This is a genomic window from Brachybacterium sp. J153 (genome assembly GCF_036311905.1).
Classification (GTDB): domain Bacteria; phylum Actinomycetota; class Actinomycetes; order Actinomycetales; family Dermabacteraceae; genus Brachybacterium.
The window spans coordinates 1-50,844 of sequence record NZ_JAZDCH010000020.1 but is presented as its reverse complement, the minus strand read 5'-3'; the positions used below and the strand labels follow the sequence as shown (position 1 = coordinate 50,844).

The 50,844-nt window shown below is 72.0% G+C and carries 36 protein-coding genes; 20 read left to right on the top strand and 16 right to left on the bottom strand.

What is annotated here, in order from left to right; all coding sequences use genetic code 11:
• Positions 1 to 216 precede the first annotated feature (216 nt).
• Positions 217 to 1,041 carry an endonuclease domain-containing protein gene (locus V1258_RS09985; protein ID WP_329749514.1) on the top strand — a complete coding sequence of 275 codons (825 nt, stop codon included), beginning with the start codon at positions 217 to 219 and terminating at the stop codon, positions 1,039 to 1,041.
• A 201-nt stretch (positions 1,042 to 1,242) separates the two neighbouring features.
• Here the strand turns inward: V1258_RS09985 and V1258_RS09980 are convergent, their stop codons facing one another.
• Complete coding sequence (locus tag V1258_RS09980; RefSeq protein ID WP_329749513.1) at positions 1,243 to 2,643, bottom strand: UDP-glucose dehydrogenase family protein; 1,401 nt, start codon at positions 2,641 to 2,643, stop codon at positions 1,243 to 1,245.
• Between the two features lie 161 nt (positions 2,644 to 2,804).
• The gene (locus tag V1258_RS09975; RefSeq protein ID WP_329749512.1) at positions 2,805 to 5,561 is read right to left on the bottom strand and encodes an ABC transporter transmembrane domain-containing protein; all 2,757 of its coding nucleotides are present in this window, start codon (positions 5,559 to 5,561) and stop codon (positions 2,805 to 2,807) included.
• A gap of 226 nt (positions 5,562 to 5,787) precedes the next feature.
• Here V1258_RS09975 and V1258_RS09970 point away from each other — a divergent pair, with 226 nt between their 5' ends.
• Together V1258_RS09970 and V1258_RS09965 are read left to right on the top strand one after the other, a co-directional pair.
• On the top strand, positions 5,788 to 6,492 hold the full coding sequence (locus tag V1258_RS09970) for a DsbA family oxidoreductase (protein WP_329749511.1): 705 nt from the start codon (positions 5,788 to 5,790) through the stop codon (positions 6,490 to 6,492).
• Positions 6,489 to 6,695, top strand: coding sequence for a hypothetical protein (locus V1258_RS09965; RefSeq protein ID WP_329749510.1), 207 nt, complete (start codon positions 6,489 to 6,491; stop codon positions 6,693 to 6,695). The genes V1258_RS09970 and V1258_RS09965 overlap by 4 nt, the downstream gene beginning before the upstream one ends.
• Positions 6,696 to 6,804: 109 nt before the next feature.
• Here the strand turns inward: V1258_RS09965 and V1258_RS09960 are convergent, their stop codons facing one another.
• The 5 genes from V1258_RS09960 to V1258_RS09940 all read right to left on the bottom strand — a co-directional run bounded on the left by V1258_RS09960 (position 6,805) and on the right by V1258_RS09940 (position 12,228).
• Complete coding sequence (locus V1258_RS09960; RefSeq protein ID WP_329749509.1) at positions 6,805 to 7,752, bottom strand: VOC family protein; 948 nt, start codon at positions 7,750 to 7,752, stop codon at positions 6,805 to 6,807.
• A 712-nt stretch (positions 7,753 to 8,464) separates the two neighbouring features.
• Complete coding sequence (locus tag V1258_RS09955; RefSeq protein WP_329749508.1) at positions 8,465 to 9,745, bottom strand: M20 family metallopeptidase; 1,281 nt, start codon at positions 9,743 to 9,745, stop codon at positions 8,465 to 8,467.
• 37 nt (positions 9,746 to 9,782) lie between these two features.
• Positions 9,783 to 10,472 (bottom strand): NUDIX hydrolase, encoded by a 690-nt coding sequence (locus tag V1258_RS09950; protein ID WP_329749507.1) that lies wholly within the window; start codon positions 10,470 to 10,472, stop codon positions 9,783 to 9,785.
• 82 nt (positions 10,473 to 10,554) lie between these two features.
• Entirely contained in the window at positions 10,555 to 11,541 is a 987-nt protein-coding gene (gene glpX / locus V1258_RS09945; protein ID WP_329749506.1) for a class II fructose-bisphosphatase, read from the bottom strand.
• A gap of 186 nt (positions 11,542 to 11,727) precedes the next feature.
• A complete protein-coding gene (locus tag V1258_RS09940; protein WP_329749505.1) occupies positions 11,728 to 12,228 on the bottom strand; it encodes a DUF2871 domain-containing protein in 501 nt (166 codons plus the stop codon).
• Between the two features lie 174 nt (positions 12,229 to 12,402).
• Here V1258_RS09940 and V1258_RS09935 point away from each other — a divergent pair, with 174 nt between their 5' ends.
• Both V1258_RS09935 and V1258_RS09930 read left to right on the top strand, forming a co-directional pair.
• Positions 12,403 to 13,338 carry an aldo/keto reductase gene (locus V1258_RS09935; protein WP_329749504.1) on the top strand — a complete coding sequence of 312 codons (936 nt, stop codon included), beginning with the start codon at positions 12,403 to 12,405 and terminating at the stop codon, positions 13,336 to 13,338.
• 162 nt (positions 13,339 to 13,500) lie between these two features.
• The gene (locus tag V1258_RS09930) at positions 13,501 to 14,550 is read left to right on the top strand and encodes a Gfo/Idh/MocA family protein (protein WP_329749503.1); all 1,050 of its coding nucleotides are present in this window, start codon (positions 13,501 to 13,503) and stop codon (positions 14,548 to 14,550) included.
• Positions 14,551 to 14,627: 77 nt separating this feature from the next.
• Here V1258_RS09930 and V1258_RS09925 read toward each other — a convergent pair whose 3' ends face one another.
• Together V1258_RS09925 and V1258_RS09920 are read right to left on the bottom strand one after the other, a co-directional pair.
• Positions 14,628 to 14,756, bottom strand: coding sequence for a putative transporter small subunit (locus V1258_RS09925; protein WP_329749502.1), 129 nt, complete (start codon positions 14,754 to 14,756; stop codon positions 14,628 to 14,630).
• Between the two features lie 74 nt (positions 14,757 to 14,830).
• On the bottom strand, positions 14,831 to 16,582 hold the full coding sequence (locus V1258_RS09920) for a sodium:solute symporter family protein (protein ID WP_329749501.1): 1,752 nt from the start codon (positions 16,580 to 16,582) through the stop codon (positions 14,831 to 14,833).
• Positions 16,583 to 17,040: 458 nt separating this feature from the next.
• On the opposite strand from V1258_RS09920, the gene V1258_RS09915 reads away from it, so the two are divergent.
• From V1258_RS09915 to V1258_RS09885, 7 genes are all read left to right on the top strand, one after another.
• Positions 17,041 to 17,931 carry an ATP-grasp domain-containing protein gene (locus V1258_RS09915; RefSeq protein WP_329749500.1) on the top strand — a complete coding sequence of 297 codons (891 nt, stop codon included), beginning with the start codon at positions 17,041 to 17,043 and terminating at the stop codon, positions 17,929 to 17,931.
• Between the two features lie 138 nt (positions 17,932 to 18,069).
• Entirely contained in the window at positions 18,070 to 19,275 is a 1,206-nt protein-coding gene (locus tag V1258_RS09910) for a Fic family protein (RefSeq protein ID WP_329749499.1), read from the top strand.
• 101 nt (positions 19,276 to 19,376) lie between these two features.
• On the top strand, positions 19,377 to 20,849 hold the full coding sequence (locus V1258_RS09905; RefSeq protein WP_329749498.1) for a type I restriction-modification system subunit M: 1,473 nt from the start codon (positions 19,377 to 19,379) through the stop codon (positions 20,847 to 20,849).
• Positions 20,846 to 22,030 (top strand): restriction endonuclease subunit S, encoded by a 1,185-nt coding sequence (locus V1258_RS09900; RefSeq protein WP_329749497.1) that lies wholly within the window; start codon positions 20,846 to 20,848, stop codon positions 22,028 to 22,030. Before V1258_RS09905 ends, V1258_RS09900 begins: the two co-directional genes overlap by 4 nt.
• 212 nt (positions 22,031 to 22,242) lie before the next feature.
• Positions 22,243 to 22,548 (top strand): helix-turn-helix domain-containing protein, encoded by a 306-nt coding sequence (locus V1258_RS09895; RefSeq protein ID WP_329749496.1) that lies wholly within the window; start codon positions 22,243 to 22,245, stop codon positions 22,546 to 22,548.
• Positions 22,545 to 23,537, top strand: coding sequence for a PIN domain-containing protein (locus V1258_RS09890; RefSeq protein WP_329749495.1), 993 nt, complete (start codon positions 22,545 to 22,547; stop codon positions 23,535 to 23,537). The genes V1258_RS09895 and V1258_RS09890 overlap by 4 nt, the downstream gene beginning before the upstream one ends.
• Positions 23,538 to 23,750: 213 nt before the next feature.
• On the top strand, positions 23,751 to 27,176 hold the full coding sequence (locus V1258_RS09885; protein ID WP_329749494.1) for a DEAD/DEAH box helicase family protein: 3,426 nt from the start codon (positions 23,751 to 23,753) through the stop codon (positions 27,174 to 27,176).
• 107 nt (positions 27,177 to 27,283) lie between these two features.
• Here the strand turns inward: V1258_RS09885 and xylB are convergent, their stop codons facing one another.
• Entirely contained in the window at positions 27,284 to 28,672 is a 1,389-nt protein-coding gene (xylB, locus tag V1258_RS09880; RefSeq protein WP_329749493.1) for a xylulokinase, read from the bottom strand.
• Positions 28,673 to 28,784: 112 nt separating this feature from the next.
• Complete coding sequence (gene xylA / locus V1258_RS09875; RefSeq protein ID WP_329749492.1) at positions 28,785 to 29,978, bottom strand: xylose isomerase; 1,194 nt, start codon at positions 29,976 to 29,978, stop codon at positions 28,785 to 28,787.
• A gap of 186 nt (positions 29,979 to 30,164) precedes the next feature.
• Here xylA and V1258_RS09870 point away from each other — a divergent pair, with 186 nt between their 5' ends.
• From V1258_RS09870 to V1258_RS09860, 3 genes are read left to right on the top strand one after another with little or no spacing between them, the layout of a single operon-like run.
• On the top strand, positions 30,165 to 31,328 hold the full coding sequence (locus tag V1258_RS09870; RefSeq protein ID WP_329749491.1) for an ROK family transcriptional regulator: 1,164 nt from the start codon (positions 30,165 to 30,167) through the stop codon (positions 31,326 to 31,328).
• Complete coding sequence (locus V1258_RS09865; protein WP_329749490.1) at positions 31,328 to 33,571, top strand: glycosyl hydrolase family 95 catalytic domain-containing protein; 2,244 nt, start codon at positions 31,328 to 31,330, stop codon at positions 33,569 to 33,571. The genes V1258_RS09870 and V1258_RS09865 overlap by 1 nt, the downstream gene beginning before the upstream one ends.
• Before the next feature lie 4 nt (positions 33,572 to 33,575).
• Positions 33,576 to 34,604, top strand: a complete 1,029-nt coding sequence (locus V1258_RS09860; protein WP_329749489.1) for a LacI family DNA-binding transcriptional regulator — start codon at positions 33,576 to 33,578, stop codon at positions 34,602 to 34,604.
• Positions 34,605 to 34,677: 73 nt separating this feature from the next.
• Here V1258_RS09860 and V1258_RS09855 read toward each other — a convergent pair whose 3' ends face one another.
• From V1258_RS09855 to V1258_RS09840, 4 genes are all read right to left on the bottom strand, one after another.
• Positions 34,678 to 36,453 (bottom strand): ABC transporter substrate-binding protein, encoded by a 1,776-nt coding sequence (locus V1258_RS09855; RefSeq protein ID WP_329749488.1) that lies wholly within the window; start codon positions 36,451 to 36,453, stop codon positions 34,678 to 34,680.
• A 56-nt stretch (positions 36,454 to 36,509) separates the two neighbouring features.
• A complete protein-coding gene (locus V1258_RS09850; RefSeq protein ID WP_329749487.1) occupies positions 36,510 to 37,490 on the bottom strand; it encodes a carbohydrate ABC transporter permease in 981 nt (326 codons plus the stop codon).
• A gap of 10 nt (positions 37,491 to 37,500) precedes the next feature.
• Positions 37,501 to 38,526 (bottom strand): ABC transporter permease, encoded by a 1,026-nt coding sequence (locus V1258_RS09845; RefSeq protein ID WP_329749486.1) that lies wholly within the window; start codon positions 38,524 to 38,526, stop codon positions 37,501 to 37,503.
• Between the two features lie 291 nt (positions 38,527 to 38,817).
• On the bottom strand, positions 38,818 to 39,429 hold the full coding sequence (locus V1258_RS09840; RefSeq protein ID WP_329749485.1) for a DUF624 domain-containing protein: 612 nt from the start codon (positions 39,427 to 39,429) through the stop codon (positions 38,818 to 38,820).
• 184 nt (positions 39,430 to 39,613) lie between these two features.
• Here V1258_RS09840 and V1258_RS09835 point away from each other — a divergent pair, with 184 nt between their 5' ends.
• The 4 genes from V1258_RS09835 to V1258_RS09820 are packed head-to-tail and all read left to right on the top strand — an operon-like array spanning position 39,614 to position 47,835.
• Positions 39,614 to 42,676, top strand: coding sequence for a glycoside hydrolase family 3 N-terminal domain-containing protein (locus V1258_RS09835; RefSeq protein ID WP_329749484.1), 3,063 nt, complete (start codon positions 39,614 to 39,616; stop codon positions 42,674 to 42,676).
• 29 nt (positions 42,677 to 42,705) lie between these two features.
• On the top strand, positions 42,706 to 44,811 hold the full coding sequence (yicI, locus tag V1258_RS09830; RefSeq protein ID WP_329749483.1) for an alpha-xylosidase: 2,106 nt from the start codon (positions 42,706 to 42,708) through the stop codon (positions 44,809 to 44,811).
• Complete coding sequence (locus V1258_RS09825) at positions 44,808 to 46,838, top strand: beta-galactosidase (protein ID WP_329749482.1); 2,031 nt, start codon at positions 44,808 to 44,810, stop codon at positions 46,836 to 46,838. Before yicI ends, V1258_RS09825 begins: the two co-directional genes overlap by 4 nt.
• 1 nt (position 46,839) lies before the next feature.
• A complete protein-coding gene (locus V1258_RS09820) occupies positions 46,840 to 47,835 on the top strand; it encodes an acetylxylan esterase (protein ID WP_329749481.1) in 996 nt (331 codons plus the stop codon).
• Positions 47,836 to 47,859: 24 nt separating this feature from the next.
• Here the strand turns inward: V1258_RS09820 and V1258_RS09815 are convergent, their stop codons facing one another.
• A complete protein-coding gene (locus V1258_RS09815; RefSeq protein WP_329749480.1) occupies positions 47,860 to 48,924 on the bottom strand; it encodes an ROK family transcriptional regulator in 1,065 nt (354 codons plus the stop codon).
• A gap of 169 nt (positions 48,925 to 49,093) precedes the next feature.
• On the opposite strand from V1258_RS09815, the gene V1258_RS09810 reads away from it, so the two are divergent.
• Positions 49,094 to 50,782 carry an ABC transporter substrate-binding protein gene (locus V1258_RS09810; RefSeq protein WP_329749479.1) on the top strand — a complete coding sequence of 563 codons (1,689 nt, stop codon included), beginning with the start codon at positions 49,094 to 49,096 and terminating at the stop codon, positions 50,780 to 50,782.
• Positions 50,783 to 50,844: the final 62 nt, after the last annotated feature.

Genomic DNA, 50,844 nt, shown 5'->3' with positions numbered 1-50,844 from the left:
GTAGCGTCCCAGTACGGATATATCGCCGTACTGGGACGCTACGCGCCAGTAACCAACCTCCCTCTCCCCCACACCGTGCCTCAGCACGCCCCGGGGAACGGCACGAGGGAGGGCAGCATTCAGGACTCGAGGCACCTTTCCTCCCCAGGAGCGCCCCGTCCACACTGCCCGGCACGGCACCCCCACCCTCCGCGCCCTGCGTCTGTACTGGCCGCCATGAGGATTCCCGGCATCGTCCACCGATCGGACCTGAGCACGTACGGCATCGATGAGGCCGCTCGCCGACGTCTGCTCCGCCTCGGGCTCATGGTCCGGGTCGGGACCTGGTATGTCCGCGACACCGCCCCGCCCGAGGTCGTCGGACTGCTCGCGCAGGGACTGCGACCCACCTGCGTGACCGCGGCTCCGCACCACGGCCTGTGGACTCCTCTCCACGACGGGGCGCATGTGTACCGCCCTCGCGGCCTGGCTGCGGGCGGGAAGCCTGCCGAGCTCGTGATGCACGGCAGCGACCTGAGGAGTTGGCCCGACCGGGATCCTGTCGCGAGCCTCGAGATGACACTCGATCATGCTGGCCGGTGCCTTCCGGTCCGGGACGCTGCGATCCTGTACGAGTCCGCTCTGAACCGGCGTCGGCTGTCGGAGCATGCGGCGCAGCAGCTCGTCGCCGCCCTGCCGTCCTCGCGCCGGCAGCAGCTGTCCCGCATCTCCCCGCACGCCCAGTCCGGGACCGAGACCGCGGTGCGCTGGTGGCTCGAGTCCCTCCACGTCCCGGTCACACCGCAGGTGAGGATCCCGGGGGTGGGGAGGGTGGACCTGCAGCTGGGCGAGCGATGGATCATCGAGTGCGACAGCGTGCGCTATCACGACAGTCCCCAGCAGTACCACCTGGACCGGGCGCGCGACCTGCAGCTCCAGTCCCTCGGCTACTCCGTGACGCGTCTGACCTGGGAGCAGGTGTTCCTCGACTGGGAGCGCACCTCCGCACTCCTGCTCACGATCCTCCGCCGCCGGGACCATCGACTCCGCCTCGCCTCGTGAGGGGGTGCAGCGGCCGGAGACGCCTCACGGACGGGACTCTCAGGTCAGCGCTGACGAATACTGGCCTGAGGCGTACCAGTACGGCTATATAGCCGTACTGAGACGCTACGCGCCGGTAACTGACCAGCGCCTCCGGGTGGGGCGGGAGGGACGGGGTGGGGGGCGCGGCGGGGCCAGACCAGGTGCGCCCGCCCGCCCAGATCAGGCGTGCGCGGGCAGGCGCGCCGGCTCGAGCTCGGGCTCTGCAGCCGCCGCCCCTCCAGCCCCGGGCCGTGCCGTGCCGCGGCCGAGGGCCCGCACGTCCCAGCCCGCGGCGCGCCAGGCGGGCAGGTCCAGCACGGTGCGGCCGTCGATGATCCGCGGTGCCGCGACCAGCCGCGCGGCCTCGGACGGTTCGAGGTCGCGGTACTCGCGCCACTCGGTCAGGAGCAGCACCAGCTCGGCACCGCGCAGGGCCTGGGCGGTGTCGGGCTCGGCGATCAGGCCCTCGACGCGGCGGGTCGCGTTCGCGAGCGCCTCCGGGTCGGTGATCGTGACCTGCGCCCCGGCGGCGAGGAGGCGGGAGGCGACCTCGAGGGCGGGCGAGTCGCGCACGTCGTCGCTGTCGGGCTTGAAGGCCGCGCCGAGAACGGTGATGCGTCGGCCCGCGAGAGAGCCGAGCATCTCGCGGGCGATCTCCACCATGCGCACCCGTCGGCGCTGGTTCACGGCGTCGACCTCGCGCAGGAAGCCGAGCGCCGGGCCGACGCCGAGGTCCTCGGCGGAGGCGATGAAGGCGCGGATGTCCTTGGGCAGGCAGCCGCCACCGAAGCCCACCCCGGCGCGCAGGAACTTGGGCCCGATGCGGTCGTCGAGGCCGATCGCCCTCGCCACGTCGGTGACGTCCGCACCGGTCGCCTCGCACAGCTCGGAGATCGCGTTGATGAAGGAGATCTTGGTGGCGAGGAAGGCGTTCGCGGAGACCTTCACCAGTTCCGCGGCCTCGTAGCCCATCACCAGGCGCGGCATGCCGGCGGCGAGGATCGGCGCGTAGACGGCGTCGAGCAGCGCCACCTCGGCGGCGGCCGCGTCGGTCCCGGGGTCGGCGACGCCGTACACCAGTCGGTCGGGGGCGAGGGTGTCCTGCACCGCGAAGCCCTCCCGCAGGAACTCGGGATTCCACAGCAGTGACACCCCGGGGAGCGCGCTCAGGCGGGTGGCGAGGTCTCGCGCGGTGCCGGCGGGGACGGTGGACTTGCCGACCACCAGGGTGGGGGCGCCGTCGCGAGCGGGGAGCACGGCGGCGAGGGCGTCGACGGCGGCGTGCACGGCGGTGAGGTCGGCGCCGAAGCCGTCGGCCCGCTGCGGGGTGCCGAGTCCGAGGAAGTGCACGTCGACCTCGGCGAGTTCCGCGTAGTCGGTGGTGAAGCGGAGGCGGCCGCTGTCGAGGCCGCGGCGCAGCAGCTCGGGGAAGCCGGGCTCGTGGAACGGCGCGTCACCGGCGGCGAGGGCCGCGATGCGGGCGGCGTCGATGTCGAGGCCGATCACCTCGTGCCCGATCTCGGCCATGCTCGCGGCGTGCACCGCTCCGAGGTACCCCACTCCGAGGACGGAGATCTTCACGACGGGACCCGCTTTCTCGTACGGCCCCGGGGGTCACCGGTGGTGCCGACTCACCCGCTGGGGCTCTGGGACAGTCCCTCCACTGTGGGCCGCGGAGGTGACATGCGGGTGTCGGCGCGGTGGAGCGCAGTCGAGGGTCCCCGGTCGATCCGGCGACGTGCTCAGCGCACGTCCTCGTCGCGGGCGCGCAGCCAGGTGGCGACGCGTCCCGACGGGTCCGTCTCGAGGGCGGCGGGAGAACCGTCCTCGAGCACCTCGCCGTCCTCGAGCCATAGCACCCGGTCCGCGGCGCGCACCACCTCCGCCTCCCGGCTGATCACGAGGGCGGTGCGGCCCGCGGTGAGGGTGCGGAGCGCGGCGAGGACGCTGTCGCGCTCGGTCGCGGCGAGCTCGGCGTCGGCCCCGTCGAGCACCACCACGGGGGCGTCGCGCAGGAGGGCGCGGGCGATCGCGATGCGGCGCCGCTGCCCGTCGGTGACGGGATGACCGTCGCGCCCCAGCACCGTGTCGACGCCGTGCGGGAGGGTCGCGGCGAGCTCGTCGAGCCCGACGCGGGCGGCGGCCTCGGCGACCTCGCGGTCGGTCGCCCCGGGCAGGCCGATGCGGATGTTCTCGCGCATCGTGTCGGTGAACAGGACGGGCTCGCGCTGGACCACCGCGACCTGGCGGCGCAGGTCGACGAGGGAGACGGCGCGGGTGTCATAGCGGTCCAGCAGCACCCGCCCGGTGTCCGGCTCCTCGAAGCGGAGCAGGTAGGCGAGCAGCGCCGCGGACTCCTCCCCCGCCTCGTCGAGCAGGGCGAGGTGCTGCCCGGCGGGGACCACGAGGGAGACCGCGTCGAACAGTCGCGCGGGGTCCTGACCGGGGGCGGGACGGGCATGGGTGGTGATCGCGGAGTAGACGATCTCGCCGCGCACCTGCTCGAGGCGCTGGATGCGCTCCGGCTCGGCGATCCCGGTGGGGCGGGCGAGCAGCGCGCTGACCCGGGCGGCGGCCGTGCGGGCGGCGCGGAGCGCGGGCAGGGCCCGCGCCGTCGGACCCACCGCGAGGACCAGCACGAGCAGCTCGCCGAGCAGCAGCACCAGCTCCCCGGGGGTGACGGCGCCGCTCGCGAGCTGCGGGGCGAGGACCGCCAGCAGGCCCGAGGCGCCGGCGACCGCGGCGAGCAGCTGCAGGACGCGGTCCAGGGCGACGCTCCGACGGGCACGGGTGAGGGCCCGGCCGGCCCGCAGTCCCGCCTCGGCGAGGCCCCGCTCCGAGCGGGTCTCGAGGCCGTAGGACTGCACCGTGGTCGCGGCGGTGACCAGCTCTTCCGCGGTCGCGGCGAGCAGCTCCTGCTCGAGGGCGGCCGCCCGCTCGGCGGCGACCGTGCGGCGCGCGGTGAGCACGGAGAGCAGGGCGGCGAGCACCGCGGTGCCGAGCAGGACGAGCGCGGCGGACGGCGCGAAGATCGCCGTCACCCCGAGGACGGAGACCACCGTGAGCAGCCCACCGACGAGCCGCGGGCCCGCATGCGTGACCAGGTCGCGCAGCGCGTCGGTGTCACGGGTGAGGGGGCCGACGTCCTCCGCGGCGGAGCGGGCGTCGCGAGTGCGGCTCGGGGTCAGGGCGTGCAGGTGGCGCAGCAGGCGCGAGCGCAGTGCGGTCGCGGTCCCGGCGCCGGCCCGGCCGAGGGCGGCGGACGCGACGAGACGGGCGGCGACGGCCAGGACCACGAGCCCGCCGAAGAAGGCGAGAGGGAGGCCGATGCCGTCCGACCCGGTTCCCCGCGCCGCATCGACCGCCGAGCCGAGCGGCACGGGCAGGGCGACCACGAGGCCCACGCCGAGGACGAGCGCGATCCAGCCGGTCAGCACCGCACGACGGCGGACGGTGAGGTGCGGGGCGAGCAGGTCGAGGGCGGCCCGCAGGGTGCCGGGGGCCGACGGGGCGGCAGGCGCCGACGGGGCGACGGGCGCCGGGGCCGACGCCGGGGCCGACGGGCCGGGAGTCGCGGTGGCCGACGGGCGGACGGGCGCCGACGTAGCCCGCTCCGGATCGCCCGGCAAAGTCGGGGCAGGTCCGACGGAAGTCTCCGCGGCCTCGACGGGAGCGCGCTCGGGCTCCGCGGCGACCGCGTCGGTGTCCTCCGCCCCGGTGCCGGCGCCTTCCGGGACCTCGGCGGCGGTCGGCGCGGTCGGCACGAGCTCTGGGGCATCGGCCGCGACGGTCCGGGCCTCATCACGGGCGAGCGGCTGGGTGACGGCGTCTGCCGCCGCGTCGTCCGACTCCGCGACCACGCTCCAGCGGGCACCGGACTCGGGGTCGTCCGCGGCGAAGGGCCCGGGGACGGGTTCGGGGGTGGGCGCGAGGGCGGAGCCCGTGGCGGACGCGAGGGCAGAGTCCGCGGCGGGCGTGGGCCCAGCGGCTGCTTCCGGGGCGGGGACAGACGCGAGGGCAGAGTCCGTGGCGGGGGCGGGCTCGGCGGAAGATTCCAGGGCCGGGGCGAGTTCGGCGGAAGACTCCAAGGCAACGGCAGTCCCGGCGGCGGGGGCGGGCTGCTCGATCAACTCGGGCTCTGCGGGGGCCGCGTCCTGCAGCCAGTCCGCGGCGGTGGATGACGTCGCCGGGGAGGCCTCCGCGAGACGAGCGACGCGCTGCGCCGGCAGACGGAACGGAGCGGGGTTGTGGGCCACCTGCGGGCGGCGCCTCGGCCGCACCCCGCGCAGCACCCGGGCGGTCCGACCGGCACCGTCAACCGGGCCGCCACCGGCCCGCTCGCCGCCACCGGCCCGCTCGTCGCCGCCGGGCTGATCGCCGCCATCGGCCGTCGCCTCCGCACCCGAACCGGACGAGGCGCTCCAGAGGTCGGCCTGCGCCTCGGGGCTCCAGGCCGGGGGCATCCGACGGGAGGTGGGCACGGGGAGCGGCGGAGTCATGGCGGTCCTTGGTCGAGAGCGGGGCAGCACGAGTCTGTCACCTCCGGGGCGCACCCCGCCCCGTGGGCCGTCCCAGCATCCGCCGGTCCGGTGAACGGAGGGTGAGGACAGGATGAGGAGTCCCTCAGCACACCCCGCCGCACCGGCCCACGTACTACACTTTTCAAATACCCGCCGGGGGTCTCCGCTCCCCTGACGCCGCACCCCGACCCCGAGGGAGGCCCCCGTGACCGCCAACCCCCAGCCCGCCACCGAACCCCTGATCACCGTGGACGTCTGGACCGACGTGGTCTGCCCCTGGTGCTACATCGGCGAGTCCCGCCTGCACGACGCGATCGCCGCCGAGGGCCTCGAGGGCCAGGTGCGGCTGCGCGCCCACTCCTTCGAGCTCGACCCCACCTCCCCCGTCGACTCGGATCGGACCAACATCGAGCACCTCACCGCAGCGAAGGGCATCCCCGCAACCCAGGTGCGCGAGATGGAGGAGAACATCCGCACCACGGCCGAGGAGCTGGGTCGCGAGTACGTCACCGAGCGCCCCATGGCCAACACCCGCGGCGTGCACCGCGTGATGCAGGCGATCTCCGCCGCGCACGGCGCCGACGCGGCGACCTCGTACTTCATGGACCTCCAGCGGGACTACTTCACCGGTGCGGGCGACCCCTTCGACGCCGACGCCGTGGTGCGCCGCGCCGTCACCGCCGGCCTCGCGGAGGACGTCGCCCGCGACGCCCTCGAGGGGCGCAGCCACGACGACGCGGTCGAGGCGGAGGTGCGCGAGGCCGTCTCGATGGGCGCTCGCGGCGTGCCGTTCTTCCTGTTCAACGACAAGTACACGGCGCCGGGCGCCCTGCCGCTGGACGCCTTCCGTCAGGCGCTGCGGCAGATCGCCGAGGAGGCCCGGGGCGAGCGGTCGGCGGATCAGGCATGAGCACCGCTCCCGGGGCGCCGGAGGTCACGTCGGCCGGGACCACCGCGGCGACCCGGCCTGCGAAGCCGGCCCCGTCGGCCGACGGCCCAGCACCCGAGACCCCGACCGAGCGGGCCATCGCGCCGCTCTCCTCCCTCACCTCCCTGCTGGGCGGGGACATCGCCGGCGGGCAGGCCTGCGCCGCCGACGGCACCTGCGACTGACCCGGACCAAGACCCCCGGACACGACGAGCGGGGCGGGCCGAGGATCTCTCCTCGACCCGCCCCGCTCCGTCGCGCTCACGGCGCGCGTACCCACGGCGCGGCGCCGGCTCAGCGGGTCAGCAGCTCCTCAGTGCTGGTGCCCGGCAGGCTCAACGTGACCGGGGTGCCCCACGGATCCTGGACCGCGACGGAGCGGCCGGAGTCCGCGTAGGAGATGCCCGCGGCGGAGAGCCGGGCGGTGAGGGCGTCGAGATCCTCACGGGCGGGGAGGGTGATCGCGACGTCAGCGAGGCCCAGGGTCGCGGCGCGCGGGCCGGCGCCGCGGCTGTTCCAGGTGTTCATGGCGACGTGGTGGTGATAGCCGCCGGCCGCCGCGAAGAGGGCCCCCGGGTGGGAGCCGACGGTGGTCTCGAATCCCAGGGTGTCGACGTAGAAGCGGCGGGCGGCGTCGACATCGCCGACCTGCAGGTGCACGTGGCCGACGATCCCGGGGCGCATACCGGGGTCGGTCGAGGCGTCCTCGGTGAGGTGCTCGGTGAGGTACGCGTTGGGGTCGATGTAGAGGGTGTCCATCGCGACCTGGCCGTTGCTCCACTGCCAGGTGTCGCGCGGGCGGTCCCAGTACAGCTCGATGCCGTTGCCCTCGGGGTCGGTGAAGTAGAAGGCCTCGGAGACGAGGTGGTCGCCGGTGCCGGCGAAGCGGGAGCGAGGATCCTGCGCGGCGCGCAGCACGGTCCCGGCGAGGGATGCCTGGTCCTCGAACAGGAAGGCGGTGTGGAACAGGCCGGCCTGAGCACGGTCGACACCCGGGAGGCCCGGGGTCGCGACGAGGCGCACGAAGGGCACGTCGCCGCGGCCGAGCACGCGGTGCACCTCGCCGCCCACGCGAGCCTGCTCCTCGAGCGGGGCCAGGGCGAGGGCGTTCTCGTAGTACGAGCTCATCAGCTCGAGGTCGCCGACGCGGAGGGTGACGGCGTCCATGGCGAGGTCGGCCGAGAGGTGGCGCTCGTCGACAGGGCGGGAGGCGGTGGAGGGCTGGGCGGGCGACGACGTCATGGCGGCGATCCTTCCGATCGAGGAGAACAGGACCATCATGCCTCGAGTTGATCCAACATTCAACCACTTGGAGAGGTGCGGTGGCGCGCGGCACAGCGGGGGATGGCGGGACGGGGACGGCGGCCAGTTGGGGATTGCGGGAGGGGGGCTACTACTGGGGCGAGGGCGGCCGGGGAACTCCGGGCGAGGTCGACAGTGTCGGCTGGCGCGCCATTTCTGGGGTGGATCTGGCTCGTGAGCCGACACTGTCGACCCGACGTCACTGCGCGGTGGGGTCTGGGCCGGGACGGCTCCCGGAACCCCCACAGACTTGGGGGAATTCGGCGCGGATAAGCCCAAGTGTGCGGGGGTTTCCGGGGGCCGCGCGGGCACAGGGGGCGGCCGGGGCGCGAGGCGGGGGCGCCGGGCCGGTGCGGGACGAACGGGCGCGCAGGCCGACGCGGAGAAAAGCGTGCCCGGACAGGACTCAGGGCGGTGAGCTGTGCTCACCGCCCTGTCCGCCGCGGGTCCGCTCTCCCCTGCCGACCCGGGGTCCTGAACCGCTCCGCCCGAGAAGGCCCTCGTCGGTGGAGCGATGAGTTAAGGCTAGGAGCCCCAGACAACCCCTGGCCGGGACCTGGGTCCCGCATCGCGCCAGCCCCCGGCCGCGGCCTGGCACCGGGTCAGCCCCGCGCCGGGTCCCGCGTCACCTCGGCCGCAGCCCGGCGCCCCGTCAGCCCCTGGCCGGAGCCCCGTCGCCCGCACCTGCTCCGGCAGGGGCCGCGAGCTCCGCCGCTCGGGCCAGCACCGCCTCGCGCGCCCCGGGATCCGCGGCGACGTCCCGGATCACCCAGGCCATCGCGACCGCGGCATCGTCCATCAGGCGCAAGCCCTCGGCGGAGAGCGCGTGCTCGGCGAACTCGCGGGTGTGCAGCGCCCCGCCGGCGCCGGTGATGCCCACGAACGGGTGGATGCTCGGCACCCGCTGGGAGACGTTGCCCATGTCGGTCGACGCGCGCATGACGCCGAGCGAGCCGGCGAGCGGTCGCCCGAGGCGCTCCATCGCCGCGTTCCAGTGCCGGCCCAGCACCTCGTCCTGCAGCAGCGGCTCGTAGACGGGCTCGGTCTCCTCGATGGTGAGGCCGCAGCCCGTCGCGAGGGCACCCGCCTCGATGCAGGCCACCAGGGAGCGCCGCAGCTGCTCGAACTCGTCCATCGCCAACGCCCGGCACTCGAAGTCCACGATCGCGAGCTCCGGCACCACGTTCGTCACCCCGGACTGCTGGGGTACGAGGGAGAGCCGCTGCCCGTCCTGCAGCCGCTGCCGCAGCAGACCCGCCGCGACCTGGGCGATCACCGCGGCGTCGTTCGCGTTGATGCCGTCCGACGGGTTCGCCGCCGCGTGCGCCGCCCGCCCCGTGTAGGTCGCGCGCCACCGGCCGACGGCCTGGCTGGTCGAGCCGAGCACGTCGTAGGTGTCGGTGTGCGGCACGGCGTGGGTCATCAGCGACAGGTGCACCCCCTCGAAGACCCCGCGGTCGATGAGCAGCTGCTTGCCGCCGCCGTGCTCCTCGGCGGGGGTGCCGATGACCTGCAGGGTCACGTCGAGATCGGCGAGCTGGTCGGCGAGCGCGAGGGCAGCCCCGATCGAGGAGCCGGCGATGATGTTGTGCCCGCAGCCATGGCCGATCTCCGGGAGAGCGTCGTACTCGACGCACAGGGAGGCCACGAGGGAGCCGGTCCCGCGCGTCGCCCGGAAGGCGGTCGGCAGCTCGGCGACGCCGCGCTCGAGGGTGAAGCCGTGGGTCTCGAGCAGGTCGGCGCAGCGGTCGTGGGCGCGGTGCTCGGCGAAGGCCAGCTCGGGGTCGGCGTGGATCGCGCGGGAGAGGGCGTGGACCTCGTCGCGGGCGGCGGCGTAGGCGGCGGCGATCTCGGTGCGGGCGGCGGCGCCGACGGGATCCGCAGCGGGATCCGCGGACGTGCCGGGGGCGGGAGCGGGCTCGGGGGCGGTCATGTCCCCGATCGTGCCACGCCGCTCGACCCCGTCGGCCTCAGTTCCCGGAGCGGAGCAGCGGCGGGTTGAGCGAGGCGCCGGTGCCCGCGCGGTAGAGCCGGGCGGGGCGGCCGCCGGTCGGCGCCGCGTGGCGGTCGAGCTCGACGAGGAAGCCGTCGGTGCGGGTCGCCTTGCGGTGGAAGTTGCCCGCGTCGAGGCTGGTGCCCCAGACGCTCTCGTACACCCCGCGCAGCTGGGTGATCGTGAACTCCTCGGGCAGGAAGGTGACGGCGAGGGTCGTGTACTCGAGCTTGGAGCGGGCGCGCTCGATGGCGCTGGCGAGCACCTCGGCGTGGTCGAAGGCGAGGGCGATGTCGGCGAGCTCGTCGACCGCCCACCAGCGGGCGTCGGAGACGTCCTCGCCGCGGCGCGGATCGGGCAGGTCGGCGCCGAGGGCCATGAAGGCGATCGAGACGACGCGGCCGCGGGGGTCGCGGCCGGGGGTGCCGAAGGTGCGGACCTGCTCGAGATGCACGGCGCTGCTGCCCAGCGAGGCCTCGTCGGCGAGGACCCGGTAGGCGGCCTCCTCGAGGTCCTCCTCGAGGTGCACGAAGCCGCCGGGCAGGGCCCAGGCGCCGCGGTGCGGGTCGTCCTCGCGCTGGATCAGCAGCACGCTCAGACGACCGGCACGGAGGGTCAGGATGATCAGGTCGACAGCGACACGGAGCACGGGAGCGGGAGACGCCATGGGCTCAGGCTATGCCGCTTATCGTCATCGTGACGCCAGGTGCCGCGGATTTCCTCGTCGGCGCGGCGCGGGAGGAGCCGCCTCAGCCGTTCAGCCAGCGGGCCCACTTCTCGGCGCGGTGCTCCGCCCGCACGATGCGGACCGTCCCCGAGGTGGAGCGCATGACGATCGACTCGGTGACGATGCGGTCGGCCCGGTAGCGGACGCCCTGGAGCAGGTCGCCGTCGGTGATGCCGGTCGCCGCGAAGTAGCAGTTGTCGGAGGTGACGAGATCATCCGTGGTCAGGACGCGATCGAGGTCGTGGCCGGCGTCGATGGCGCGCTGCCGCTCGTCGTCGTCGGTCGGGGCGAGGCGGCCCTGGATCATGCCGCCGGTGGCCTTCACGGCGCAGGCGGCGATGATCCCCTCGGGGGTGCCGCCGGTGCCCAGCAGCATGTCCACGCCGGCGCCGCGGGCGGCGGCGATCGCTCCGGCCACGTCGCCGTCCATGATGAACTTGACGCGCGCCCCGGCCTCCCGGATCTCCCGCACGAGCGCCTCGTGGCGGGGCCGCTCGAGGACGCACACGGTCACCTGGCTGACGGGCTTGCCGAGCGCCTTCGCGACCAGCGCGACGTTCTGCTTGATCGGCAGGCGGAGGTCCACGAACTCCGCGGCCTCCGGACCCACGACCATCTTCTCCATGTAGAACACGGCCGACGGGTCGTACATGCTCCCCTGCTCGGCGACGGCGAAGACGGCGAGCGCGTTGTTGTAGCCCAGCGCGGTCAGGCGCGTGCCGTCGATCGGGTCGACGGCGACGTCGACGGTCGGTCCGCTGCCGTCGCCGACCCGCTCGCCGTTGAACAGCATCGGCGCCTCGTCCTTCTCGCCCTCGCCGATCACGACGGTGCCGTCCATCCGCACGGTGTCCATGAAGGAGCGCATGGCGTCGACGGCCGCGCCGTCGGCCCGGTTCTTGTCCCCGGCGCCCACCCAGCGCGCTCCGGCGATGGCGGCGGCCTCGGTCACGCGCACCAGTTCGAGGGCGAGGTTGCGGTCGGGCGCGGTGGTCTGGTTCTCGGTCATGGGTCCTCCGTCGTCGTTGTCGAAGTCCTGGCACGGTGCTGGTCAGCGGCGGGAACCGCGAGCAGCCGGGCGGCAGGCGCGCGTGCCGCGAGCCTACCGTCCCGGCTGCGGCGTGCGGGGCGCAACGGCGGGGTCCGCACTGGGTGCTGCGGCGGGGTCCGCGCGGGGCGCGAGGACCCCGCCCGATCAGCGGCCGACGGGGGCGGGGCCGGAGGGGTCGACGACGGCGGGGGCGGGCGCGGTGGCCGTCACGGCACCGCCGCGGGCGGCGAGGTACTCCCGGACCCCGGCACGGAGGGCGACGAACAGCGCCACGAGGCCGACGGTGAGGATCATGTGCCCGAGACCCGCGATGCCGGGGATCGCGGCGCTGGTGGTCGCGGGGTCCTGGCCGTCGAGGGTGAGGACGCCGCGCACGGCCTGCATCGCGACGGTCAGCAGCATGCCGACGTTGTAGGTCCAGTAGAAGACGGTGAAGGAGCGGCGGCCGCTGAGCGACAGCAGCGCGTCGAGGGCGAGCGCCACGAGGAAGACGATCATGCCCAGGACCAGCAGGTGGGTGTGCAGGGTGGAGAGCTGGGTGTCGACGCCGAGGGAGTCGGTGGCCTTGGTGTACTCGCGGTAGAAGAGGCCCGAGGCGAGCCCGAGGATCAGGTAGACGAGGGAGGTGTTCAGCAGTCGCATCATGCCCTCGACGGTAGGAACCCTGGGCCGCGCGGAGATCAACCGAAGGATGGAGCGCGGTGGTGGCCCGGGCCACGTCGGGCATAGGCTCGTCCCCGGCATCGACGCCCGACCTGCTCGACCCGGCTGGCATCGACGCCCGGCCGTCCGGCTCCCTCTCGCGATCCGAGGATCTCCATGAAGCACTTCACCCTGCCCCACACCGACATCAGCGCGCCGAACGTCGTGCTCGGCCTGATGCGCATCGCCGAGAAGTCCGACGACGAGATCCGCACCCTGGTGCGCACGGCCCGCGACGCCGGCATCGACTTCCTCGACCACGCCGACATCTACGGCGGGCAGAAGCACCGCTGCGAGGAGCGCTTCGCGGAGGCGCTCGCGCTCACCCCGTCCGAGCGGGACCAGGTGACGATCCAGACCAAGGCCGGGATCGTCACCGACGGCCCGTACTTCGACTACAGCTACGAGCATCTCGTGGAGTCCGTCGAGGGGTCCCTCGCGGCGCTGCGCACCGATCGCATCGACATCCTGCTGCTGCACCGCCCCGACGCCCTCGTCGAGCCGGAGGAGGTCGCGCGCGCCTTCGATCACCTGCACTCGAGCGGCAAGGTCCGCCACTTCGGCGTCTCCAACCACACCCCGCGCCAGATCGACCTGCTGCGCAAGCACGTGGACCAGCCGATCGTCGCCAACCAGCTGCAGCTGTCGATCACTCACTCGACGTTCATCGCGCAGGGCGTCGCCGCGAACATGCAGGGCACCGACCAGGCGATCGTCCGCGACGGCGGCGGGATCCTCGACTACTGCCGCCTGCACGACATCACCGTGCAGGCCTGGTCGCCCTTCCAGGCGGGCTTCTTCGACGGCGTGTTCCTCGGGCACCCCGAGCACGCGGAGCTCAACGCCGTCATCGACCGCCTCGCCGCGAAGTACGACGTGACCCCGGAGGGCATCGCGACCGCGTGGATCACCCGGCATCCGGCGCAGATGCAGGTCGTCCTCGGCACCACCACCCCGCAGCGGGTCGCCGACTCCGCGGCCGGCTCCGAGGTGCCGCTGACCCGCGCCGAGTGGTACGAGCTGTTCCGCGCCGCCGGGTGGATCGTGCCCTGATCCCCGAGGGTGCGCGCCGGTCGACGACCGGCCGGTGCGCTCCCGACCCCGTCGGCCGGGCATCCCGCGGCAACCCCTGCTGCCCCGCTGCCCGACCGACCAGAATGGGTCGGATCTCATTCCCCGGAGGAGCCGCAGTGGAGCGGCGAGGAGGCACAGCCCATGGCGCAGCGACGGATCGGCCTGGTCGGATACGGCGACGTCTCCGTGGTGCACGTCGGAGCGATCGAGGCGATCGACGGGCTCGAGCTCGTCGGCATCGCGGACCTCGACCCCGCCGCCCGCAAGCGCGCCGCCGCTGAGATCGGGGTGCCCGTGTTCGCGACCGTCGAGGAGTTGATCGACACCCTGGGCCCGAACGCGATCCACGTGACCACGCCGCACGATCAGCACGTTGGCCCGTCCCTCGCGGCGCTCGAGCGGGGCGTGCACGTGCTCCAGGAGAAGCCCCTCGCGCACACGCTCGCCGAGGGCGAGCGGCTCGTCGCGGCACTCTCGGAAGACTCGGGGGTCTCGGCACCGCGGGCCGACGGGGGTGTCGGGGCACCGAAGATCGCGATCTGCTTCCAGAACCGCTACAACCGCGGCAGCCAGGAGCTGCGCCGCCTGCTCGAGAGCGGGGAGCTGGGCGCGGTCCGCGGCGCCTACGCCTCCGTGGTGTGGACCCGGACCGCCGAGTACTACGCGGCGAAGCCATGGCGCGGCCGCTGGGAGAACGCGGGTGGCGGGCTGCTGATCAACCAGGCGATCCACACCCTCGACCTCGTGCAGTGGCTGCTCGGGCCGGTCGAGCGCACCGACGGCCTGGTCTCGCAGCGCAAGTTCGCAGAGGTCACCGAGGTCGAGGACACCGCGGAGCTGCTGCTGCACCACGCCGACGGCGTGACCACGAGCTTCTACGCGACGCTCACCGCGCCGATCGCCCGGCCCGTCGAGCTCGAGGTCGAGACCGATCTCGCCTACGCCGAGGTGCGCTCGGGGACCGGCGGCGGGCTGACCGTCCGCTGGAAGGACGGCCGCGTGGACAGCTTCTCGGACCGCGTCGCCGCACCAGGCGGACGCGCCTACTGGGGCGTGTCGCATGAGGAGCTGATCCGCGACTTCTACGCCTCGCTCGACGCCCCGGAGCCGTTCTGGATCGGGCCTGCGGAGGCGATGGCCTCGCTGCGGATCCTCAAGGACGCCTACCGCAACAGCGGCGTCGGGAACTGACCGGGCGGCCGCGGACAGCACGACGGAGGGCCCACCACTCCAGCTCGGGGTGGCGGGCCCTCCGGCATGGGGGCCGGTCAGATGATCGGGCGGCCCTCCCGGCGCGCCTGGGCGGCATCCTTCGCGAAGCCGCGTGCGATCGCGATGAGGACGCCGAGCACGAGCACGGGCCACATGAGGACGTAGGCGGTCAGCAGGACGGTCATGGTCTCTCCTGGGGTCGGGGCGGGCCGGGCGGTCCGCCGGGGACTGGTCGATCGGGGTGGGGCGGCCGGGGTGGTCAGCGGCCGCCGACGGGGTCGGCGTCGAGGTCGCGGTCCCCGTCGGCCGTCGCACCGGAGGCGGCGCCGCGGCCGTCGGCCCCGTCGGCCTCCGAGCTGGGGGTCTCGTCGTCGAAGTCGCCCGTGACCTTCTGGATCACCGCGAAGTCGAAGTCCTTGCCGGAGCGGACGCTCATCAGCGTGCACACCAGGAACGAGACCGAGTACGCGACGAGCGAGCCGGAGAGCGTCTCGTAGTCGCGCAGGAAGTCCAGGCCGAACGGCAGCGTCACCAGGGTCGCGAGCACGCCGATCACGATCGCGGCGCGCAGCCCGAAGAAGCCGAAGGCCATGATCCCCAGCACGACGCCGACGCCGAGGATCGCCAGCAGCTCGACCACGAGCGCCCACGGGCCCTCGAGCGGGATCCACTGGAAGCGGACCGGCAGGAACACGGCGAGCGCCGCGAGCACGGACACGGTGAACGCCGCGTTGGTGATCCGGCCCCAGTAGAAGGAGGCGATCACCGGGAACACCAGGCAGCCCCACAGGGCGCCGACGAACACCAGCAGGTCCAGGATGTTGAAGCGCGCGGTCGCGAAGTAGAGGGCGGCCGCGGTCGCGACCACCATCGTGAGGCGGCCGATCAGCAGCATCGTGCGGGGGTTCGCGTTCTTCCGGCCGACGGACTGGCCGTAGATGTCGGTCATCACGATCGAGCTGAGCGCGGCGAGGTCGGAGTCCGCGGTCGAGGACAGCGAGCCGATGATCATGATGAACGCGAGGGCGACCAGACCCACCGGCAGGTAGGTGCCGATCATCTGCGGCATGAGGTTGTTGACATCGCCATCCGTCGGCTGGATGCCGAGGTAGAGGGCCATCACGCCGAGCATGCCGATGCCGATCACCGTCGCGCCGTAGCCGACGGTCGCGGTGATGAAGGTGGGCTTGATGAGGTCCTCGCGCACGGCGAAGAGGCGCTGGGCGATGGTCTGGTTGCCGATCGCGTAGGCGAGCACCGCGGCGATGTACGGGGCGCCCTGGTTCATGAAGGCGTCGGAGGAGAAGAAGCTCTCCTGCTGCGGGGTGACGTTCCCGGCCGCGACACCTTCGGCGAAGATCTGCGGCCCGCCGACCACGAAGAAGACGGCCGGGATGATCACGACCGCCGCCCCGAGCATCGCCATGACCTGCGTGAAGTCGGTGAGCACGGAGGCGCGGAAGCCGGACCACAGGGTGTAGAGCAGCACGCCGCCCGCGATGATCACGATGCCCTGGCCGAAGCTGAGCGGGGAGAGCATGGCGATGAGCGCGCCGCCGGCGATGAAGTTCGAGGTCAGCGAGATGACGGAGCCGAGCACGTTGGAGCCGGCGAGCATCAGCTGCGAGGAGCGGCCGTGCCGGGCGTACATGACCTCGGCGAGGGTGTGGGCCTTGGGGGCGACCTTCCGGATCCGCTTCCCGAAGGGGTAGATGAACAGGATCATCAGCGCGCCCCACAGGCCGTAGTGGATGGGGCCGGAGACGCCGTAGGTGTAACCCGCGGTGACCGAGGCGTACATCGAGGACGCCCAGATCCAGGTGGCGGTCATCGACGCGGCGGAGACGCCGAAGCCGATGCGGTTGCCGGCGGTCATGTAGTCGTCGGCGTTCTCGGAGCGGCGCGAGATGGCGACCGACATCCACATCGTGCCGCCGTAGAAGAGGATCAGCAGGAGGACGACTCCGATGATCCCGAGCTGGGTGATCTCCCCCGGTGATGTGGGCGGCACTGCAGTTCCTTCCGTCGCGTCCGGGCCGTCGTGGGCCTCCTCGGTCCGCCGGTCCGTCGCGGGCAGGGCCTCGCGGTGATGCATCGACCGGCGTAGCCCTCGGGGACGGGAGCAGCGCGGGCAGGCGCGTCCTCAGAGGGGTCCGCGGGGGCGGACCCGCAGGGGCGGGAGGGCCTGGCCTGCTCACCGTCAACTCCTGCAGGGCCGCATAGATTCTCGCATGCGGATTGTCTGATTGCCAGCTGAAAGATCACCGAGGTGTTACGAACCGCAGGTGAGAGCGTCGAATCTTGGTTGTCGGGCATATGGATCGGATGGGCGTCAGGATCGGGGCGCATAGACATGCAGGCGGATGATCAGTCGGGGGCGGCGCGCGCGGCGGCCGTGGGGCGCGCGGAGGGGCGGGGCGGGCGAGATCCGGGGGCGGCGGTGATCGCCGCCCGGCTAGGGTCGCGACCATGCCCCGCATCGCCATCGTCACCACGCGCCCCGACTTCTTCACCGCCGCGGACCCGGACCGCGACTGCGCACCGCTCGTCGCCGCCCTGCGCGCCCGGGGCGTCGAGGCCGAGTCCGTGGCCTGGCGGGACGAGACGGCCGACTGGTCCGCCTACGACCTCGCAGTGATCCGCAGCCCCTGGGATTACGTCCTGCACGCCGACGAGTTCGCGGCCTGGCTCACCCGAACCGGCGCGCTGACCCGGATCCTCAACGACCCCGAGCTGGTGCGCTGGAACATGGACAAGAGGTACCTGCGAGAGCTCGAGTCCGCCGGGGTGGCGGTCGTGCCGACCACCTGGCACACGGACGAGGCGTCACTGCTCGCGGCGCTCGCGGAGCACGCCGACGGGGGGCACGTGGTCATCAAGCCCGCCGTCGGCGCCGGCTCGCAGGACACCGGGCTGTTCGCGCGCGACGACGCGGGGGCGCTCGAGCTCGGCCGACGGATCCTCGACGGAGGCGGCACGGTGATGCTGCAGCCCGAGATTCCCGAGCTCTCCGCAGGCCTCGAGAAGGCGCTGTACACGATCGACGGCCGCCTCACTCACGCGGTCGCCAAGGGTGCCCTGCTCGCCCGCGGGGGTGGACTGCGCGGCGGCGTGTACCACGAGGATCCGCAGGTCGTCGGGGTGGACGCGGGGGAGGCGGCGTTCGCGGAGCGGGTGCTCGCGGCGGTGTCGTCGGCGACGGGACTGACCACTCCGCTCTACGGCCGGATCGACGTCGTCGACTCCGCCGAGCACGGCCTGGTGCTGCTCGAGGCGGAGCTCTTCGAGCCGACGTACAACCTGCACCTCGTGCCCGAGGTGGTCGACGTCTTCGCGGAGGCGATCCTCGGGCGGGTGTGAGAGGTGGGGCGGCGGGGCTCCGGCGAGCGCGGGCATCTCCCGTTGTGTGACATCCCGGCGGCAACAATGTCTGTCAACGGGCCGTTCACTGACATTGTCGGGTCGACTATGTCTGACAATAGGCCGTAGAGTGACATGATGGACCTTGACATGTTCCTCAAGGAGTCTCCGGGAGCGCTCGTACCAATCACCGGCACCGATCCGATGCGTGGCGCCTGGGAGCATCGGGCATTCGTCCCCGACGCCCTGCCGGAAACGATGCCGCCCCTCTCTCCCGAGACCTTCTTGGCCGTGGCGAACGCTCGCGCGGCGATCGCAGCCCTCGACTCGACCGCTAGCCGCCTACCCGAGCCCGGTCTGCTGCGGTCTCCGACCCTGCGTCGCGAGGCTCAGAGCACCTCGGCGCTCGAGGGCACCTACGCCCCCTTGGAGCAGGTGCTGACGGCCGACGAGGAGGATCCGAGCACCGCCGAGATGACTGAGATTCTCAACTACGTCCGGATGGCGGAGACCGGCTTCTATCGCGTCGCCCAGGGGTGGCCGCTCTCCGTCAGCGTGGTCGCCGAGCTCCAGGGGATCCTGATGCGGGGGACGCCGCTCGAGGAGGAGTCCGGGCGGCTCCGCGCAGGCCAGGTCGTCATCGGCCTGCGGTCCGACGTCCCGCTCGATGACGTGCCGGTGCGCACCGCGCGATTCGTCCCGAGCCCGCCAGGAGCCGACCTCGAGGTCCGGCTGCGCGACCTGATCGACTGGATGCAGCGGGACCATGGGCAGCGGATCGACCCGATCGTCGCCGCAGCAATGGCGCACTATCAGTTCGAGACGCTCCACCCGTTCCGCGATGGAAACGGGCGCATCGGTCGCTACCTCATCGTCCTGCACCTCCTGGCGGCGGGCGTGCTCTCGGAGCCGACTCTCACCGTCTCCCCCTGGTTCGAGGCACGCCGCGCCGCCTACTACGACCATCTGCTGGGAGTGAGCGCCCGGGCCGACTGGGACTCGTTCATCCGCTTCTTCGCCGAGGGAGTCAGGAGCGCCGCCGACGGAACCCGAAAGCAGATGGTCGCGCTCGTCGACGTCCAGTCCCGGCTCCACGACCTCGTCCGCGAGTCGTCGTTGCGCTCCGGGCGAGCGAACGAGCTGATCGACTTCGCGGTCTCGCACCTGACGTTCACGGTGCGAATGGTCGAGTCGGCTCTCGGCATCTCGTACGGCCGGGCGAACACCCTTGTGGGCCAGCTCGTCGATCTTGGCGTCCTCGCCGTCGTCGACCCGGATGCCTACAAGCGCCGCTTCTTCGCCCCGCAGGTTCTCCAGGTCCTCACGAGCCGCACCGTCGCCTGACCCGTCCGGAGGGACGCCTCCGCGCAGGGGCCGTCGGCGGCAACCCCGGGCCCCGCCGCCCGGGCAGTCGCTCGTCCGACCGGGGCCATAGACTCATCCGGGTGATCACGGGTGAGTTGAAGAGCCGCATCGACCGGGTGTGGGACGCGTTCTGGTCCGGGGGCATCTCGAACCCCCTCGAGGTGATCGAGCAGGTCACGTACCTGCTGTTCCTGCGTCGACTCGACGATCAGCAGACCTCCGCCGAGCGGGAGCTGCGCCGCCTCGGGCGCACCGACAAGCCGATGCCGTTCCCGCAGAGCAAGGAGCACCTGCGCTGGTCGCGCCTGCGCGAGATGGGCGACACGCTCGCGATGCACGACTTGATGACGAGCGAGGTCTTCCCGTTCCTGCGCGGTCTCGGCGATGACATCGCGGGCGAGACCACCACCTACGGCGCGCACATGCACGATGCCCGCTACACGATCCCGAGTGCGAACCTGCTCGGCAAGGTCGTGGACATGCTCGATCAGATTCCGATGGACGATCGCGACACGAACGGCGATCTGTACGAGTACCTGCTCTCGAAGCTCGCCTCCGCCGGCGTGAACGGTCAGTTCCGCACGCCGCGGCACATCATCCGGCTGATGGTGGACATGATGGCGCCGACGCCAGCCGATGAGATCTGCGATCCCGCCTGCGGCACCGCCGGCTTCCTCATGGCGGCGAGCGAGCACGTGCGGGAGAAGCACCCCGACGCCCTCGTGGACCGGGAGCAGTCCCGCCACTTCCACCATTCGATGTTCCACGGCTTCGACTTCGACTCGACGATGCTCCGGATCGGCAGCATGAACATGCTGATGCACGGCGTGAACGCCCCGGACATCCGCTACCGCGACTCGCTCTCCGAGGGTGCGGCAGGCGATGAGGGCCTCTACTCGATGATTCTCGCGAACCCGCCGTTCGCCGGGTCGCTCAACTACGAGGAGACCAGCAAGGATCTGCAGCGCGTCGTCAAGACGAAGAAGACGGAGCTGCTGTTCCTGGCCCTGTTCCTGCGGCTGCTGAAGGCCGGTGGTCGCGCCGCGGTGATCGTCCCGGACGGAGTGCTGTTCGGGTCGACGAAGGCACACAAGGAGCTGCGCCGCATGCTGGTCGAGGACCACAAGCTCGACGCCGTGGTGAAGCTGCCGTCTGGAGTGTTCAAGCCGTACGCCGGTGTCTCCACGGCGATCCTCTTCTTCACGAAGACCGGAGCCGGCGGCACGGAGGACGTGTGGTTCTACGACGTCGCCTCCGACGGCTTCTCGCTCGACGACAAGCGCACTCCTCTCAGCGACTCCGACCTGCCGGACGTTCTCGCCCGATGGCAGAGCCTCGAGGGCGAGCGGGATCGCGCCCGCACCGACCAGAGCTTCCTGGTGCCGAAGGCGGACATCGTCGCCGAGGGCTACGACCTCTCCATCAACCGCTACAAGGAGGTCGTGCTCGAGGAGGTTGAGCACCGCTCCACCGAGGACATCCTCGCCGACGTCGAGCGACTCAACGACGAGATCGCGGCGGGTGTGGCGCGGCTGCGGGCGGTGCTGAAGTGAGCTCGACGCTTGGCGACTTCCTCCTCGACTCCCGGCCTGGATTCGCCTGCGGCGAGACCGACGACACCGGCATATTTCAGTTCCGCATGCACAACGTCACCAAGGCGAGTGATATAAGCCTGGAGACGCGACGCAGGATCCCCAGAGACTCTCACCGGAATCTGAACCAGTTTATGGTCACGCCCGGGGACGTCCTCTTCAATGCAACCAACAGTCCGGAGAACACTGGGAAGTCGATCCTGATTCCGGACCTCGACGAACCTGCCGTTTACAGCAACCACTTCGTCAGGCTACGCACCAACCCCCAGGAACTCCAGCCCGAATATCTATGGCGTTTCCTGCAGTGGCACTACCAGAGCGGGACATTCCAAGGAATGATTCGCGCTTGGGTCAACCAGGCTTCCGTGAGCAGGGCAGATCTTCTCGCCCTCCCGCTGGATCCACCACCCCTCCACAGCCAGCGTCGGATCGCCTCGATCCTCGACGAGGCCGCCGCGATCCGCACGAAGCGTCGCGCCCAGCTGGCCCATCTCGACGAGCTTCCGCAGGCGCTATTTCGCGAAACATTTGCCGGGCGCGCCGACAGAATTGCACTCATGAGCGAAGTTGCGCTTTCGATTGACAACGGGGTAAGTCCGGTTGCGGAAACGCGCAGCGCGGCCCCTGGCGAGTGGGGCGTACTCAAGCTCAGCGCGGTAAGTTACGGAGAGTTTCGTTGGCGGGAGAACAAGGCGTTCCTTGGCGATTCAGCGATCCTGGAACGCCACGAGGTCAAGCGTGGCGATGTTCTCATGACACGCAAGAACACACCCGAACTAGTGGGCTCGGTTGCGCTAGTGCGGGACACTCCGGCACAGATTGCCATCCCTGACCTCATATTCCGTATCAAATTCAACGACGATCTCCTCGACGGCACGTATGCACAGGCACTATTGATGTCTCCGACTGTTCGCCGACGCGTACGCAACCTGGCCGGCGGGTCGGCCGCATCAATGTCCAACATCTCCAAGGCACGCCTGTCGACACTTCAGATCCCAATCCCTCCCCTTAATGCGCAGAAGAGCTACGCCGAACAGGTCGAGGTCATCCATGCCGAGCGTGATCGCGTAGCCCGCGCCCTCAAAGCCGACGAGGAGCTGTTCGCCGCGCTGCAGTACCGGGCGTTCCGCGGGGAGCTCTGACCAGCGACAGGCGGTACGGCTCCGGCACCCGGGGAGCGGGTCAGCGCACTGGCCACAACTCGCCCTGGTGGATGTTTTGATCGTTTGAGTAGACTCTCCCCATGACTGGCGCCCTTGCACACGACCAAGCCGCCGCCCTCCGGGACGCGCTCAGCGGCGAGCTCCGCACGGCCGACGGCTCGTCGGTTGACATTCCGGCCGAGACTCTTGTGGTGCTCCTGCGCGCCCTCGACGTGATGGAGTCCAGTCGGGATGCGGTGATCTTCCCGGCCGATGATCTGCTGAGCACGGGACAGGTGGCGGAACTCCTCGGCGTCAGCCGCACAACGGTCACACGCCTGGTCGACAAGGGTGAGCTGGAGGGATCCGGTTCTGCCGTGCACCGTCGGATCCCGGCGGCCGAAGTGCGGCGATACCAGGAGCAGAGGCGCCACTCACGGCGCCGTGCGGTCAGCGTGCTCACCCAGGACATCGACGGCGATCTGCCGCCGGATGAACCCCCGGGTCGCACCCGATGAGCCGACCGGCGATCCTGCTCGACGCCTGCACTCTGGTCCCCGTCCGTCTGGCGACCACGCTCCTCTGGCTGGCCGAGGCCGACCTCCTCACACCGCTCTGGTCCGAGCAGATCCTCGACGAGGTGCAGCGGAACCTGCCTAGCGTCGCCGGGATCAGCCCGGCCGCCGCCGCACGGCGCGTCTCGGCGATGCGGGACGGGTTCGGGGCGGAGAGCATGGTCGAAGGGCACGAGGGGCTCGTCGAGTCGATGCAGTGCGACCCGAAGGACCGCCATGTCCTGGCGGCAGCCGTCGCTGCACGGGCCGATGTGCTCGCTACATTCAATCTGCGAGATTTCCCAGCGGAGTCGACGTCCCCGCACGGCATCGCGGTGCTACATCCGGAGCAGGTACTCCTCCAGCTGCTCACCGAACACCCCCGGGAGGTCACGACCGCGCTCGAGAGCGGGGTCGCAGCATTCCGCAACCCGCCGCAAAGCTTGGATGAGTTCCTCGCGACTCTTACGAGGGTCGCTCCGACCTTCGCCAACTTCGCCAACTTCACTGCCACCCTAGGCGAGGAGCTCAGCCCGATTCCCGCCCTCGTTGAAGCCCCACCCGAGGAGGCACTGGCGGCCTTCGGCGATCCTGGCGACGCGACGCGTCCTGAACAGGTTCTGTTTGCGTGGTGGTGCAGCCTTCTTGACGGCGATATAGGCACAGCAAGGATTCTCACGGCGAACCCTGGGGCGTTCGGGGACTACGGATGGGCGATGGACTGGCTAGCCGGGAGGGGGCTTGCCTCTCGCGTACTGCGGGCCGTGGACGCCCCCGAGAATCTCGCCTTCATGCGCTTCGTCCCGGAAACCCCGACCCCCGTACAGGTTTTCGCTCCACACATGGCCCCGTCCGTCATCGCTACCCTCGTACGCATCGAGGACGGCACGTGGCGGGTGTGGGGGCTAGGCACCGCAATGCCGTCGGCAGCAGATGTGTTCATCCAGCGCTGACGGAGTTGACGGGTGAAGGGGACAACATCCGCCCCCGGAGGAGCACCTTCACCTGCACTGTTTCTCGAAACGCCCTGTTTCTCACGATGGGAAACGCGGCGTTTCGAGAAACAGTCGACGACCCCCGACCCACAGGGCACGATAGCTCGCTCCCGCCGCCCGTCCCACCCTGTCGATACACTCTGACCTGGGGCTCGACCAAGGAGGGCGGCAGTGAGCAACTTCGGGTTCATCCGGGCGCAGTGGCCCGAGCTCTACGACACGTGCCAGCGCGCGGAGTCCTACGCCCTCTCCGACCCGGACACCGCCGCCTTCCATGCCCGCGTCGCGGTGGAGAAGGTCGTCGACTACCTGTTCGTGGACGTGTTCGGCCTGCCCGAGGTCTACCGCTCCGATCTCAGCGCCCGGATGAACGACCCGGCCTTCAAGAACCGCACCGGAGCCATCAACAACCAGCTGAACCTCCTGCGTCGGCGCGGCAACGACGCCGCACACGGGAACCGCCGCCTCTCCCGCCAGGACGGCATCGCCACGCTGCGGGACCTCTTCGACGTGATCGTCTGGACGGTCAAGCACCAGTCGACCTTCCCCGAGGCGGCGCCACTCGGCAGCTCCTTCGACGCCACCATCGCCCAGAAGCGCGCCCCGCTCGGCCCGGCCGAGCTCACCAAGCTGGCGCAGCGCTTCAGCGAGCAGCAGGAGTCCTCCCGGCGGGAGATCGCCGAACGCGACGAGAAGCTCTCCGCCCTCGAGGAGGAGCTCGAGGCGCTGCGACAGCAGATCGCCGACGCGAAGGCCGCCGACACCGCCGCCGACACCCACGACTACCGCGAGGACGAGACCCGCACCGCCCTCATCGACGAGCAGCTGCGCGACGCGGGTTGGGCGCTCGACGAGCCCCAGGATCGCGAGTACCCCGTCAGCGGCCTGCCGATCACGCCCGGTGGCAACGCGACCGGCACCGGTCGGGTGGACTACGTGCTGTGGGGCGCCGACGGGCTCCCGCTCGGCATCGTCGAGGCGAAGCGCTCCGCCGTCGCCCCGTCGGCCGGCGAACCGCAGGCGCGGCTCTACGCCGATGCGCTCGATGCGAAGTTCGGCCAGCGCCCCGTCATCTTCCTCAGCAACGGCGACCGGCACCTGCTGCTGGATGACGCCGCCGGATACCCGGCCCGCGAGGTTGCCGGATTCTTCACCCGCGGCGAGCTCGAGACGATGATCCGCCGCCGCACCCTGCGGTCGCCGCTTTCCGGAGTCCCCGTCGATCCGGCGATCGCCGGACGCCCCTACCAGCAGCGAGCGATCGCGAAGGTCGGCGCGCACTTCGATCAGAAGCAGCGCCGTGCCCTGCTCGTCATGGCCACCGGCACCGGCAAGACCCGCACCACCATCGCGCTCGTCAAGCAGCTCATGGAGCAGGGATGGGCGAAGCGGGTGCTGTTCCTCGCCGACCGCGCCGCGCTCGTGAAGCAGGCGCACCGCGCGTTCTCCAGCCTCCTGCCAGACGTCGCCTCCGTGAACCTCACCGCCGACAAGGAGACCGAGGCGCGGGTCTACCTTTCGACCTACCCCACGATGCTCAACCTCATCGACGCCGCCCGCACCGCCCAGGGTCGACGCTTCGGACCGGGGTTCTTCGACCTGATCGTCATCGACGAGGCACACCGCTCCGTCTACCAGAAGTACGGGGCTCTGTTCGACTGGTTCGACGGTCTCCTCCTCGGGCTCACCGCCACCCCCGTCGACGATATCGCTCGCAGCACCTACCGCCTGTTCGAGCTCGAGCCCGGCGTGCCCACCGACTCCTACCCGCTGGACGAGGCCATCGCCGAGGGGTACCTCGTCGGTCCCGAGAACCTGGTCTACGACTACGGCTTCCACCGCAAGGGCATTCGCTACGACGACCTCCCCGAGGACGAGAAGGAGAAGTGGGAGGAGATCGACTGGGAGGGCGTCGACGGCGAGGAGCATCCCGACGCGGAGATGCCCACCGAGGTCGAAGCGCCCCGGGTGTTCCGCTCGCTGTTCAACGCGGACACCGCGGACAAGGTGCTCGCCGAGCTGATGCAGCACGGATTCACCGTCGCGGGCGGCGACCGCATCGGCAAGACCATCGTGTTCGCGATGAATCAGCGCCACGCGCAGTTCCTCAAGGAGCGCTTCGACGCGCAGTACCCCCATCTCGGCGGGGACTTCGCCCAGGTGATCACGAGCCACTCCGCCTACGCGCAGACCCTCATCGACTCCTTCTCCCAGCCGGAGAAGGCCCCGCACATCGCGATCAGCGTGGACATGCTCGACACCGGCATCGACGTGCCCGAGGTGCTGAACCTCGTGCTGTTCAAGCAGGTGTTCTCCAAGACCAAGTTCTGGCAGATGATCGGCCGCGGCACCCGCCTCGCCCCCGGGATCTTCGGCGACGGGGACAAGGAGTCGTTCCGCGTCTTCGACGTGTGCGGGAACATCGAGTACTTCGCCCAGGACCCCGCCGACCGCACGGCGAGCGTGCAGATCTCCCTCTCGCAGCGGCTGTTCACCGTGCGGGCCCGACTGGTCGCAGGCATCGACGCGACCGCGGGCGATGGCGAGGTCCGTGCCGAGGCCGTCGACTGGCTCAGCAGCTTCGTCGCCGGAGTGCCGACGGGCTCCTTCCTCGCCCGCCCGCACCGTCGGCTCCTGGAGACCTACTCCGCTGCCGACGGCTGGGCGGCGCCGCTGACCACGATCGCCGCCGACGACGTCGCCGGCACGCTCGGCGCCCTGCCGTCGTCGGCCGCCACCGATGACGAGCACGCCAAACGCTTTGATCTCGTGGTGCTGCAGCGCGAACTCGCCCAGCTCGAGAACGACGACACCGTCGCCACTCGCACGAGGACCGTCATGCAGTCCGTGGCAGCCCAGCTGCTCGAGAAGCAGACGATCCCCCAGGTCGCAGCCGCCGCCGAACTGCTGCAGGACGTCGCAGGAGACGACTTCTGGGACGATGTCACGCTCCCGATGCTCGAGCGAGCACGACGCGGGATGCGTGCCCTCGTGCAGTTCCTCGACACGCCGCGACGATCGATCGTCGTGACGGACTTCGAGGACGACCTCGGCGAGGCACGCTCCGCAGATCTCCCACTCGCGACCGCCGGTGTCGACCAGAAACGCTTCCGCGAGAAGGTCACCGCCTACATCCGCGAGCACCGCGACCACGTCGCCATCCAGCGCCTGCGCCGCAACATGCCGCTGACCGAGACCGACCTCGAGGAGCTCGAGCGGATCCTCGTCGAGCAGGGCGAGGGCACGCCGGAGGCCCTCGCCTCGGCGAGCGGAGAGCGCGGGCTCGGAATCTTCGTGCGCTCCCTCGTGGGCCTCGACCGTGCCGCCACCGAGGCCGCGTTCGCCGAGAAGATCGCACCGGGCGGGCTGAACGCGACACAGCAGGAGTTCCTGCGGATGGTGATCGACGAGCTCACCCGCCGTGGGGAGATGCAGCCGGAGCGGCTGTACCAGTCCCCGTACGAGGACCGGGCCGCGACCCGGATCGACATCGTGTTCCCGCGGGAGTCCGAGGCCGACGCGGTGTTCGCGGTGCTGCACGACATCGAGCGAGCTGCGGCGCCATCAGGGCCCCTCGAGGAGAAGTCGCTGGCCTGAGGATCGAGCCTAGCCAGCCTTGTCCGACCATTTGGACCGCTCTCAGCGCGCCCAAACGACTCATACGCAGCACTGGGCACCGGCGAGGGCAGCCACCCACGCGCCACTCACCACTCCGCGGTGCGGTCCTTCAGCGCGCGGTATGCCTCGAGGACCTGCGGGGTCGCCTCCGCCGAGACCACCCGCGAGCCGCTGATCTCCCAAGCCGGCGGCTCGTCGGTCCCGGCGAGCGCCCACGCGGCCTGACGGGCGGCGCCGAGCGCGACGTACTCCCCGTCGGGCGCGATGGTGACCTCGCGGCCGAAGACCGCGGGCGCCAGCTCCTGGACGGCGCGCGACCGGGCGCCGCCGCCGATCAGGGTGATGCGCTGCGGGGCCGTGCCGGTGCGCTCCTCGAGCGCGGCGATGCCGTCGGCGAGCGAGCAGAGCAGGCCCTCGACATAGGCGCGGGCCACGTCCTCGCGGGTCGTGGAGGTGCTCATGCCGGTCAGGGTCGCGCGGGCGCCCGGCCGGTTGGGGGTGCGCTCCCCGTCGAAATAGGGCAGCAGAGTCACGCCGTGCGCACCGGGCACCGAGGCGAGGGCGAGCTCCGACATCTCCTCGTGGCTCACGCCGAGCAGCGCGCGGCCGGCCTCGAGGATGCGGGAGGCGTTGATGGTGGTGGTCATCGGCAGGAAGCGGCCGGTCGCGTCGGCGAAGCCGGTCACGGTGCCGCTCGCGTCGCCGGGCCGGGCGTCGCTGACCATGGCGCACACCCCGGAGGTGCCGATCGACACGGACACGTCGCCGGGGCCGAGGGAGAGGCCCAGCGCAGCGCCCATGTTGTCGCCGGTGCCGGCCGCGATCGCGGCGCCGCCCGCGGTGCGCGCCATGATCTCCTGCGGGACCGACGGTAGGCGCGGCAGCTCGAGCGCGCGCCCGATCGCCGCCTCGGCGAGCGCCGGCGCCCACGCCTCCTCGCGGGTGGAGTAGTAGCCGGTGCCGGAGGCGTCGCCGCGGTCGGTGAAGGGCTCCGTGCTGGCCTCGGCGAGGTGGAGGGAGACGTAGTCGTGCGGGAGCATCACGCGCGCGGCGCGGGCGGCGTTCTCCGGCTCGGCGTCGCGCACCCAGCGCAGCTTGCTCGCGGTGAAGGAGGCGACCATCAGGCTGCCGATCTCCTCGACGCTCGCCTCCGCGCCGCCCATCTCCTCGATCAGCGCAGTCGCGGCGGCGGCGGAGCGGGTGTCGTTCCACAGCAGCGCGTCGCGCACCACCTCACCGGCGTCGTCGAGCAGCACCATGCCGTGTTGCTGGCCGCCGACGGCCACGGCCTCCGCCCGCTCGAGCAGGGGGCCTGCGGCCTCGTCGACCGCGGCGAGCCAGGCGCGCGGGTCGACCTCGGTGCCGTCAGGGTGGGTGGCGCGGCGCTCCTCGAGGACCTGGCCGGTCTCGGCGTCGACGAGCAACGCCTTGGTGGACTGGGTGGAGGAGTCGATGCCGAGGACGAGCGGAGCCATCGTGGGTCCTTTCGGGGTCTGGGGTGGTGAGCGGCGGGGCCGACTTTCCCGCCGACGGGACCGGCCGACCGACCCGGGCAGGTCACCCGCCCGGGCCCGCCGGCCGACTGGATCAGGCGCGGAAGCCCAGCAGGTGCTGCATGGCCAGCTGCTGCAGGCGCACGAAGCCGTAGTTGCGCTCCCCGGCCTTGTCCGCGTCGAACTCCTCGAAGGTGGAGCGGTCCGCGAGCAGGTCCGCGAGGGTCTCGCCCTCGGCGAGGGTGGGCTGTGCGAGCTTGTCGATGCCGGAGTACGCGAGCGCCTCCTGCACCTCGGAGTCCTGGCGGAACGCGACCGCGCGCTCCTTGAGCATCAGGTACATCTCCATGTTCGCGGCCGCGGAGTCGTACTGGCCCTGCTCGTGCTCGGTGCGGGAGGGCTTGAAGTCGAAGTGGCGGGCGCCCTCGTAAGCGCCGGGCTTCGACGGGAAACCGTTCTCGAGCAGGTCGACGGTGAAGAAGGCACTGATCAGGTCGCCGTGGCCGAACACGAGGTCCTGGTCGTACATCGGGCCGTGCTGGCCGTTGAGGTCGATGTGGAACAGCTTGTCGCTCCACAGCGCCTGCGCGAGACCGTGGGTGTAGTTCAGGGTCGCCATCTGCTCGTGGCCGGTCTCGGGGTTGATGCCGACGATGTCGCCGTGCTCGAGCTGCTCGATGAAGGCCAGGGCGTGGCCGACGGTGGGCAGGAAGATGTTGCCGCGGGGCTCGTTGGGCTTGGGCTCGAGGCCGATCCGCAGGTCGTAGCCCTTGTCCTTGATGTAGCCGGCGACGGTGTCGAGGCCCTCGCGGTAGCGCTCGAGCGCGGCGTGGAGGTCCTTGGAGCCGTCGTACTCGGAGCCCTCGCGGCCGCCCCACATGACGAAGGTGGTCGCGCCGAGCTCGGCGGCGAGGTCCACGTTGGCGAGCACCTTGCGCAGGCCGAAGCGGCGCACGGAGCGGTCGTTGGAGGTGAAGGCGCCGTCCTTGAAGACGGGGTGGGCGAAGGTGTCGGTGGTGACCATCTCGATGACCAGGCCGGTCTCGTCGGTGACGGCCTTGAGCTGGTCGATGATCCGCTGGCGCTCCTCGGGGGTGGCGTCGAAGGGGATCACGTCGTTGTCGTGGAAGGTGAAGCCCCAGGCGCCCAGCTCGGCGAGCTTGCGGATGTGGGCGGACAGCTCGAGCGGCGGGCGGGTGGCGAGCCCGAACTGGTCGCGGGCCTCCCAGCCGGTGGTCCACAGACCGAAGGAGAACTTGTCGTCGCGGGTGGGCACGGGGGCGGTCATGGCAGCTCCTGGGTGAGGGCCGACGGCGGCGTCGGCGGGTGGCAGGGATGTCGTCGCGAGAACGCCTTCCCTTAGTAAGTTTCCGTAACTAATCTACTCATGGGAAGCTGATCCGCACAAGCGGGAGAGCGAACGGATCCGCCGTCCGGCCCACCCGGCACCGCCGCCGACGAGAGGAAGGCCCCCATGCAGTCCGCCCATCTGCGCGAGCACAACCTCTCGGCCGTGCTCGGCGCCCTGCAGTCCGCCCCCTCCCCCACCTCGCGCGCGGGCCTCGCCGCCCTCACCCGCTTGACCAAGCCGACCGTCTCCAAGCTGGTCGAGGAGCTGGTCGGCGCGGGTCTGGTCGAGGAGGGCGCTCCCGTCTCCGCGGGCGCGGGCCGGCCGATGGTGCCGCTGCGCCCCGCCGCCGGGACGCTGCTCGCGATCGGCCTCGAGATCGCCGCCGATCACGTCTCCTGCCTCGGGATCGACCTCACCGGCGAGGAGCTGGCCCGCCGCACCGTCTACCGGCGCATCGCCGACGGCACCGCCGAGGACACCCTCGCCCTCGCCGCCCGGCTGGTCCGCGAGGTGCGCGCGGAGGTGCCGGAGCTGCCCGTCGTCGGCGTCGTCGCCGCGGTGCCCGGCCGGATCGCTCCGGACGACGGCCGGATCCTCTCCGCCCCAGGCCTGGACTGGGCCGACGTCCCCGTCGGCGCCCGCCTGCACGAGCTGCTCGCGCCCGCGGACTGGCCCGTCGGCGCCCAGAACGACAACCGCCTCTCGGTCCTCACCGAGATCGACCGCCGCCCCGGCGAGTCCTTCCTCTACGTGCGCGGCTCGACCGGCGTGGGCGGCGCGGTGGTGCTCGAGGGGAGCGTGCTCGAGGGCGTCCACGGCTGGGCCGGCGAGTTCGGGCACACGGTCGTGGTGCCCGACGGGCTCGAGTGCCGCTGCGGCCGCCGCGGTTGCCTCGAGGCCTACATCTCCTACCTCTCGCTCGCGCGCCAGGCCGGGCTCAGCGAGGACGTCCGCCTCGAGGACCTCGTCGAGGAGCTCGCCCGCAGCTCGAGCCGCGCCGAGGCGATCGGGGTGATCGGCCGCTCCCTCGGCCTCGCGGTGGCCAACGCCCTGAACGTCCTGGACCTGTCCACCGTGGTGCTCTCGGGCTATCTCGCGCCGATCGCCGAGGAGATCACCCCGATCGTGCGCGAGACCGTGGAGCGCCATGCCCTCGCCGCCGAGGCCGGGCCGCTCGCGATCGAGCGCTCCGACCATCTCGCGGACCCGGCCCTCCACGGCGCCGCCCGTGCCGCCCTGCAGCCCGTGTTCGACCACCCCGTCACCTGGATCGAGAGGACCCGATGATGACCGTCCTTGCCCGTGAGAGCCCCGCCGCCGACTGGCTCGACGCCCTGCCGCTGGGCAACGGCCGCCTCGGCGCGATGGCCTGGGGCGATCCGACCCGGGCCCGTTTCGGGCTGAACGAGTCGACGCTGTGGTCGGGCATGCCGGGGGTGGATGCCGCGCACCGCACCGATGCCGAGACCGCCCGGGCCGCCCGCCAGGAGGCGCTGACCCTGTTCCGCGCCGGCCGCGAGAGCGAGGCGGAACGGGCGCTGGGGGTGCTCGGAGCGAGCTGGAGCCAGGCCTTCCAGCCCGTCGGCGATCTGGTCGTCGAGGTGCCCGGGGCGCTGCCGGGGCCGCGCGAGCTGGATCTCGTGGCCGCCCTGCACCGGGTGCGCACGCCCCCCGGCGAGCACGTCTCGTACGTCTCCGCGGCCGACGAGGTGCTCGTCCACGCCGTCCCCCTCGCCGCCGGAGCCTCCCTGCGCGTCTCCCTCGACTCCCCGCAGGTGGAGGAGCATCGCGAGGAGCTCCCCGACGGCCTGGACCTCGTGCTCCGCGTCCCGTCGGACTCCCCGCCCGGCCACGCCCCCGGGAGGCCGCCCGTGCGCTGGGACGAGGACGCCCCCCGCGTGGCGGTCGCGGTGCGCTGGCAGCACGGGAGCGGCGCCGACGGCGAGGGGCGCGCCGTGCTCGTCGCCGCCGTGGTCACCAGCTGGACGAGCTTCGGGCGGCGCCCCGACCGACCGGCCGCCGAGATCCTCGCCGAGGCGCGAGAGCAGGCCGAGGGGGCTCTCGCCCGCGGGGAGGCGGAGCTGCTCGCGCGCCATGCCGCCGCTCCCCTGCCCGGCGCGCACGAGATGGGCATCGAGCTGCCGCGCGAGGGTCGGACCGGCCTGCTCGGCGACGTCCTCGCCTACGGTCGCTACCTCCTCGCCGCCTCCTCCCGGCCCGGCCTGCCGCCCGCGAACCTGCAGGGCCTGTGGAACGAGCTGCCGCGGCCGCCGTGGTCCTCGAACTTCACCACCAACATCAACGTGGAGATGAACCACTGGCCCGCGGCGACCGCGCACGTCCCGGACGCCGCGGCGGCGCTCGAGGCCTGGGTGGGGCTGCTCCGCGAGACCGGCCGCGAGACGGCGCGGCGGCTCTACGACTCAGGCGGCTGGGTGCTGCACCACAACTCCGACGCCTGGGGCTACACCGATCCCGTCGACGGCGACGCGTCGTGGGCGATCTGGCCGATGGGCGGGCTGTGGCTCGAGCTGCAGCTCGAGGACCTCTCCCGCTTCACCGGCGAGGAGCCCGTCGCCCGCGCCGCCCGCCGCTTGCCCGCCCTGCGGGAGACCGCGGCCTTCGCCCTCGACCTGCTGCGCGAGGACCAGGCGGGCGAGCACCTGGTCACCTTCCCCTCCACCTCGCCCGAGAACCGCTGGCGCACCACGGACGGCCAGGTCCTCGCGCTCACCGAGGGCTCCGGCATGGACCGCTGGCTCGTGCGCGGGGTGCTCTCGGCGCTGCTCGAGGCGGCGGAGCTGACCGGCGCCGCGGAGGATCCGCTGCTCGAGCGGGCGCGGGCGGCGCTGCCCCGCGTGCAGGGCCCGCGGGTGGGCGCCGACGGACGGCTCCTCGAGTGGCACGACGCCCTGGACGAGGCCGAGCCGGCCCACCGCCACGTCTCCCACCTCGCGACCATCTTCCCCGGCACCGAGCGGCTCTCCCCCGAGATCGAGGCGGCCGCGATCGCCTCCCTCGAGGCGCGCGGCGACGAGGCGACCGGCTGGTCGCTGGCCTGGAAGACGGCGCTGTGGGCGCGGCTGCACCGCCCCGAGAAGGTCCAGGACCTGCTCGAGCTGTTCCTTCGGGACGCCCGCACCGAGGACGGCGAGCGCAGCGGCCTTTACCCGAACCTGTTCTCCGCGCACCCGCCGTTCCAGATGGATGCGAACTTCGGGATCGTCGCCGCGGTCGCGGAGTGCCTCGTGCAGTCCCACCGCGGGGAGATCGAGCTGCTGCCCGCGCTCGCGCCGCTACTCGCCACCGGCTCCGTGCGGGGACTGCGCGCCCGGCCCGGCGTGGTCGTGGACCTCGCGTGGGAGGACGGGCGGCCGACGTCGGTCCGCCTCGCGGCGCTCGGGCCCGGCGCGGCCGGGGAGCACACGGTCCGGCTCGGCGCGGCGCAGGTCGTGGTCGATCTTCCGGCCGACGGCACGGCGGTCGAGCTGGGCGAGGACGAGCTGCGGGCGCTGGCCGGAGCACACTAGTCCCATGGCCACGATGACCGACATCGCCCGGGAGGCGGGCGTCTCGCTGAGCACCGTCAGCTACGCGCTCAGCGGCAAGCGCCCCATCTCCGATGCGACCCGCACCCGGATCCAGTCCGCGATCGACCGCCTCGACTACCATCCGGCGGCGGCGGCCCGGGCGCTCGCGACGCAGCGCACGTCCCTGATCGGGATCGCGGTGCCGCGGCACGAGCGGGTCGACGACCACGTGATCATGGAGTTCGTCGGCTCGATCCTCGAGGCGGCGCACGCCCACGACCACGACATCCTGCTGGTCGCGGCGGAAGATCACGCGCGCACGATGAAGGTCGTCGAGGAGGGCAAGGTCGATGCGCTGATCGCCATGGACCTCGTGGAGGAGGATCCGCGCCTGTCCGCACTCGCGCGCCTGCCGCGGCCCGTGGTGCTGATCGGCTACCCGCAGGACTCCGGGGGCCTCGCGTGCGTGGACTTCGACTTCCTCTCCGGCACGATGCTCGCGGTGCGGGAGCTCGCGCGGCGCGGCGCACGGCGGGTTGCGCTGATGGTGCCGCCGCTGCGGGCCGACGGCCCGGTGCCCACCTATGCGCGCCGGGCGCGACTCGGCTACGAGATGGCCTGCCGGGAGCTGGACCTCGAGCCGCTGCTCATCGAGACCGGCCATGATCCGGAGGAGGTCGAGGCGGCCGTCCGGGCGCACCTCGCCGGGCGCGGCGGGTCAGTCGCGGCCGACGGCAGCCTCCCCGCCGACGGCCTGATCGTGCATCACGAGCGGGCTCTGCCGCCCCTGGCCCGCGCGCTCGCCGCGCAGCAGGTCTCCGTCCCGGAGGACCTGCAGCTCGTGGCGATCGCCCCGCGGGACGTGGCGCAGTCGGGACCGGCGGAGATGTCCTCGGTGGACCTCCCGATCCCGGCCATCGGCCGCACCGCCGTGACCATGGTGCTCGAGCTGCTCGGGGCCTCCGAGGTCGCCCCGCACTCGCGCCTGCTCAGCCCGAGCTTCACCGCACGCGCCACCACCCGCGCCCTCTGAGGGGGACGCGGGTGGCGGGGTGACGTCGGCCTGGCGGCCTGGCGGACGGACCGTCGGTCCGTCGGCCGGAGGATCAGCCGAACTGGGCGGCGACCTCGTCGCGGAGGGCGGCCTGCGCCTCGGCGTTGGCCATGTCCACGTCGAGCACGGTCTGGTAGCCGAGGCCCTCGGCGGTCGAGCGCATGGTCTCCAGCAGCGAGTCGAACTCGGCCTGGTCGCTCGCGAACGCCATCTTCCAGGAGTTCTCGACGATCACGGCCTTGACCTGATTGCGGATGGTCTCGACCTCGGAGGAGTCCTCGGGCGCGACATAGCTCGCGCCGGTGCCGACCGCGATCATGTCGTTCGCGGTGAGGTACTCCATGGTGGTGGCGAAGCCGCCCATGTGCCCGGACCAGTCCTCGACCAGCGGGTTGGAGACGGACTCCTGGTAGGTCTCCCACATCTTGTAGTTGTAGGGAGCGCCGGTGTCCGGGTCGATGTCGTTGCCGAGCACGGTGGTGACGTTCAGCCAGGAGGAGCCGTCGATGTAGTCGCCCCCGCCCCACTCCGCGGGGACCTCCGCGCCGTCGCCCAGCAGCGCCTGCCGGCCGAAGTCGGTCAGCTCGGGCTTGCCATCGGCGTTGAGCTCCCAGGTGAGGCCCTGCGGACCGGCCGCACCCATGGTCTGGCTCGAGTTGGCGTACACGCCGGCGGGCGAGTACAGCCAGTCGATGAAGGCCGCGGCGCGCTGGGGGTCCTCGGCGTCGGCGCCCACGGCGAACACCTGGTCGGCGCCGTAGACCGAGGCGCCGTAGGAGAAGATCTTCTGATCCGCGAGCGGCGCGATCATGAAGCCCTTGCCCGCGGCGATGTTGGCCTCGGTGTTGTACGCGGCCTGCCCCTGCCAGGGCCAGAAGGAGAACAGCACCTGGCCGGCCTGGATCTTCGAGAACAGGGTGTCGTAGTTCTGGGTGGTGGACTCGGGGTCCATGATCCCCAGCTGGTTCGCGTCGAAGAACCACTTCAGCACCCGGATGTACAGCGAGTCGGGATCGAGGATCGACTGGAAGTCGGTGCCGTCGGCCTTGGCGAGTACGAAGCCCACCTCGTCGTAGCCGTAATAGCAGCAGGGCTGCTTGGCGTTGTTCATGTAGTTGCCGTCCCAGTCGGCGAACAGCGACAGGGCGTAGGTCTTCTTGCCGTTGTCCGCGGTGGGCAGCGCGTCCTGCATCGACTTGAGCACCGGCAGCAGGTCCTCAAGGGTGCCGATCTCGGGGTAGCCGACCTCCTTGTAGAGGTCCCAGCGCACGAACGGGCCGAAGGTCGGGTCGATGCCCTCGCTGGGCTCGGTGGGCTTGATGGAGGAGACCTGGGTGGGGATCGCGTAGATCCCGTCCGTGCCCTCGCTGACCTTCTGCACCGCGGCGTCGAAGCGGGCGGCGTTGGTCATGTTCTCGTAGTACGGGGTGAGGTCGGCGACGAGGCCGCCGTCGATCAGCTCGTTGAGCTTCTGGCCGACGTCGGTGAGGATCACGTCGCCGAGGTCGCCGGCCGCGACGCGGGTGTTGTAGAGGGTGTCGCCGCCGCCGGCCACGTTAGGCGCGATGACGTTGAGGGTGAGTGCGAACTCCTCCTTGACGAGGTGCCCGAACCAGCCGGGCTGGTTGCCCATCTGGTTGGCGAGCCCGTCGAAGACGTCGAAGCTGAGCTCCTCGTCCCAGGACTCGGGGAACGGGCCCTCGGCGACGACGGCGTCGCCGCCGCTCGAGCAGGCCGCGAGGCCGAGGCCCGCGAGGGTGAGGCTGAGCCCGCCGCCGAGGACGGTGCGGCGGGAGGGACGGCGCCGGAGGGTGGGGGAACTGGTCATCGTTCTTCCTTTCAGGGGGCCATGCAGGGTGGGTGGGCGAGCACCGCCCGGCGAGGTCAGCCCTTGACCGCGCCGAGCATGATGCCCTTGACGAAGTAGCGCTGGAACAGCGGGTAGATGAAGAGGATCGGCAGCACCACCACGACGGCGACGGTGGTGCGGATCGACGTCGCGGTCTGCTGCGTGGCGGCACCCGCGATGGCGGAGAGGTTGCCCCCGGACTGCTGCGCGGCCTGCGCCAGGCTGTCGGCCTGGTTGATGTACATGTAGAGCAGGAACTGCAGGGTGTAGAGGCTCTGATCCGTGATGTAGATGAGCGTGTCCTGGAAGCTGTTCCACTGCGTGACCGCGGAGAAGATCGCGACGGTCGCGAGGATCGGGGTCATGTTCGGCAGGTAGATCCGGAAGAAGACCTGCAGGATCCCGGCGCCGTCCATCTCCGCGGCCTCCTGCAGCTCCTGCGGCATGGACTCCACGAAGGTCTTCACCAGGATGATGTTGAAGGGCTGCACGATGAGCGGCAGCACGTACACCCAGAAGCTGTTGGTCAGGCCCAGCGACTTCATGATGATGAAGACGGGGATCAGGCCCGCGTTGAAGTACATGGTGATGACGACGGCTCGGTACCAGAAGGCGCGCTTCCACAGCCGGGCCTGGGTGAACATGAACCCGAGGTAGGCGGAGGCGAGCACGGTCGCGGCGGTGCCGATGACGGTACGGGCGAAGGAGACAAGCGCCGCCTGCGGGAGGCCGTCGAGCTGGAAGACCTGCCGGTAGTTGTCCAGGTGCATGCCCTGGGGCAGGAAGCGGATGTCGCCGAGGGCGGAGACGTCGTTGGCGCTGACCGAGTTGATGATCAGGTAGTAGAAGGGGTAGCCGCACACGAAGGCGAGCAGCGCGAAGACCGCGCAGTTCACGATCGTGAAGGGCAGGTGGCCGCGGTGACGGTCCAGGGATCCGCTCCGACGGGCGGGCGCAGGGCGGGACGCGCCGGACGGGGTCGGGGCGCCGGGGCTGGTGAGCTCGGTGGTGGTCATCTCGGTCCCCTCAGATCAGCGAGGTGCCGCGCACGCGCTTGGACAGCGCGTTGACGGACAGCAGCAGGGCGACGGAGATGAGGCTCTTGAGCATCCCGATCGCGGTGGCCAGCGACAGGTTGTTGCCCGTCATCCCGATGTTGTAGACGTACAGGTCCAGCACCTGGATCTGTTCGCGGTTGAAGGCGTTCTGGAACACGTAGTACTGCTCCATGCCGTTGTTGAGGATGTTCGCGATGGAGAGCATCAGCAGCACGAAGAAGGTGGGCATCAGCTGCGGCACGGTGATGTGCCACATGGTCTGGAAGCGGCCTGCGCCGTCGACCCGCGCCGACTCGTAGAGCGACTGGTCGATGCCGGCGATCGCGGCGAGGTAGAGGATCGCGCCCCAGCCCACGGTCTTCCAGATGCCCCAGGCGGCCATCTTCAGCCACACGTGCTCGTCGCTGTCGAGGAACTTGATCGGCTCGGTGATCAGGCCGATGTTCTCGAGCAGGCCGTTGACCATGCCGGTGGTGGAGAACATCGAGAAGGCGATCATGTACACCAGCACCCAGGAGATGAAGTTGGGCAGCGTGGTGATGGTCTGGACGAGGTTCTTGAACCAGGTCGCCCGGATCTCGTTGAGGAACACGGCGAAGGCCAGCGGCAGCACCGAGGCGGCGATCCCGAGGAAGCTCATGGCCAGCGTGTTCAGCATGACCTGCACGATCTGCTGCACCTGGGTGGGCGAGCCGACGAGCATCTCGAACCACTGCAGCCCCACGAACTCGCTGCCCGCCAGGCCGCGCGCGGGGCGGTAGTCGAAGAGCGAGTAGATCCAGCCGTACAGCGGCAGGTAGCTGAACAGGAAGACCAGCACCAGCAGCGGCAGGATGCTCAGGAACAGGCCGAACGACTGCCGACGGTGGCTGGGCAGCGGCTTGGTGCCGGCGCTCCGGCCGCGCACGCCGCGGCGGCTCGCGCGCGGCGACTCCTCGTGGGCGGCCTCGGTCGCGGCGACCGTGCCGATGCCCGCTCCCATGGGTGCCGCCATCAGTGCCGCGCTCCGGTCTCGATGCCGTTGGCGCTGCGGGCGCTCTGCGGCGATCGCGCTCTCGTGCTGTCCACTCCGCACTCCCTCGTGGGTCGGCCGCGGGCGTCATCGCTCCCGCGGAGGTTTGTTAACTCGGAACACTAAGTGCGAGGCCCTTCCTCGTCAAGACTTTCTCCGAAGCGCTTCGATAACGAATCGGACGCGATCGCGGGCGACGAGCGGGTCGAGGGATCGGCGCGGGCCGGGCCGCTGGGGCGTCGACGCGGGAGGTCTCGCGGCGGCGGTCGGCGATCAGCCGGCGCTCGGGTGGCGGCGGTGGATGCCGCGCAGGATCAGGGCCGCGAGATAGCCCGCGACGCTCGCCCCGATCGTCGCCACCACCCACCCCGCGCCCGGCACCACGAGGGCCAGGGCCACGAGCGTGACGGGCAGCAGCACGAGCCCCGCGGTACGCAGCGGCTCGGCCCCGGGCAGCAGCAGGGCGTTGCGGAGGGTCTGCCGCAGCGGCGCCCGGAAGGCGGCCACGAGGCCCATCGCCTGAATCCAGGCGCCCGCGAGATAGAGCGCCGCGAGCAGCGCGATCACGGCTCCGAGCAGGGACAACGGCCCGCCGAGGGTGATCCAGAAGCGCGCGATGAAGAGCAGCGCGAGCAGCGGCAGGCCGAGCACGAGGTGGACCGCCGTGGCCCGGGGGAAGTCGCGCACCAGGGCACGGAGGAAGTCCCGCAGGAGGTGGCCGCGCTCCTCGTCGGCGTAGCGCAGGGTGACCTCGAGCAGCGCGCTGGTCGCGGCGCCGGCGGTGATCAGCGGGAGGCAGCACAGCAGGTACAGAAGGTTCAGCACCACGAAGGCCACGAAGGCGTTCAGGCCCTGGAGGGTCCGGTTCTCGAGGTCGATCGCCATGCTTCGGCTCCTTGGTCGCGCGCCGCGCGCCCGTTCGGCGACGACATGCCGATGGTACGCGGCGACCCGCCCTTCCCGACAGGGACTTGACGTCTCGATGTCGAAGCGATTCGATGGGGTCTGTCGTCCCGCGGCCCGAGGAAGGGTGGCGGGGACGTCCCCACCTGCCGAAGGATCCTCCGCCATGACCCCTCGCTCCCGCACGCGCCGCACCGCCACCCCCGCTCGCTCCGCCTCGGGCTCCGCCCACGGCGCCCTTGCGCGCGGCACGACGGGCACGGCCGGGCGCGGCGCCGCAGCGGCCGCAGCTCCTGCTTCGCGCGAGATCGACCCAGTCGACGGCCGCCGCCTCGAGCGCGCCCGCGAGCTCGCCGCCGCGATGACCCCGGCGGAGCGGATCTCCCTGCTCCACCAGTACTCCGCCGGTGTGGAGCGCCTCGGCATCGGCCCCTTCGTGACCGGCACCGAGGGCGTGCACGGGCTCGCCTGGCGCGGTGCCGCGACCCAGTTCCCGCAGCCCGTCGGTCTCGCCGCGACCTGGGACCGAGAGCTGCTGGCCGCCGCCGCGGGCGTCGTCGCCGAGGAGGTCCGCGAGCTGCGCGCGAGCGACCCGTCGGTCTCCCTCACCGTCTGGGCGCCCGTGGTGAACCTGCTGCGGCACCCGCTGTGGGGCCGCACCGAGGAGGCCTACTCGGAGGATCCGCTGCTGACCGCCGAGCTGGGCACGGCCTACTCGCGCGGCCTGCGCGGGCCGGGCGGGACCTGGCGCACCGTCCCCACCCTCAAGCACTTCCTCGCCTACTCGAACGAGACCGATCGCTGCGCGACCAGCTCCGACCTCTCCGGCCGTGTGCTGCACGAGTACGAGCTGCCGGTCTACACCGGCCCGGCCGCCGAGGGCGTCGCGGGCTCCGTGATGCTCGCCTACAACCTGGTCAACGGGCGGCCCGCGCATCTCAGCGAGCTGCTCGAGACCCAGCTGCGCGCGGTCCTGCCCGACCCCGATCTGCTGTTCGCGGTGACCGACGCGGGCGCTCCCTCTAACCTCTTCCGCAGCCAGCGGGTGGTGGGCACGGCCGCCGAGGCGTACGCGGCGATGCTGCGCGCGGGCGTGGACTCCTTCACCGACCACGACCGCGATTCCACGGAGACCGTCGCGGCGCTCACCGAGGCGCTCGAGCGGGGACTGATCGAGGAGTCCCACCTCGAGCGGGCCGTGGTGCGCCAGCTCGTGGCCCGGGCCCGCACCGGGGAGCTCGCCGAGCTGATGGGTGAGGACCCGTTGGCGGCCGACGCCCCCGCGCCCGGGGTCCCCGCCACCCGCGCCGCGCGCCGGGCGCTGTCCCGCGAGGTCGCGACCCGTGCCGCGGTGCTGCTCTCCCGCCGCGACGAGGGCGCCCTGCCGCTGCCGGCGGGACCGATCGCTCTGCTCGGCGCGCAGGCGGAGGAGGTCCACCACGACTGGTACAGCGGCGACTTCCACGAGGTCACCTCCCTTGCGGAGGCGCTCGAGGAGCGACTCGGCGCGGAGTCCGTGCGCCGCGCGACCGGCCGCGACACCGTGACCCTCGCAGTGCTCGACCCCGCCGCGCCGGCACACCCGGGCGCGGATCCCATGGGCGGAGCCGCTCCCGAGCCGCTGCACCGGGCGGCCGACGGCGCGCTGCGCGCGGACCGCGCCGCCGCGCATCCGGCCACCCCCGTCCCCGCCCCGGAATCCCTGGTCGTGGTCGATCTCGGCGAGGACGTGATCGCCCTGCGCGCCACGGCCGACGACCGCTACCTCGCGCCCGATGATCGCGGCCGCCTGGGCCTGCGCTCGAGTGCGATCGGCGGCTGGGTCGTGCAGGAGACCTTCCATCGCACCGTGGACGAGCGCGGGGACTGGACCCTGCGCCACCTGGGCAGCGGGAGGATGGTCGGCGTCGAGGCCTTCACCGGAGACCTCGTGCTCACCACCTCCCTGCCCGGCTCCGCCGCCCCACTGCGGCCGACGGTCCTCGAGCACGGCCGCGCCGCCGTCCGGGACGCCGTCGACGGGGCCCGGGCCGCGGTGCTCGTGGTCGGCAACGACCCGCACGTCCACGGCCGGGAGACCGAGGACCGCCCCCACGTGCGGCTCGCGGCCCCCGATCTCGCCGCGGCCGAGGCCCTCGCCGATCTCGCGGGCGAGGTGGCGACCGTCCTGGTGATCACCTCCTCCTATCCCTACGACCTGGGCGGGCTCGAGGAGCGGATCGGCGCCGTGGTGTGGTCCTCCCATGCCGGGGAGGCGGAGGGCGAGGCCCTCGCGGACCTCCTCACCGGGGCCCGCGACTTCAGCGGCCGCCTCGCCCAGACCTGGCCGGACTCCTCCCCGCTGCCCTCGGTCCTGGACTACGACGTGATCGGCACCGGCGCGACCTACCTCTACGGCCAGGGCGCACGCTTCCCCTTCGGGCACGGGCTCGCCGTGGACCCCACGAGCTGGCCCGAGGCCTCGCTCACGACCGGTCCTGCGGGTATTACCGCCCGGGTGCGGGTCGCCGCCCCGTCCGAGAGGCGCACCGCCGGACCGCTCCACGAGGTGGTGCAGGTGTACGCGGACGTGCCCGCCGGGTCCTTCTCCCGTCGGCGCTACGCCGTGCCGACCACCCGGCTGATCGGCTTCGCGAGCGTGGTCGTCCCCGAGGTGGGATCGGCGGAGGCCGTCGTCGAGATCCCCTGGCAGCGACTCGCCCTGTTCGCCCCCGACCTCGACGCCTGGGAGCTGCCCGACGGGCCGGTCACCGTGCGCCTGGCCCGTTCGTCGGCCCGCACCGAGACCGCCGAGGTGCTGCACGTGCCCGCCGCGGTGCGCGCGGAGCCGGTGCCCGCGGCCGGGTCGCCGACAGGCGGGCCGACGTCGGAGGCCTCGACGCTGATCCCGGCTGCCCGCGCCGAGGAGACCGTGGGCCTGTTGCGCAGCGCCGCGACCCTGCTCGAGGGCACCGTGCTGCGCCCTGCCGTCCCGGCCCTCGGCGGCACCGCCGAGTTCGTGCTCCCCGCGGGCTCGACCGTGCTCGCCGGCGAGCTCGAGGGCGACGGCGAGGGCACCGTCGAGCTCGTCGACCCGACCACCCCGTCTGCTGCATCGGCCGTGCCGGACCTCTCACCCCTGCCCTTCCCGCATGTCGTCCCCGCGGACGGCGACCGCCCCACCGGCCGCGTGCGCGTGCGCCTCACCGGCCGGGCCGCGCTCGTCGGCCTGCGCGTCACGCACCCCTGAACCCCTTCCCCACCGAGGAGACCCGCCCCATGAAGTTCACCGACGGCTACTGGCTGCTGCGCGAGGGCGTGACCATGCTGCGTCCCGCCGAGGTCCACGACCACGAGGTGCTCGGCGCCGAGCTGCGCGTCCACGCCCCCGTGAAGCGCATCGTCACCCGCGGCGACACCCTGAACACCCCCGTGATCGAGGTGTCCTTCACCGCGCCGCGGGAGGACGTCATCGCGGTGCGCATCCGGCACTTCGCCGGCACTCCCGCGCCGCTGCCCCGCTTCGCGCTCGAGACGGCGAGCACTGCCGTCGACCCGGAGATCACGCACGACGAGGAGGCGGGCACCGTCACCTACCGCTCCGGGCGGCTCGCCGCGCGCGTGGCCCTCACCGGCCCCTGGCACGTGGAGTACCTGTGGGACGGCGAGCTCCTGACCAGCTCGACCGAGCGCTCGATCGGCTACGCGCAGGTCGAGGGCGCGGGCCCGCACGTGCTCGAGCAGCTGTCCCTCGACGTGGGCGAGCAGATCTATGGCCTCGGCGAGCGCTTCGGCGCCTTCGTGAAGAACGGCCAGAGCGTGGACATCTGGAACGCCGACGGCGGCACCAACTCCGAGCAGGCATACAAGAACGTCCCCTTCTTCCTCTCCTCCCGCGGCTACGGCGTGCTCGTGGACGACGCCGGTCCGGTCTCCTTCGAGGTCGGCTCCGAGAACGTCGCGGCGACGCAGTTCTCGGTGCCCGGCGAGGAGCTGCGCTACGAGGTCTACGGCGGCGGCAACCCGCTCGCGGTGATCGACCGGTACACCGCCCGCAGCGGACGTCCGCCGCAGCTGCCGGAATGGAGCTTCGGCCTGTGGCTGTCGACCTCCTTCACCACGCAGTACGACGAGGAGACGGTGCTCTCCTTCGTGGACGGCATGGCCGAGCGCGGCATCCCGCTGAGCGTCTTCCACTTCGACTGCTTCTGGATGCGCGGCTTCCACTGGTCTGACTTCACCTGGGATCCGACCACCTTCCCCGACCCCCGCGGGCTGATCGCCAAGCTGCACGAGCGGGGCCTGAAGGTGTGCGTGTGGATCAACCCGTACATCGCCCAGCGCTCGCATCTCTTCGCGGAGGGCGCCGAGCTCGGCCACCTGGTGCGCCGCACCGACGGCGCCGTCTGGCAGACCGATCTGTGGCAGGCCGGGATGGGCCTGGTGGACTTCAGCAGCCCCGCCGCGCGGGAGTGGTTCGCGGAGAAGCTCGACGCGCTGATCGACGACGGCGTGGACTCCTTCAAGACCGACTTCGGGGAGCGGATCCCGGCGGAGGGCGTGGTGTGGGCCGACGGCTCCGATCCCCTGCGCATGCACAACCACTACGCGCAGCAGTACAACCAGGTGGTCTTCGACCTGCTGCGGGAGCGGCGCGGGGAGGGCGAGGCCGTGGTCTTCGCCCGCTCCGCCACCGCGGGCGGGCAGCGGTTCCCGATCCACTGGGGCGGCGACTGCGAGTCGACCTACGTCGCGATGGCGCAGTCGCTGCGCGGCGGGCTGTCGCTGGTCTCCTCGGGCTTCGGCTACTGGTCCCACGACATCGGCGGTTTCGAGGGCACCCCCGATCCGACGCTGTTCATGCGCTGGGTCGCCTTCGGCCTGCTCAGCTCGCACTCACGGCTGCACGGCTCGAGCTCCTACCGGGTGCCGTGGCAGTTCGGCGAGGAGGCGGTCACCGTGATGCGCGAGTTCGCGGAGCTGAAGAGCCGCCTCATGCCGTACCTGCTGGACGCGGCGGCGGTCACCACCGCCACCGGCGCCCCGGTGATGCGGCCGATGGTCATGCAGTTCCCGGAGGATCCGGCCTGCCGCACCCTCGACACCCAGTACATGCTCGGCGAGGACCTGCTGGTCGCGCCGGTGTTCACCGCCTCCGGCGAGGTGGACCTGTACCTGCCGGCAGGCCGCTGGGTGCACCTGCTGGACGGCGAGGTCGTCGAGGTCGGCCAGGGCGAGGAGTCCGACGGGGGCCGCTTCCTGCGCCGCCGCTACGACGTGCACTCGCTGGGGCTGTTCGCCCGCGAGGGCTCCGCCCCGCTCGCGCTGCTCGCGGGCGACGGAGCATCGGCCGCGGCCGGTGCCGACGCGGGGTCCGGGCGATGACCCGCGGCGACTACGCGCCCGCACAGGTCCTCTTCGGCGGCGACTGGAGCCCCGAGCAGTGGGACCCGGCGACCTGGGACGAGGACCTGGCGCTGATGCGCCGGGCGAAGGTGAACACGGTGACGCTCGGGGTGTTCTCCTGGTCGGCGCTCGAGCCGACCGAGGGCGCCTTCGTCACCGACTGGCTCGATGAGATCCTCGAGCGGATCACCGCCGCGGGGATCGGCTTCTTCCTCGCCACCCCCACCGCCTCGCCGCCGCCGTGGTTCACCCGCGCCCATCCCGACGCCCTGCCGGTGCGGCCCGACGGCACCCGTCTCACCCACGGCTCGCGGGACACCTATGCGATCAGCGCCCCCGCCTACCGGGAGGCCTCGCGGCGGATCGCCCGCCGCCTCGCCGAGCGGTACGGGGACCACCCGGGTCTGCGCGGCTGGCACCTGCACAACGAGTACGGCACCCTCGACCACGGCCCGCACGCCGAGCGCGCCTTCCAGGCCTGGCTCGCGCGCCGCTACGGCACGATCGACGCCCTGAACCGGGCCTGGACCACGGCCTTCTGGTCCCAGGGCTATGCCGACTTCGCGGAGATCACCCCGCCGCGCGCGACCCAGTACCTGCCCAATCCCGCCCAGGCGATCGACTTCCGCCGCTTCAGCTCCGACGAGATGCTCGCGGCGATGGTCGAGCAGCGCGAGGAGATCCGTTCCGTCGGCTCGACCGCCCCGGTGACCACCAACTTCATGCTCCCCACCTGGAACCATCTCGAGCAGTGGTCCTGGGCGGACGAGCAGGACGTGGTCTCCCTGGACCACTACCTCGACACCGTCGGCCCCGATGCGGAGGCGCACGTCGCCTACGGCTCGGACCTCGCCCGCTCCTGGTCGGGCGGGCCGTGGGTGCTCATGGAGCAGAACGCGCGGGGGATCCGCGTGGACGGCCGCACCGTCGCCAAGGGCGCGGACCGCATGATCCGCCACTGCCTCGGCTACATCGCCCGCGGCTCCCAGTCCTCGCTGTTCTTCCAGTGGCGGCAGAGCGCGGGCGGCTCCGAGCAGTGGCACGGGGCGCTCGTCCCCCACGCCGGCGGCGACACGCGGGGCTTCGCCGCGGTCGAGCGGCTCGGCGGGATCCTCGAGCGGCTCGCCCCGGTGACCGCGCTCCCGGCCGACGGCCCGCTGGTGCGCTCGGAGGTGGGCATCCTCTGGCACGCCGATGCCTGGTGGGCGCTCGAGACCCCGGACCTGCCCTCCTCCCACCTCTCCTACTCGGCGGAGGTCCGGGCGACCCACCGCTCCTTCTGGCGCGCCGGGATCCCCGTGGATTTCGTGCGCCCCCTCGCGGACCTCTCCGCGCACCGCCTGCTGGTCCTCGCCGCCCAGTACCCGTTGAGCGACGCCCAGGTGACCTGGCTCGAGGAGTTCGTGGAGGGCGGCGGCGAGCTCGTCGTCACCTACCTCAGCGGTCTCGCCGACGAGCACCTGCGTATCGCGACCGGCGGCTATCCCGGACGGCTGCGGGAGCTGCTGGGCGTGCGCGGCGAGGAGCTGCTGCCGCTGCCCGCCGGGGAGCGGATCACCCTCTCCGACGGCTCCGAGGCCGAGGGCTGGACCGAGCTGCTCGAGACGACCGACGCCGAGGTGCTCGCCGCCTACACCCACGGGGAGCTCGCCTCCCTGCCCGCGATCACCCGCGCCCGGCGCGGCGCGGGACGGGTCACCTACGTCTCCGCCGGCTGGACCCAGGAGGCGCGGGACCAGCGCCTGTCCGCCCTGGCCGCGGAGCTCGGCATCAGCCCCACCCTGCCGGGCGCGGCGGAGCGAGGGCTCGAGGCGGTGCGCCGTCGGTCCGCCGGCGCGGACCACCTGTTCCTGCTCCACCACGGCGCAGCGCCGGTCACCGTGCGCGCCGACGGGCAGGATCTGCTCAGCGGCGACTCCGCGACCGGCGGCCTGCGCCTCGAGCCCGGCGAGAGCGCCGTGCTGGGCCTCGCCCCGGACGCCCCGATCACCCTGCTGGAGGACTGACATGGCCCTGTTCGACCTGCCGCTCGAGGAGCTGCACCGCTATCGCCCGGAGCTGTCCGAGCCCGCGGACTTCGATGCCTTCTGGGCGGGCACCCTGGATCGCGCCCGCGAGCACGAGGTGCTCGAGGACGTGGTCGACGTGGAGACCGGCCTCGACCTGGTGGAGACCTTCGACGTCACCTTCCGCGGGCACGACGGCGCCCCGATCCGCGCCTGGTACCTGCGGCCCGCGGGCGCCGCGGCGAAGCTGCCCGTGGTGGTCGAGTACATCGGCTACGGCGGCGGGCGGGGTCTGCCGCTCGAGCACCTGCTGTGGCCCGCCGCCGGCTACGCGCACCTGGTGATGGACACCCGCGGCCAGGCCGGGGCCTGGGGCAACGGCGGCGACACCGTCGATCCGGGCGGCTCGGGCCCCGCGGCGCCCGGCTCGATGACCCGCGGGATCGAGGACCCCTCCACCTCCTACCTGACCCGGCTGATGACCGATGCCGCCCGCGCCGTGGACGCCGCGCGGGCGCTGCCGGGGGCCGACGGGCGCGTCGCCGTGACCGGCAACAGCCAGGGCGGCGGCCTCGCCCTCGCCGCGGGCGGCCTGGTCCCGGACGTCGATGCGGTGATGGCGAACGTGCCCTTCCTGTGCCAGATCCGCCGCGCGATCGACTTCACCGACAACGACCCGTACCGGGAGATCGTGCGCTTCCTGGCCAGCAACCGCAGCAAGCAGGCCGCGGTCGAGCGGACCCTCGGCTACGTGGACGCGGTGCACCTGGGCCGCCGCTCCCGCGCCCGGGCCCTGTTCTCGGCGGCGCTGCGGGACATGACCTGCCCGCCCTCGACCGTGTTCGCGGCCTTCAACCACTGGGGCGGGGCGAGCGGCACCGACCCCGAGCGGGACATCGAGGTCTACCCGTGGAACGACCACGAGGGCGGGGCCGCGGTCCAGAACGCGCTGCAGCTGCGCTGGCTCACGGAGCGGATGCCGGTGCGGGTGGGCTGACGCCGGAGCGGTCCGCCCTCCTGCTCAGCCGCGCCGGGCGAGGGCCAGCGCCGCGGCGCCCACCGCGCAGGGGTGGGGCTGCACCGTCGAGACCCGCAGCCGGGTGCCCGCGGGGAGGTGCGCGGTCATCGCCTCGAGGTAGAGCCGCGGCGCCATGGCCACGCTCGTTCCGGAGAGCACCACCTGGGCGACGCCGAGCGGCTCGATCAGCGCGCCGACGGCGTGAGCGATCCGCTCGGCGCCCGCGACCACCACGGCGCTCGCCTCGGCATCGCCGTGGGCGGCGGCCTCGGTGAGCCGGGCGTGGGCGGTGATCACCCGCTCCTCGACGGCGTCGAGGTCGATGTGCCGCCCGAGGCCCGCGGCGAGCGCCCGCTCGACGTCGGCCGTGCAGCCCGCCTCCGGCACGGGCAGGATCCCGGGCGACTCGCCCCAGGGCAGCAGGGGGCGGCCGTCGAGCAGCAGGGCCACGCCGACGGTGGGTCCGAGGTGGACGGTCAGGCACGGCTCGCCGCCGTCCTGCTCCCCCACCCAGTCGCTGCCGAGCCCCGCGCAGACCGCGGCCGTGCCCCGCACCACCCTCTGGCCGGTGAGCTCCTCGACGTGCGCGGCCAGCTCCTCGATCCCCTCGGAGCGGGGGCGCAGGTCCGTCAGGCCCACGCCCTGGAAGGCCGCCCGCTCGGAGCGATCGAAGGCCCCGAGCGCGGCCAGCGCGGCCTCGAGCCGTTCCCCGGTGCGCACCGGCTCCTCGTCGGCGATCAGGGGCAGCATCACCCTCCCCCGCAGCGCCCCGCCGATCCCCATGGCGACCAGGGCGATCCGGTCGCTCTCGACCGTGCAGCCGATCGCCCAGCGGGAGGTGGTGGAGACCCGCAGCAGGGAGGCGGGCTTGCCGCCCGTGGAGCGGGCGCGGCCGCTCTCGACCACGAGCCCGTCGGCGAGCAGGCGCTTGACCGAGTTGGTGACGGTCGCCGGGGTCACCCCGAGCTCCCGGGCGATCGCGATGCGCGTGGTGTCGGGGACCCGACGGATCGCGTCGAGGATCGCGGCGTCGGTCGCGGCGCCGCTGCGAGCGGTGAGAGCGGGCACGGGGAGCCCCTGTCTGTCGCGGGTCGGTGGTGCGCTCTGATCGTGACGTCTTCGTGACGGGAGCGGAGGGGGTTTCGGTGTTGACGCGACGTGAAGATGGTCGCATACTCCTATCACTTCATTAACTTACTGAAGTTAGTCGCACCGCCGCGTCACCAGGAGAGCAACGATGCACCTTTCCCGTCGGACCTTCGCCGCCGCCTCCCTCGCCACCATGCCGCTCGCGCTCGCCGCGTGCTCCGGGCAGTCCAACCTGGACACCGGCTCCGGGGAGGGGTCGGACCTCCCGATCGTGAACTGCTACAACGGCGCGGGCGCCGGGTTCACCAAGAACTTCAACCCCCACTCCCCGACCGTGCTGAGCATGGTCCAGGGCCTCATCTACGAGCCGCTCTTCTACTACAACCCCCTCGCCGCGATCGACGTGGCCCCCGTCCCGCAGCTCGGCGAGAGCTTCGAGTGGAACGAGGACGGCACGGTCCTCACCGTGACCGTCCGCTCCGGCGCGACCTGGTCCGACGGCACCGCCTTCACCGCGAACGACGTCGCCTTCACCTTCAACGCCATCAAGGACAACGCGACCCTGAACCCCGCCGGCGCGGCCCCGGGCGCCGAGGCGACCGACGACACCACCGTCGTGCTCACCTACCCCGCGCCCGCCTTCGTCGAGGGCCCCAACGCGCTGGGCCGCACCTGGATCATCCCCGAGCACCTGTGGACCGACGTCGAGGACCTCGCCACCTACACCAACGAGGAACCGATCGGCACCGGCCCCTTCGCCCTCGGCGACTTCACCCCCGAGTCGTACCTGCTCAGCGCCAACACCTCCTACTGGGAGGAGGGCAAGCCCGCCATCGGCGGCGTGCGCGTGCAGTCCCTCTCCGGCAACCAGTCCGCGACCGACAAGTGGCTCGCCGGCGAGATCGACTACACCTCGACCTCCATGCCGAACCTCGACGAGCACGTCGCGAACAACCCCGACCTCAGCTACACCAACTCCCCCACCTCGCAGTGCGCCCTGTTCGCCGCGAGCAACCCGGAGCTGGGCTGCGAGGGCCCGCAGACCGACCCCGCCGTGCGTCGCGCCCTCTACCTCGGCATGGACCGCGAGCAGCTCTCCGCGCTCGCCTTCTACGGCCTCGGCACCGACATCTCCCCCGCCTTCGGCCTCCCCGAGCGGGACGTGGACTTCATCGACCCCTCGATCGACGTCGCCCCCTGGAACGCCGACGTCGCGGGCGCCCGCGCCGCCCTCGAGGAGGCCGGCTACGCGGAGGGCTCCGACGGCGTCTACGCGAAGGACGGGGTGCGGGTCTCGATGACCATCAGCTGCCCCACCGGCTGGTCCGACTTCGTGACCGCCCTCGACACCCTCGCCGAGCAGTACAAGGCCGTGGGCATCGAGCTGATCCCCCAGCAGGTCTCGGTCAACGAGTGGAACGACGCGAAGTCGACCGGCAACTTCCAGCTGGTCATCGACTCGCTCGGCCAGGGCCCCGCCCCGGATCCGTACTACCTGTACCACACCTTCTTCTCCACCGAGACGACGGTGCCCGTGGGCGAGAACGGCAACCCGTACCAGAACTCGGCCCGCTTCTCCGACCCGGAGGTGGACGCCGCCCTCGCCGCCGCCGCCGGCACCGACGACCCCGAGGTGAAGAAGCAGCAGTACGCGATCATCCAGCAGATCATCGTCGAAAACATGCCCTACATCCCGGTGCTGATCGGCTCGAGCCTCACCGAGTACAACAACTCCCGCGTGACCGGTTGGCCCACGCAGGATGACCTCTACTGCTACCCGATGTCCTGGTCCGCCCCGGACAACGCCCAGGTCCTCAAGACCGTCGTCCCCGTCTGACGGCCCCGGGGGGATTCGCGCCCCCCGAGGGGACCCCGCCCCTCCCACCCCGCAACAAAAAG

Coding starts and splice junctions, on each gene's coding strand:
- V1258_RS09985 (WP_329749514.1), top strand. CDS start 217: ATGAGGATTCCCGGCATCGTCCACCGATCGGACCTGAGCACGTACGGC.
- V1258_RS09975 (WP_329749512.1), bottom strand. CDS start 5,561: ATGACTCCGCCGCTCCCCGTGCCCACCTCCCGTCGGATGCCCCCGGCC.
- V1258_RS09965 (WP_329749510.1), top strand. CDS start 6,489: ATGAGCACCGCTCCCGGGGCGCCGGAGGTCACGTCGGCCGGGACCACC.
- V1258_RS09960 (WP_329749509.1), bottom strand. CDS start 7,752: ATGACGTCGTCGCCCGCCCAGCCCTCCACCGCCTCCCGCCCTGTCGAC.
- V1258_RS09955 (WP_329749508.1), bottom strand. CDS start 9,745: ATGACCGCCCCCGAGCCCGCTCCCGCCCCCGGCACGTCCGCGGATCCC.
- V1258_RS09950 (WP_329749507.1), bottom strand. CDS start 10,472: ATGGCGTCTCCCGCTCCCGTGCTCCGTGTCGCTGTCGACCTGATCATC.
- glpX (WP_329749506.1), bottom strand. CDS start 11,541: ATGACCGAGAACCAGACCACCGCGCCCGACCGCAACCTCGCCCTCGAA.
- V1258_RS09940 (WP_329749505.1), bottom strand. CDS start 12,228: ATGATGCGACTGCTGAACACCTCCCTCGTCTACCTGATCCTCGGGCTC.
- V1258_RS09935 (WP_329749504.1), top strand. CDS start 12,403: ATGAAGCACTTCACCCTGCCCCACACCGACATCAGCGCGCCGAACGTC.
- V1258_RS09930 (WP_329749503.1), top strand. CDS start 13,501: ATGGCGCAGCGACGGATCGGCCTGGTCGGATACGGCGACGTCTCCGTG.
- V1258_RS09925 (WP_329749502.1), bottom strand. CDS start 14,756: ATGACCGTCCTGCTGACCGCCTACGTCCTCATGTGGCCCGTGCTCGTG.
- V1258_RS09915 (WP_329749500.1), top strand. CDS start 17,041: ATGCCCCGCATCGCCATCGTCACCACGCGCCCCGACTTCTTCACCGCC.
- V1258_RS09910 (WP_329749499.1), top strand. CDS start 18,070: ATGGACCTTGACATGTTCCTCAAGGAGTCTCCGGGAGCGCTCGTACCA.
- V1258_RS09890 (WP_329749495.1), top strand. CDS start 22,545: ATGAGCCGACCGGCGATCCTGCTCGACGCCTGCACTCTGGTCCCCGTC.
- xylB (WP_329749493.1), bottom strand. CDS start 28,672: ATGGCTCCGCTCGTCCTCGGCATCGACTCCTCCACCCAGTCCACCAAG.
- xylA (WP_329749492.1), bottom strand. CDS start 29,978: ATGACCGCCCCCGTGCCCACCCGCGACGACAAGTTCTCCTTCGGTCTG.
- V1258_RS09870 (WP_329749491.1), top strand. CDS start 30,165: ATGCAGTCCGCCCATCTGCGCGAGCACAACCTCTCGGCCGTGCTCGGC.
- V1258_RS09865 (WP_329749490.1), top strand. CDS start 31,328: ATGACCGTCCTTGCCCGTGAGAGCCCCGCCGCCGACTGGCTCGACGCC.
- V1258_RS09860 (WP_329749489.1), top strand. CDS start 33,576: ATGGCCACGATGACCGACATCGCCCGGGAGGCGGGCGTCTCGCTGAGC.
- V1258_RS09855 (WP_329749488.1), bottom strand. CDS start 36,453: ATGACCAGTTCCCCCACCCTCCGGCGCCGTCCCTCCCGCCGCACCGTC.
- V1258_RS09850 (WP_329749487.1), bottom strand. CDS start 37,490: ATGACCACCACCGAGCTCACCAGCCCCGGCGCCCCGACCCCGTCCGGC.
- V1258_RS09845 (WP_329749486.1), bottom strand. CDS start 38,526: ATGGCGGCACCCATGGGAGCGGGCATCGGCACGGTCGCCGCGACCGAG.
- V1258_RS09840 (WP_329749485.1), bottom strand. CDS start 39,429: ATGGCGATCGACCTCGAGAACCGGACCCTCCAGGGCCTGAACGCCTTC.
- V1258_RS09835 (WP_329749484.1), top strand. CDS start 39,614: ATGACCCCTCGCTCCCGCACGCGCCGCACCGCCACCCCCGCTCGCTCC.
- yicI (WP_329749483.1), top strand. CDS start 42,706: ATGAAGTTCACCGACGGCTACTGGCTGCTGCGCGAGGGCGTGACCATG.
- V1258_RS09825 (WP_329749482.1), top strand. CDS start 44,808: ATGACCCGCGGCGACTACGCGCCCGCACAGGTCCTCTTCGGCGGCGAC.
- V1258_RS09820 (WP_329749481.1), top strand. CDS start 46,840: ATGGCCCTGTTCGACCTGCCGCTCGAGGAGCTGCACCGCTATCGCCCG.
- V1258_RS09810 (WP_329749479.1), top strand. CDS start 49,094: ATGCACCTTTCCCGTCGGACCTTCGCCGCCGCCTCCCTCGCCACCATG.